This is a genomic window from Pseudomonas sp. GM74, from assembly GCF_000282455.1.
In the GTDB taxonomy this organism is placed as follows: Bacteria; Pseudomonadota; Gammaproteobacteria; order Pseudomonadales; family Pseudomonadaceae; genus Aquipseudomonas.
On the sequence record NZ_AKJG01000073.1, the window covers coordinates 1 to 57,324 of the forward strand.

Below are 57,324 nucleotides of genomic sequence, written 5' to 3' on the forward strand. Positions count from 1 at the left end.
TCGGTTCCACGCCGGTGGTGGTGATGCTCGCCCCGTCGTCCTTGAACACCAGGTTCTGCCCGATGTTCAGCGTCGCCGGGGCGCTGTCGCCGTCCCCATCGGTAATGGTCGCGGTCAGCGTCACCAGGTCGTCCGAGGTCAAACTCGTCGAGTCATCCGGATTGGTTGGGTCGGGATGCACCACGGCGCGGAGCTGGTCGAGCGTGACGTTGCCATTGGCGGCCACGCTGACGGTGAACACCAGCAGGTTATCTGTGGCCGTACGCCCTTCGACCACCGCACCATTGAGCGACAGGTTCACCACCTCGCCCGTGGCCGTGTCGATCAGTCCGGAAGCTCCCGCCACCACGCCCAGCGCATAGGTCAGCGTGCCGGCACCATCAGCGCCAAACGCCGAGCTGAAGTTGGCGGCAAAGCTCTGGGTATCGTTGGTCGCCAGCAGCGTTTCGTCCACCGTCAGCGTCGGCTCCGTGCCGGTGGTGCTGATGCTCGGTCCGTCGTCGTCGAAGATCATCCGGGAGCCGATTTCGGTGGTCGTAACAGAGGCTTTGACCAGCGTGAAACCACCGATATCAAAGTCGGCGTGGTCATTGCCCCTGGCATTGACAGCCGCGCCGTTCTCGACGAGCACGCGGTTGTGATCCGACGTAGTGGTGTACTCAATCTGGTAGCCGGCTTTGACGCCGGTGATGGTTGCAACCCCCGCAGCAGTAAAGCTGATGGAAATGGCCGGATCATTCACCGAGCCGTCTGAATTCTCTATCACCAGCCCGGTGCTATTGTTGACGACGCGAACATTGGTGATGGCCACCGACGCATCATTGCCATACCCATTGATGAAATTCGCGCCAGGTTCAGCAGCGGTGCTGAATGCGCTGACTCTTACGATAGCGCTCTTGCCGCTTTGCAATTGCACAACGTCGAAATTGGCCGACATCGTGTTGTAGACGTCGGTAAAGTCGACGTTGGATTCAAGATCGGCTTCGTTCTGGTCCAGGTTGGGGACGGTCACATTCTGCCTGGCACCGGTGACGAACGAAAAGCGGATGCCCTCTTGCTCCACAATCATCTGATTGTTGGTGCCGAAGGTGGTCGGGCCACCGGCCTGGCTGGTATTGATCGTGTCGCCAGTGTTTATGTTGACGCCGCTCGACTGGTCTGCGGGGTCCTTGCCGGTGGCGATGATGGTGGGATCCGTGATCCGCAACACACCGCCGTCATCGACAACGTTCGGGTTCGCCTTCGTGAACATCAGGAACAGGTTCTGACCGGAGGGCGCATTGGCCAGGCTGAATACCAGATCCTCACTGGCGCCGATGAAAACCTTGTCCAGCAGATTGAGCGAGTCATCGGCGTTCGTCATATCGGGATGCTTGAGCGGCTGGTACTCCACGGTCCAGATCTTACCGCCCGTGACCGGCGAACCGGTTTCTTCAATGTAGGCCGCGAACACGATCGCACCGGCAGGACCCCCGGCTCGACCCAGAACGATGTTGTTGTCGTTCGTATCGGTATAGAGAAGGATGCTGGTGCCATCGAGGGTATCGAGCCCGCTGTCCAGGCCATTGAGCGGTGCACCTGAGCTGTCGGTGAAGCTGATATCGGTAATGCTTCCTCCGGGCGCGGCGGTGACGGTGAATGCATCGCTGCCCGTATTGTCCGCGGCACCGGTATAGCCGCTCAAGGCCGCACCCGTGGCGGTGCCTGCCCCAAGTCCGGTCAAACGCTCTGCGAATGTCGTGGGCAGGGATGCCAGCAGAATGTCGTTGTCGTCAGCATCCCCCGCAGGGGTTGGCGTGGTAGTGGCGTTCTGCAATCCCGCCGTTTCGTCCAGGGTCACATTCTCGCCGGTCGCCACGACGCCCAATGCGCTGGCTGTAACCGACGTTGTCACCAATGACTCGTTGATGTCAGTGGCGAGGGGTTGGGTGAATAGAGCGAACTGATCGTTCGATGACGATGAGTTTTTTTTCTGAGTAGCCATGACGTTCTCCAAAGCAGTTGCAGTCACCAAGGTCGGACCGCGGACCTTTTTCTGGTACATGCCACAACTATGGATAAACGCCGGGCGATACACATCGGCCGATACTCCCAGGCGGGGTGGGAGATTCAGACTACCGGGAGGGGGAGACGGGATGACGCGAAGGAACGGAACCGCATATTCCGCTTGTGACGACTCAGTGCTTGTAACGCAGCGCGTCCACCACTACGCCAAATGCTGAAGAGTGTTCACGGCGATTGGGGTAGTAAAGGTGGTAACCGGCAAAAGGCTGGCACCAGTCTTCGAGTACCCGCACAAGGCTACCGTCGGCAAGCTCCCTGGCGACCATATCTTCTGGGAGAAAACCCAAGCCGCATCCCGCGACGGCAGCGCGCAGGATCGGCACGCTGCTATTGAACGTCCATTGCCCTTCGACGCGTGCCTTGAGTTCGTGACCGTCCTTTTCGAAATCCCATTGCATCAGGCTCCCGTGGGTGGGCAGGCGCAAATTGATGCAGTTCTGGGTGGCCAGATCCCTTGGCTCTTTCGGAATTGGCCGCTGTTTGAAGTATTCGGGAGACCCCACTACGGCGATGCGCAACGGGGGGCCGATCGGTACGGCGATCATGTCCTTGGCCACCTGGTCGCCCAGGCGCACGCCTGCGTCGTAACGCTGGGCGACGATGTCGGAGAGGGCGTAGTCGACGGTGATTTCGACCTTGATGTCCGGGTAGTCGGGAAGCACCTTCAACAGCTTGGGCCAAAGGATGTTGTTCGCCGCGTGTTCGGATGCTTGAATCCGCACGTTGCCTGCCGGGGTATCGCGAAACGCGCTGACCGCGGCCAGTTCAAGTTCGATTTCGTCGAAGCGCGGCGCCATGGACTGGTACAGCCGTTGACCGGCCTCGGTAGGGGATACGCTGCGGGTGGTTCGGGTCAGCAGGCGAACGCCGAGCCTGGTTTCGAGGGCGCGCATGGTGTGGCTCAGCGCGGACTGCGAGACGCCTAGCTGTGCGGCAGCGCGAGTGAAGCTGCCTTCGCGGGTGATGACCACGAAGGCTTGCAGATCGTTGAGGTTGGCGCGGGACATTGATGAAAACCTCTCATGCGGAGCGCGGGATTATTCCATGTAATCAGGTTTCACATGGATGCGCGATCCCCAACGAGCCAGTCACAAGGTTCTGGCGTAGAACGGCGTCAACTTGCCGAGAGCTGCGTCCACATACTTGGGAACCCAGTAGGTTTCGATGTGCGTTGCGCCGTCGATGATGAACAACTCCTTGTCTTTCGTGCCGGTGGCCTTGGGGAACGCATCCTGGGTCATGTACAGGCTGTCGGCCTTGCTGCCGGCGATCATCAGCAACGGCTGATTGATCAGTTCGATCTGGTGGGTGGCGTCGAAACGCATCAGGTCCAGCAGGCTGCTGGTGGTGTATTTGAAGGTCGAGTCAGGGTGCGCGTGCGTCTTCCAGTAGTACTCGTAACCCTGGCGATACAAGGCGAACTGCAGTTTGGCGATCTGCTCGTCGGTGAGGTTGGCATCACCGGAATAGAGCACCTCGCCGCCGGCCGCTTCCTGGGCGCGGGCAGCGGAAGCCTGTTGCAGGCGTTGCTCGATAGTGTCCAGTTGCGAGTCGTTGTAGCCGTTGCGACGCACTCGGCCTGAGTTGAACATGCTCACGGTCGCCACCGACTTGAATCGCTTGTCGGTTTGCGCGGCTGCCAACGAGTAGCCACCGCCACCGCAGATGCCGAGCAAGCCCAGACGCTTGTCGTCGACGCCAGCATACTGAGTGATGAAGTCCGCCATGCCGTGGATATCCTCGATACGATACGCCGGCTTGTCGATGCTGCGCGGTTGTCCGCCACTTGCGCCTTGATACGCGGCATCGGCGGTGATCGTGATGTAGCCTTGTTCAGCAAGTCGCTGGGCATAAAGACCGGCGACTTGCTCTTTCACGCCGCCGTTCGGGTGCGCCACTACCACCGTCGGGTAGACCTTCTTCGCATCGTAGTTGGCAGGGGTGTAGACGTTGGCAGCGATGTCCAGGCCATTGAGCTTGTAGCTGACCGGGTGGATGTTGACCTTGCCGGGCTCGTTCTTGGTAATTGCACCGTCGTAAGCCAGGGTGAACGGGTTCTTTTTGTAGTCGGCGGCACCGGCTTCGCCGGCAGACATACCGACCATGGCGGCCATCAGCGAGGCTTTCAGAAGGGGGTTTCTCATCAGAGTCTCCGGAGCATTGAAAAGGGGGCGTTTGAAAAAGTGTTCTGTAGCCGTCAATCCAGATGTTTTTCTGTCAGAAACCCGGACACCAGGTCCGCGATCTGCACGTTGTTCAAGTCCGACATGGGGAAGTGGGTGTTGCCCTTGATGCCAATCTCCGGCAGGTGAATCAGCCTCACGTCACCGCCGTGCCGGTTGACGGCGTCACGCCAAAGCCGAGCCATGGTGAGGCGGGCGCGCCAACTGTCCTGGGCGGGCAGGTCGACGGCCTGCTCCGGGATGTTGTCGCCGTAGAGGATCAGGATCGGAATGCGCGTGAGCGCCATGAACTGATCCATCGGCACCGCTGCGCCTTGCACGGTGTCGAACGCGCTGGGAATCGGCGCGGGTACTTCACCCTGCGCGAAGACGAAGCTGCTGCCCGGCTCGAAAGCCACGATGGCCTTTACCTTGTTGTTCTTGATCGCCGTCAACCAGCCCGGTCCGCCACCCTGCGAGTGAGTGAACAGGATGCCGGGGCCGATTTTGTCGAACACCGCCGACACGCCATCGGAGACCACGCCCATGTCGAACGGCCCGGTGTTCGGCGTCATCGCACGGAAGAACTGGTCGCGGGTTTGCGCATCCCGGGCAACCTGCACACCCTCGAAATAGTCGGGCCACAGGCCGATGCGGAACTGGTTGAACCAGAGCTGCTCGTCCGGGACAGGCTTGACCGTTGCCTCGACCATGCTGCGCCCGGCATTGCCACGACGCGGCTGGTCGATCAGATACACGCCGTACTGGCGACGCAGAAAGATGTTCTGGAAGCCTTCGCGGCCATCCGCGGTGGTTTCCCAGGTCTTGGAGAACTGGCCTGCGCCGTGCCACATGACGATGGGCAGTTTTCGCGCATCGACCGGGATCTGGTAGAAGGTGTAGGCATGGTCGCCGTGGTAGGTCTGTCCATCGGGTGTCATGGGCTTGCGTGGGTTGAACGATCCCGGTGCGGTGGTCATCGTCCCGCCGGCGGCGAAGCTGCCTTGCTCCTGAATCATCAAGGGAGCAGCGGCATTGGCATGGCTTGCAGCGGCGGCAAGCGCGCTCAGCAGGGCAACGCCCAGCAGGTTTTTTCCAGTCTTCATGTTCAACCTCCTGAGGCAGCAAGTGCCTGTGCCAGGGCTGTGCCTGCACGTTTGGCGGATTGTTCATCGCCGTGCGTGTCCAGTACCTCGATGACCTTGCGCAATTGCTCCACGCTCAACCCAACCCGCAGGCTCGCCCGCATGTGCGAGCGCAATTGCGATTCCACACCCGGCGTTGCGGCCAGCGCGCCGACGGTCGCCAGCTCCCGGCTTTGCCAGTCGAGGTTGTCGCGCTCGAAGATGTCGCCGAACAGGTGGGTTTGCAGAAACTGGTTGATGACCGGGGCGAAATCGAACACCGGCCCCTTGACCGGGCCACCCGAGATACGGGTTTGATTGGCCGTTCCCGCCGCGAGCAACGTCTCGCCGGTTGCAATGGCACGGCTGGGTTCGCGTCCAGGCGCATCTTGGATGCCACGTTGTTGGCGCGCTTGCACCACCGTCATCAGTTCATTCAACGCATTGAGGCTGCGGGGGAAGCCGACATAGGCGTAGAGCTGCACCAGGATTTCCTTGGTCTCGCTGACCGTCAGGCCGGCGTCCAGGCCTTGGTTCAAGGCAGCGTTGAGCCTGGGCATGTCACTGGTCGCCATGAACGCTGCGATCAGTGGAATGGCCTGTTGCCTGGCCGACAGCGCTTGGGCTGCAGGTTGTGTGCTGGTCATGGGTTGCGATGCCTCGGCTTTCCGGGTGGCAACATCCGACACCAACCCAAGGCCCAGGCACAGGGCTATGAGCGTGGGGAGGGGGCCGGTCTTGCGATGTGCGATCGGTGTGTCAGTGGTCATTGTGGAAGGCTCCATCCATTGCTCATCACTGCCTTGCGGGCGGTGTTCGGGTGAGGTTTGATCTACAACAAACAGCTACATGCCCTGCGCGGGCGATTGACCTTCGTACTGCGCATCCGAAACATTTTCCGCCCAGGTGACAGCCTTGCCGTCCACGGCTTCGGCGATGGCGATGTGAGTCATTCCGTTGGTGGCCGTCGCGCCATGCCAGTGACGTGTTTGCGGCGGGATCCAGACAATGTCGCCCGGACGGATTTCCTGACGTGGACCATTCTCTTGCTGCACATAACCGACCCCGGCAGTGACGATCAGTGTTTGCCCCAGCGGATGGGTATGCCACGCCGTGCGCGCGCCAGGCTCGAAGGTCACCGTGCCACCGCCGATGCGGGCAGGGGAATCACCCTTGAACAGGCCATCAACCTGAACCGTACCGGTGAAGTTTTCTGCAGCGCCCGTGACGGAGGGCTGGGAGCCGGCGTGGGTGATGCGGATCTCATTGGAGGACTGGGCGCAGGCTTCCCCGGCCATGAGCGATAAGGCCACCAATGGGGCGATCAAGGGATTCATCAATGTTGCTCCTACACGACGGGAGGCGCGGTTTCACCCAAAACTCCCGCTTTTGATGGTCTGGCTGCACGTCAGTGATGTCGGCTGGGTGCAGGACCGCAGGGGAAACAGTAAGCGAGCTAACGGATGAGCACTAGACGGGTAAATCGGCAAGGGTTCATGAGGTTTATTCATCAATCTGTGTAGGAGCGAGCTTGCTCGCGATGGAGGTCAACGATGACGCGGGAAACCAGACTTGTCGCGGCGTCCTCTGGCTTTTCGCGAGCAAGCTCGCACCTGCAAGGGCCGGCATGTGATTTGAGAGTGGGAGTGAAGGCAAAGGACCCGCCAGGGCGGCGGGTCCGAAGGGGGATCACAGTTTCGGCAATTGCCCGATGCGGCCCATCATTTCGGTCACGATCTGCAAGTCCAGCAGGAACTGCTCTGTGGTCTTGAACTCGTTGTCGTTGTGACCGGTGTATTTGACGTTCGGCATGGCCAGGCCGAACTGCACGCCGTTGGGCAGTTCATGCACGGAGGTGGCGCCGGCGGAGGTGCCGAACTTGTGTTCCATGCCGAGGTTTTCGCTGGCCACCGCAAGCAGGGCCTTGACCCATTCACCCTCGGGGTTGCGGTACATCGGTTCGGCAATCGACAGGTCGAAGGTCGGTGTGATGCGGGTCTTCTTGCTCCAGGCGTCCAGTTTTGCGGAGATTTCGGACTTGAGCACTTGCGGTGTCTTGCCCTTCGGCACGCGCAGGTTGACCGCGAGCTTGAAGACCTTGTCATCCATCCCGACATAGGTCAGGGACGTGGTCAGCGGGCCCATGAACTCATCGGCAAAGCCGACCCCCAACTTGCCACCCAGGTAGTCGAGCCCCCAGTTGTCGGCGGCGTAGCGGGCGGCGTCTGTGATCTGGTTGTGCTTGAGCGCGACCTTGCCGTCCAGGCCATTGATGAAGTCGAGCATCCTGGCCACCGGGTTGACGCCGGACTCGGGCTCCGAGGAGTGGGCGGACACACCGGTGACCGTCAGTTTGACGTCCTTGCCGTCGACCTTGGCGGCGACCTCGAAGTTGCCACCGTTACGTTTGACATATTCGGTGCCGGCCTTTTGCAGGCTGGCGGCCAGTTCGGCGGGCTTGTCGGTCACCAGGGTCGCGACCGATGTCGACGGAATCTGGTTGGTGGCCAGGCCGCCGGTCATCGAGGTGATTTCTGCACCTTTGCCTTGTGCGGCGCGCTTGGCGAAGCTGGCCATGACCGTGCCGTAGCCTTTCTCGGCGATCACCACCGGGTAGCCGCCATCCAGCGCCAGGTTGTAGTTGGGTGTGGGGTTGCGTTCGAAGTAGTAGGGGATGGCGTCGCCCGTGGTCTCTTCGGTGGTGTCGACCAGCAGCTTGAAGTTGCGGGCCAGCGGCAGCTTCTCTTCCTTGATGATCTTCATGGCGTAGAGCGCCACCACGATGCCGTTCTTGTCATCCTCGGTGCCACGGCCATACATGCGATCGCCGATCAGGGTGACCTTGAACGGGTCGAGGCGGGTGCCGTCCTGCAGCACCCAGTTTTCCGGCGTCACCGGCACCACATCGGCATGGGCGTGGATGCCCACGACTTCATCGCCGCTGCCTTCCAGGGAGATCTCGTAGACGCGGTTGTCGATGTTGCGAAAGTTCAGGTTGAACGCCTGGGCCAGGCCCTTGATCTTCTCGGCAATCTTGATGAATTCGGGGTTGTCGTGCTGGGCCACGCCGTCCACGTTCACGGTAGGAATGGCCACCAGCTCCTTCAAGGATTCGGTGGCCGCGCTGCCGTATTTCACCCGGGCATAGAGGCCAAGCAAACGATGGATTTCGTTTTGCTGCTCAGCGGTAAGCGTCTTGTTGTCGAGGAAGGCGCTGATGGCCGGACCGAGGTCGTCGGTCCTGGCGATATCGCTCTTGGCCAGGCTTCCCAGGAACTGCCTGAAATCCTTGACCGACGCATCACTGAAGGTCTTGAGGATGATAGCGCTCTGTTGCGGGGTGATGTTGGCGTGGGCTGCGGTGGTGAACGACGAAAGGCTGGCGAGCATCAGGGTGGTCGCAGCCAGGTGCTTGAGGGAAAAATCCATTGCTGGGGGCATTCCTTTGCAGACGGTTTGTAGGAAATATCTGATCGGTCGATCAGAAAGTTTTCAAAACTAACACCGCGAGCGTGTGAAACGGGAGCCCCTGAAGTGGGATCTGTCGCACAGAAATGTAAAAGCGGCGCAGAAATGAAAAACCGCTCCATCAATGCTTGCATTCCGCCATTACCACTTTGCAGGTACTTGGCGTGCCGCCGGAGCGGCCGGAATAGCGTATGCAATTACTCAGGGATTTCTGGCGAGCCATGTCCAGGGTGTCGCCCCAGGCGAGGCCACCTTCGCCGACAGTGGGTAGGGCTTTTGCATAGCAGACCGAGCCGGTGCCGGTGCCGGGGGGTGAATACCGAGCCGTGCCGGCTTTGCCTGAACAGCCGGCTATCAGCGCCAGATCGACGGCGAGCAGGGATAGCAGGATCCATGACGACCATGGGCGCGCAGTGTGTCCCGTCATCCCGGTTCCCCTGTAGCAAGAGGCGCATTTGAGTTCGTACCTGGCCGGATCAGGGCTGGGGCACACTCTTACTCTGAGCCTATCCTTGCGGCATCGATCCTGCTGCTCCTTTCGTCCGCTTTCATGAGTTCAGTGTGTCTGGCGTCCGACAGTCGGGCCGAGGTCGCTACAGACCACTGAACATGCTGATGATCACGGCATTGACCAGGTCAATGAAAAAGCCGCACACCAGCGGTACGATCAGGAAGGCCTGGTGCGCCGCGCCGTACTTTTGCGTCACGGTCGACATGTTGACGATGGCCGTCGCCGTGGAGCCGAGGGCAATCCCGCCGAACCCGGAAGCGATCACGCTGGCTTCGTAGTTGCGCCCCATAAAGCGGAAGACCACAAAATACGTATAGGCGACCGTCAGCAGGATTTGCAGGGTCAACGCGCACAGAATGAACATCAACGCGCCGTTGAGCTGCCATAGCTGAAGCCCCATCAGGGCCATGGTCAAGAACATGCCCAGGCAGATATCGGAGATCAGCGACAGGCCCAGGCTGGCACCGCTCCAGGTTTTCAGTCGCTGGTCACCGACAAAGGCCAGCACGAGGTGGTGGATGACGATGCCCGCGAACAGGCAGCTGACAAATTTGGGCAGGGTGATGCCGGCATCGACCAGCAGCAGGTTGAGTCCATAGCCGAGCATCAGGGTCAGGTTGAGCCACATCCAGGCCCAGAGCACGTCGTAGTAGTCCAGCGTCTTGCCCGGTTGTTGCTCGAGAATGCCGACTTCCAGCTCCGCATCCCCGGACGGCGTCAGTTGATAACGGCGAATCAGCTGGTTGGCGATAGGGCCGCCGATGACGCAAGCGGCAATCAGGCCGACAGTGTTGCTGGCGATGCCCAGTTCGTGGGCGTTACCGATGCCCAGTTTTTCGACGAAAAGCGGTGCCCAGGCCAGGGTGGTGCCCACCCCACCGGTGAGGGAAATGGAACCCACCATCAAGCCTGCCTTGGGATCAAGCCCAAACGCCTGGGCCACACCCATGCCCAGGGAGTTCTGCAACAGGATGAACACGGCGGCGAGTAACAGCAGGATCAGTAGCGGGCGCCCACCCTTGAGCAATTGGCGCATGTCCGACTTCAAGCCAATGCCGGCAAAGAAATAGAGCAGCAGGGTGTCGCGAACTTGCAGATCGAATTCGATCTGGATATTCAGGCCGAAGTACAGCAAGGACGTCACCGCCGCACAGACGAAGCCGCCGACCACCGACTCGGGGATACAGTATTGACGCAGAAAGGTGTTGTGCTGGACGAGGGTCTTGCCGAGGAATAGCAGGAGGATGGCAAGGGTAAAACTCACGAGGCCGTGAACCTGAAAGAGCTGTGAAGTCATTTAAGGCCTACCTAAAAACTGGAAAATCATTATCAGGATTCGCTCGTTCAATGTTTAGACCTGTATCAATGAACGGTCGAAACAGCCTTGCTCGTCCAGATGGCTTCCCAATCATCAGGTGCGTCTGTGCGCCAGGGGTGAGGACAGCCTAGCCTAAACGGAAAAACCCATCCGGTTTAGCACAGGCCGCCATCACGCTCCCGATGGCCAGTCAGACGGTGACTTCAGCGCTTGATCAGAGAAATCTTCGTTCCCTCGATACTGATCCCCGCCATTAATCCTTGCTGGTCGAAGATGAATGCGTAGGCGTCGTCTTTGAGCGTCGAGCTGGACAGGTTCTTCGCAACCCCTTCATCCACCACGACAACCGTTGGCCCCACACCGATTTCCCAGCCCTTGGTTTTGGCGACATAGTCCACGGCTTTGTCGGTCATCAGGAAAACCGCATAGCCGTACGACTGGGCGCCGGCCTGCAGCCCCCATGAACCGCTGACGGAGTTGTAGTAGTTCTCGACTTTCGTGCCCTTCATCAAGACGCCTTCACCATAGCTGCCGCCGAACACTAGTCCCGCCTTGATGATGTTCGGGAAAACCAGCACAGCCTTGGCTTGGTGCGAGATGGTTTCGGAAAATGGATGGGTCTTGTAGAGCGTTTGCAACGCTTGTCGAGCGTCGGTATTCAGATCCTCGGCGGTGGCCGCTGCGGCATTGTTCAGGAAACCGGCCGATGCCAATGTTGCAATCGCGAGGAAGAACGAGAGGAAGAAGCGCATTGATTGGGTCATTTGCGTACTCCGCTGAGGGAGCATGGGATAAGAGCAGCGGCAAGTGCCTGCATCAGGCAGGAATCGAACCCACTGAGGTTATCCGACGCACCCTGAAATGTGTGAATTGCAGGCATCGCTTGTGAGTGAAACCGGCCACTGGGCCACTGATCAATTGCGCTGCCATCAGCTGTTGTGACCACGGCGTAATGACCGGGTTCGCTGTCAGTTCCGCTTCTGGCCGCCAGTTTCATCTTGCGAAGGATTGAAATGGGTTCCTCACGCGCTCAATGCAGGCAGCAAAAGGCCCGCGCAATGGCGGGCCTTCTGTTTGGGGTCAAATCCTTTTGTGCTTCCAATCTGCGCCCCGACTTGTGAGCGTTTCGTGAAAAGCATGTCGTAGCAATGAAAAAAGCCTGGCGTCCGTCGGACTCTCTGTAGATGGGCCAAATCCTTTTGGCTGATCCCATTGTGATGGGTAGATGTGACGACGACATGACAGGGCTGGCAGGAAAAGCGGACCGCTGTCAGCAACAGGCTTGAGTTCCAACGAGCTGTGGAATCGAACGGTCCATGCACTTTTATAAAGCGCCATGGGCAACAACGTGCACCAGTCGGAAGCGCCGCAAAACGCTTTCGCCTGCGTCAGTTCCAGCGTCGTGACAATCCCCCCAGGCTCAAGAGTCAGTGTTTCCAGATAGTTGAAGTCTCTCTGTCGCAGGCTGGCACAAAGGCTGCAAGGTTGACATCAGGTCCACCTGGAACGCATTTGTGTGGACAGCCCCCTCGGTCAACGACGATCGATTGGCCGGACAGGTCGTGGGCAACATCGGTGGATCAGGCATAGATGCCTGGTTTCAACACCGCAAAAGAACAGGCAAAGACGCCTGGAACCGCAAGGTTTCAGGCGTTTTTTTTTTGCTTTCAAAACCGTGATGGGCTCGGGCTGGGTGCTTTCTATGAATTCCAATGTTGCCACGTTGAACAAGATGCAAACGCTGATCGTGATCGGTAATGGCATGGTCGGACATCATTGTGTCGAACAGTTGATCGAGCGGGGGGCGCTTGACCAATACCGGCTGCACGTCTTCAGTGAGGAGCCGATGCGTGCCTATGACCGTGTGCATCTTTCCGAGTACTTCTGCGGTCGTGATGCCGAGTCGCTGGCGCTGTCCGATGCGTCGCTGTACCAGACGCCCGGCGTTACGCTGCATTTGGGTGTGCCGGTATTGGAGATCGACCGCGTCCGTCGCCAGGTGGTCACTTCGCAAGGTTGCGTCACGTATGACAAATTGGTCCTGGCCACCGGGTCTTATCCGTTCGTTCCGCCAATCGAAGGCGCCGAAGGTGAATCGCGCCTGGTCTATCGCACCCTGGAAGACCTCGATGCCATTCGGGCAGCCGCGACCAATGCCCGGCGCGGCGTGGTGGTCGGCGGTGGCTTGCTGGGGCTGGAAGCGGCGAACGCGTTGAAGAGCCTGGGCCTTGAAGCCCACGTGGTGGAATTCGCGCCGCGCTTGATGCCGGTACAACTCGATGACCTCGGTGGCCAGGCGCTCAAGGCGCAGATCGAACGATTGGGCGTCGGTGTACACCTGTCCCGCGCCACTCAATCGATCAGTGCGGGCGAGCAGTACCGCTATCGCATGAATTTCGCCAATGACGAATTCCTCGAAACCGACCTGATCGTGTTTTCCGCCGGTATCCGCGCTCAGGACGCGCTGGCTCGCCAATGCGCGCTGGAGATCGGTCCGCGCGGTGGCGTGGTGATCGACGACACGTGCCTCAGTTGCGACCCGAACATCTACGCCATCGGTGAGTGCGCTTCATGGAACGGCAGCCTGTTCGGCCTGGTCGCGCCGGGCTACCAGATGGCGCGTAGCGTCGCGACCCGTCTGTGCAACGAAGTCGCCGAGCCGTTCACCGGTGCCGACATGTCGACCAAGCTCAAGCTGCTGGGGGTGGATGTCGGCTCCATCGGCGACGCCCACGGCAACACCCCGGGCGCGCGCAGCTATCAATTCATCGACGAATCCAGCGCCAGCTATCGCCGCCTGGTGGTGGATGCAGGTGGCAAACACGTACTCGGTGCAGTGCTGGTCGGTGACAACAGCTACTACGACACCTTGCTGCAATACATGCAGAACGGCATCGCCTTGCCAGCAGAACCCGCCGGCCTGATTCTGCCGTCCTCCGAAGGCGCGCCGACCCTGGGCCCGGGGGCGCTGCCCGAATCGGCCACGGTGTGCTCCTGTCATAACGTCACCAAGGGTTCCATCTGTTCGGCCATCGACGGCGGCTGCACCGACCTGGGCCAACTCAAGTCGCAGACCAAGGCCTGCACAGGCTGCGGCGGTTGCGCCGGCCTGCTCAAGCAAGTGTTCGAGCATGAGTTGATTGCCCGTGGCGTCAGTGTCGACAAGAGCCTGTGCGAACACTTCACCTACACCCGCCAGGAGCTTTATGCGCTGGTACGTGTAGAGGGTGTGATCACCTTCGACGAGCTGTTGGCCAGGCATGGCCGTGGCCACACCGGTTGCGACGTCTGCAAACCGGCGGTGGGCTCGATCCTCGCGTCGTGCTGGAACCAGCCGATCATGGACACGTCGCTGGTGCCGTTGCAGGACACCAACGACACCTTCATGGCCAACATGCAGAAAAACGGCACCTACTCGGTGGTGCCACGCATCGCCGGGGGCGAGATCACCGCCGACAAGCTGATCGCGATTGGCGTGGTGGCAAAGAAATATGACCTCTACACCAAAATCACCGGCGGGCAGCGCATTGACCTGTTCGGCGCTCAATTGCATCAGTTGCCGGACATCTGGGCCGAACTGATTGCAGCGGGTTTCGAAACCGGACACGCCTATGGCAAATCGACCCGCACGGTGAAGTCCTGCGTCGGCAGCACCTGGTGCCGATACGGCGTACAGGACAGCGTGCAAATGGCCCTGACCCTTGAGGATCGCTACAAGGGCCTGCGCTCGCCGCACAAGCTCAAGTTCGCGGTCTCCGGTTGCACCCGTGAGTGCGCCGAGGCGCAGAGCAAGGACGTGGGCGTGATCGCCACCGAGAAAGGCTGGAACCTCTATGTGTGCGGTAACGGCGGCATGCGCCCACGCCACGCCGAACTGTTCGCCACTGACCTCGATGACGCCACCCTGATTCGCTACATCGACCGGTTCCTGATGTTCTACATCCGCACCGCCGACAAGTTGCAGCGCACCTCGGTCTGGCGCGAGAGCCTGGAGGGCGGCCTGGATTACCTCAAGGACGTGGTCATCAACGACAGCCTGGGGCTTGGCCTTGAACTCGAATCGCAGATGCAACTGGTGGTCAATCGCTACGAATGCGAATGGGCCAACGCCCTGAAAGACCCGGAAAAGCTCAAGCGCTTCCGCACCTTCGTCAACGATCAACGCCCGGATCCGGACATCCATTTTGTCCAGGAACGCGGTCAGCGGCGGCCGATCATGGCCTCTGAACTCCACCTTATCCCTGTCAATGAGGAGATTGTCTGATGAGCCAGTCCGATACCCAGCGCGCCTATTCCAGTTCGTCCCTGGTCAATCCCGATGCCTGGCAAGCGGTGTGCAGCCAGGAGGATCTGGTGAGTAACTCCGGTGTCGTCGTCTGGCTCGACGGTGCACAAGTGGCGCTGTTCTACCTGCCGGCTGCCGAGGGCAAGACCCTCTATGCCATCGATAATCATGACCCGCAATCCGGGGCGAATGTCATCGGTCGCGGGCTGATCGGCAGTATCAAGGGCGATCTGGTGATTGCCTCGCCACTCTACAAACAGCATTTCCGCCTTGAGGACGGCAGTTGCCTGGAATACCCGCAGCAGCGCCTGCGGGTCTGGCCGGTGCGGCTCAATGGAGGCCAGGTGGAGGTCGCGGTGGCCTGACCACATGGATTTCGACGGGGTCTGAACGCTCATTCAATCAATGATTCATGCCTGGCTCCGGCGGAGTCGATGATCAATGACAAACAGTATCGGAGGCTTGTATGAAAACAGCTGCGCAACTGCTCAAGCTCAAGGCCGTGCAGAACCGTCGGGTGCATAGCATCGCGCCAGACCAGACGGTGCTAGACGCGTTGAGAATGATGGCGGAAAAAAATGTCGGTGCCCTACCGGTCATGGAGGAGGGGCAGGTGGTCGGCGTTATCAGCGAACGCGACTATGCGCGCAAGGTCGTTCTGCAGGGGCGCTCCTCGGTCGGTACGCCGGTCCGGGCCATCATGAGCGCGCCGGTCGTGACAGCAGACAGTCAGCAGAGCATCGAGCGTTGCATGGCGGTCATGACCGACAGTCATCTGCGCCATCTACCGGTGGTGGAGGGCGACCAACTGATCGGCCTGTTGTCGATTGGTGATCTGGTCAAAGAAGCCATCGTCGAGCAGACCGAGCTGATTCGGCAACTGGAACATTACATTCGCGGCCATTAAAACGACCGGGGCAGGGTGGATCACCTCCGGTGTAAACTAAACACGGTGCAGCATGCATTGAAAAACGCCGCACGTGGAGGTGAGCCATGCGCTCAATGACCGTTTACTCCTCGATCGCACTGCTGGTGCTATTTATGGTGCCACTTGCCACCGCAGCGACTTCGGTCGAAGTCGTCTTCAAGAACCCCGAAAAATTCAGCGATGCCAGCCTTGATAGTCCGGGCTATGAACGTGGTGCCGATCCTTATGTCATGAAAGAGCTGCGTAGCTACATCCAGAAACTTGGCGAGCGGTACCTGCCACCCGGTCAGCAGCTGCAAATTGAAATACGCAACATCGACCTGGCCGGTCGCTATGAACCCTGGAGGCTCAATGCCTATGAGGTGCGCTATATGCGCGACATCACCTGGCCGAGCATCGATCTACATTACGTGCTCAAACAAAACGGCCAGATCGTAAGCCAGGCCGACGCCAGGCTCATCGATCAGCTCTACCTCCAGCGCCCGGGGCGCGCCAACAGAAGTGACAGGCTCTACTCCGAGAAGGCCATGCTTTCGGACTGGTTCCACAGACAATTTGCCGGGCAACATCAGAGCGGGTTGAAGTGAACCCTCGCGAAAGGCAGCCTCCCAAAGCGGTCACTTGAAAAAGTATCAGGCAAGCCCTGACAGGACTCAGGCGCCTTCAGCACCCACTTGCAAGGCTTGCATCAATCTTCGAACGACGTGGGCTTCGACAGCGCCTTCACTGGCGCCCGTCTCAAAACCAGCGCAACAAGCTGATGCGTTGCCATCGCAGATACGGTAAACGGCAATGACACTGCCAGGCCCGCAGCCTGTGTGTCCGCATAGGGTAAAGCCACCTTCAATCTCGCCCTGCATCAAACCAAGGCCATATCCCGGTGTAATCCATGGGCGTCCTGGAATCGGGCCGCCCAATGTTTTTGCTGTCTGCATTTCCTGAAGCAAGCCTGGGGGGAGGAGGTGTCCGGCGAGAAGTCGATCCAGCAATAGCGCTGCTTGCGAAATTGGGCCGATCAGCAAGCCGTGATATACCCAGGCGGGGTCATAATTTGATGTGTTTCCAAGGTGGGAATCTTGTAAGTCTGCTCGCGCTTTAGCGAAGCGAACGCTCGACAGACCCAAAGGCATCAGTGCGCGTCGACTCACTGCCTCTTCAAGCGCCAGATCAGTCACCCGTTCAATAAGCCTGCCTATGAGAAAGTAACCAACATTCGAGTAACGCCATCCGGTTCCGGGGCTATATCGAAGCCGGGCACCATCAAGGCGTTGCATCATTTCAGCTGCCGACCAAGCTGCCTCGTTGTTAGCGACGGCGGCGTGATAATCCGCAAGTTCGCCATAATCGGCGAGGCCTGCCTCATGCCGCAGTAGCTGGCGCAACGTGAAAGGTTGGTCAAGGATCGGGTCATCCAGTCCGACCAGCCCATCCCGCACCAATGATAGGGCCGTCGCGGCCAAGGCTGTTTTCGTAAAGCTCCACCATGGGGCCATCAGTTCCGATCGGTCAGCCGTTAGTGACTGACCATTCAATACAAGTGTACTCAGCATTGACTTCCCTGGAATTTTGAACGGATCGACAGCTCAACAAGATATCCCATTCAACTTTATCCTGAGACTGTTGGGCCTGTTGTACTCTTTGAACGGCTGCTATTGGCCGTTCTCTGCCGGTCATTGCCACGAAGCATGCTGGTCAAATCCGATGCAATTGGTGGTCAGAACGAATGCAAATGACTGGTCAGGTCGAATGCAAACGGGTAGTCAAAGTGGAGTGCAATTTCGCACTCACCGTAGACAAGTGGCGTTTAGATCCTATTGCAGGGCCTCCAAGTCGGCGTTGGCCTGCGCCAGGCGGTTGGCGGCAAGTTGCAGGTTTGGAGTGTGATGGCGAATGGCTTGCTCCTAAGCGTGGTGCTAAGCGACCCGGGCCAAACTCAGGAACTGCGATTCTTCTCTCCCTACCCGGCAGTCTCTATTGGCGGCCCTACTCAAGACATCAGCAGCATCGCTAGCCAGTTAAGAAAAAATAGGGATAATTGCAAGGAGTTAATATTTTCTTGATGTGCTAAAGAAAATATCCGAGGCAAGAACAAGAAATTAAGGATTTGCGCCATGACCTTAGCTGGATATGCCTGGCTCATAGAGTCTCTGCGGCTTTTCGCTTTCCCTTTGCGCCGGCCGGCTAAGGTTCAACCGGTTACTCGGATCAAGCGGATCGGGGAAACCTTGGCCGTACCGCCAAACATTGCACCCGCGTCAGATGACCTGTTAGGGCATCTATTATTCGCGCTTAAGCACGAGGGTATCAACCTCGCCATTCTAGCCCAGGCTTTGCCGCAAATCCCTGCAGCTAGTCTGGAAGCGGAGTTAGAAAGAGCCCCCAACGGTATCTACATCCGAAAAGCCTGCTTTCTACGCGAAGCCTTCACTCGAGAGGAACTACGCCAGCATTCCCCAGTGCGAGGTGCTTTCGTTCCTCTGTTCGACCCGGAACTCTACGTGACGATGCCTGGAGAGCGTAATTCTCGCTGGCGAGTGGAGTTCAACGGTATTGGGACGATCGCATATTGCGCCACCGTTGAACGCACACCTGAGATCGTCGCTCTCCTTGTGCACGATATCCTTGGCCGCGCTCAGGACTTCATTCAAAGCCTTCCCTCGGGAATGATGGATCGCGCCATCAACTGGGCATACCTCCACGAAACTCAGGATTCGTTTGCGATAGAGAAAGAGTCGCCAAGCGAGGACAAAGCGCGCAAATTCATCCAATTGCTTCGGCAGGCCCACGAGCGTATCCCACTGAGTGAGGACTACTTCGTCCACCTCCAGAATGCGACGATTTCGAACCCCTTTGACATGGCCGTGGCGTTTCGTCATGAGCAGAACCATTTAGCGAGTGGCCTGCAAGGAGCCGCGGGGGTGACGTACGTCCCGCCTGAACCGGATCTCTGCTCTGAGCTAATGGTGCAACTAATGGCTCTGGGGAATGAGGCGCCAGGACGCATCGATCCTCTCATAGCTGCGGGAATCATCTCGTTCGGCTTCGTCTTTCTTCATCCGTTCATGGACGGGAACGGCCGCCTTTCCCGTTTTCTGATCCACCAAACATTGTGCCGCGCTGGCGCACTAGAGAACGGTTTGCTCTTACCAGTCTCTGTCGCAATGAAGCGAGAGGAACGTCTGTACCTGGAGACGTTGCAGCAATTTTCCCGTCCGGCGCGAGAGTTTTGGGATGTCCGGTGGATTGATCAGGGTCAGTTCTCGTTTGACTTTACCGGTGATCCCGCTATCTATCGATTCTGGGATGCCACGCCCGGAGTCCGGTTTACCTTGGAAATGGCGAAGCGAGCGCTTGAAGTTGAGCTTCGAGAGGAGACGATCTTCCTTGAGAACTATGACAAGGTCGTGCGGACGGTCAATGAGGCCTATGACGTGCGTGGTAGTGACTTGGCCAACCTCGTGATGATGTGCCTGACAAATAATGGGACGGTCTCCAGGAACCGTCGTAAGCAATACCAATACTCGGTTCAGACTGAGGTATTCGATTACATTGAGCAGGTCACACAGTCTGTGCTTAGACAGCAAGAGCTGGAAAAGCAACATGGCAAGGATGACGATGAGTAACTGAAATCGGCTCTTTGTTTAGAATGCGAATTGAGAAATGGGATTAAGGTCGCCAGCGCTTCCAAGACCATCGCGATACCTCAATCTAAAGGATCTGCGCAGTATTGGCTCTAGTCGCAGCGATATGCGTTGGGCTGTCTACGCATGTGTAGGCGGTACTCGCAGAGAGACCGTCTTCAGGATGGCAATCGACCGAAGAGAATAAAGCTGTCGCAACTCACCTGTTTGCTGGGTAATTGCACAGACTTGCCCCCCCATTTGCATTCGACCTGACCAATCATTTTCATCGGAACCGCCCCAACGCTGCCGCTCAGCATCGGCAAATTTCACAGTAAGTGCGGTTGTGAAGGCAGTGCTCCGAATGTGGAGATCGAATAACGCCCAATACCGTTGCGCAAATCCGGGAATCGGTGCCAAGGCTTTGAACGACTTCGAGACGATGGTCAGGGCAGAGGTTGCAGGCTGGTTTTGAAGGTAGTGATCACGCGGTTACGGCCTTCGTGTTTAGCGTGATACAGGCGTTGATCGGCTGTACGCAGAATTGCCTCGATGGTGTCGCCATCGCGACCGGATTGCGATACGCCGATGCTCACTGTGACCACGGTTGAGCGCTGCAGGCCTTGAAAAGAACTATTGGCAACGGTGCTTCGCAGACGCTCGGCGATTTCGTGCGCGCCTTCAAGTGAAGTCTGAGGCAGCAGTATCATGAATTCTTCCCCGCCCACTCGGGCTACACCGTCATACGGCCGGATCGAATCGAGGCATTTCTCCACGAAACTCTTCAGGATGACATCCCCAACCTGATGCCCGAAGCGATCGTTGATGGACTTGAAATTATCCAGATCGAGTGCCAACACGGAGAACGGTGCACCACCGCGTTTGGTCCGGCCAATTTCGGCTTCGACCCGCTCCATGAACCGACGCCGGTTATCAGCACCAGTCAGTGGGTCGGTCGCCGCAAGGTGCCCGAGTTCCTGGTTGGTGCGCTGGAGTTCCTGCAGGGCGCTTTCGGTATACGCCATCGCTTCGGCAAGACGCACCATCAACTCCTCTTGGCTGTAAATCTTTGAAAACGATCGCGTGGTGAGGAACGCTTGCACGACCCCAAAGCTCAGCATGAAGAATCCACCGGCGAAGATCGCGTGAGCGAGCCACCACATATGGTTCCACGGACGTGCAAGGATGAAGGCAAGAGAGGACAGCGCGAACGCGGTGACCGAGATGATGAAAATTGTCATCAGCGGCGAACGGATACGGCGCAGCAGGAGTATTGTCACGGTCACTGTGGAAAGAACGAGGGCACCACCCTCCATCGAGAGGCGCACCGCGAGATTGCCGGCGATCGGCGAATTCGCGACGTACGCCACTGCCACGTCAACCGCCAGGAACAGTCCTATCCAGGTCAACCACGGGCGGGCCTTCATTCGTTGGTCCGCGGCATCGGGTGGGCGGTGGTATGACAGCAATCCGACTAACAGCAGAATCGACATGACCAGTCGAGAGGCGGGTCCATAAAGCAGGAAGAGCCAGATATTGTGGTGTGCAAGCCCTGTGAACGCACCATGCAACGCGTAGATTAGTACAAAGCCGAGAAATCCAAGCGTCATCCATCGCAGCAGCGGATCTCCCGATGACTGATAGCAGCGCCACGTTACGCAAGTAACAAACAAGCCTGCCAAGGTGGCTGTCATGATCGCAATTATATGGAACAGGTGATTCTCGAATAAAAGCGTGGGGTCCTGAAAAAAGTACAAGTAGCCAATCAGATAGGCCGGAACAAACGCAAATCCTGTGAGCAGCAAGCAGGCGTAAACCTTGACCATGAGGCGAACGGCTTCAGGTGGCTCGTCGGTGGCGATGAGATTGCTCATGGTTCCCTCCAGTCTTGAATCCATACAGCCAACACCGGCCCGGTGTTGGCGCCGCCTGCATGCCAACGGTCACTTGCATCACCAGGCAAATACGGGATGGACCGTTCTATGGCATTTCAATTATGGATAAAAATTTAGCCTTCAGATGAGAGTTTTTTCAGGAAGTCCAGTAGCAGCTCATTGACCTCTGTCGCGCGCTCTTGCTGTATCCAGTGACCGGCACCTTCGAGGATATGACAGCCGCGCAGTTCCGGCAGTGTCTGCGTGAAGGCTTCGATCTGCCGCGGGGAGCTCGGAAACTTCAGCACGCCGTCGCGGCTCCCGGCAATGAACATCGACGGCTGCAGGATTTTGCAACCGCGCCAAGGTGCCAGCAGTGCCCATGAGCGCGTCATGTTGCGGTACCAGTTCAAGCCGCCGCGAAATCCGCTGCGGGTGAATTCGTGGGTGTAGTAGGCAATATCCTCGAGGCTTAGCCAGTCCGGCAGGTTTTCGGGCTCGATCATCGCGCCCAGGAAGCCCTGGCCCGGCTGCAGTTGGCCGAACACCGGCCAATCGGGTCCGTCACCCGAGGCACTGAAGTAGATGCGCCGGATCGACGACTCGACGTCCCTTTCCAGCTCGGCCTCGGCCACGCCAGGCGTCTGGAAATACTGGATGTAGAAGTCGCTGATACCCAGCGAGGCAAGCGCGCTCAGGAGCTCCACGCGCCCCGGTGGCGAGAAGGGAACGCTCATGCCGACCACTGCGCGGAACAGATCGGGCCGCATCAATGCTGCGCTCCAGGCCACCTGCGCGCCCCAATCATGGCCGACGATCACGGCTTGCTGTTCGCCGAGTGCGTTGACCAGCTCGACCATGTCGCCTACCAGGTGGAGCGTGGTGTAGGCGTCGGGTTCGGCCGGCGCATCTGTGCCGCCATAGCCGCGCATGTCGGGCGCTACCGCTCTGTAGCCAGCGGCCGCCAGCGCAGCAAGCTGGTTGCGCCACGAGTACCACAGCTCCGGAAAGCCGTGGCATAGCAAGACCAGCGGGCCGCAACCTTGCGTTGCTATCTGCATGCGGATGCCATTGATGTCGAGCAGCTCGAGGTGTGGCTCGTTCATATGCGCTTCCTGCGTTTCAAGCGATGGACTCCAGCAACCGTGGCAGACTCGCCAAAGCCTGCTGTCTGCTGACAGAGAGTCGATGCAGCTGTGCCAGTTTTTCGGTGTCGGTTTCTTGCAAACCCCTGACCACCGACGTCATAAAGTACAAACGCGACTGCCTGGTCCAGCGGGACAAGCCTTCATGCTCTCCCCAGCGTTGTTGGTTACCCAGGTAGACTGCCCAGATTCTGATCCAGTCCGTGGGGACGTGAGGCGGGGGGACCATTGTGCAAAACGCGTTCATTTGTGCTTGATCGTTCAGGTGGCTTTCCACATAGGCGATCAAGGCCGCGCTGAACACGGGTTGGCAGCCGCTTACCATCAACAGGTTGATCTTGCTGCCGTCGAACACCTTCATTTCAGGGAGTGTCGGGATGGCACTGGCGCTGCAATCAATGTGCAGAGCATTTGGGCTCGTGGCGATGCAGCCCTGTTCGAGTACGATGCGCGATGGCTCGATAACGCGCACCCGCCCCAGGCGCACAATGTTGTCGATGCGTCGAAGCTCGCGTAATTCCGCTTGAGTGACGGTGGCGCAGCGGTAAGCAGTGGGTTCGACGGACGTATCTATGCGCAAGAGCTGGCCTGCCGCCTCAAGCCTGGAGAACAGGTCCGGGATCGAGTCCGCGGCTGCGATGGCCTCGAACTGTGCAGTGAGGCCGCCGATTGTTCGTTCGAAGCTGTCAAGGCCCGGTTGCATGTTGGCCCGGTCGATCAACCACGGATCGTTCGGGATGATCCAGCAGATTGTTGCGGGCGCAACACCGTTTTGCAGCAACCACAGGCAAGCGTCGATCCCGGTCTTGCCCGAGCCTACCACTACGTAGCTGGAGTATGGGTGCCGGATTTTCGGCAAATCGTTCAGTGGCACGCATTGCACGCCGGGTTCCACCCTGTACCTGGGCGGGTGGGTCGAGGGCACAGCCGTCTGGGCATGGGTGGCGTCCACCACCTTTTTGTACACCCGGACCTGATGGTTTTCGCCGCTGACGAGCGAGGTAAACCGGTGGTCGTCAATGCGGTCGCCGGTGTAGTTGCACATGGGGAAGTAGCGGACTCGACCTGACGGCAGAAACTGCTGATTCATCACCTGGTCGAAGTAGCTCACCACCTCGGCGCCGGAGGCCAGCTCATACAGGCCCTCGTTCAGCGCCGTCGTGTCTTTCGTTCCACTGCCCAGTTCCCGGGAGTTGACGCCATAGCAGGTCGAGGGCTGGTGCAACCGTACGAACGGGTAGGCATCATTCCAGTGCCCGCCAGGTCGTTCGTGTCGATCCACCATCACGATGCGTGCATTCGTTTCCTTGAGTAGCGTATCGACGAAAGCCATGGCCGTCGCGCCAGCCCCGATGATCAGGTAGTCGGTTTCGATCGGATTTTCGTCCATATGGTTGCACCTTCCTGAAGGTAGCCCCCTCAACCTCCGTAGATTAGCCATCTGTGTCGCGCGCAATAGAACGAATGCTCCTCACCCTCATAACCAATGGAATTAATGGCCGCAGCCTGAATGTCCATGCGAAAGCGCCGTTTGCGCGAAGAAACATCCAGCTACGCGGCCTGGATTTCAGTTAACCGCAAGTCAATGAACGCGTGGTAGAAAGTCAAGCTTTCAACAGAGTATCCGCGACTATTCCTGAAAAAGTCGTCTCTACCGGCCCTGTGAGAAAGACTGATCCCGCGCCATCCCATTGAACCGTTACAACTGCGCCGTCACATTCAACATCAACGCAATTGTCTAACAAACCACGACGAATTCCGTTGCCGGAGTTGGTGGTCGAGACTGACAGCGTGATTTCACTGTGGGATTGATCCCGTCATCCAGCCCGCCGCATGCGGGCTTTTTCTTGCCTGGAGTACCACGATGCAACCGCTGTTTCGTATCGTCGCCGACGGCGCCGACCTGACCCGCATGGGCCGCTACGCCGTGGACGATGTCGCCATCTCTGGCCCACCGGACACGCTGGTGATCAGCGGCAAGGCGAGCGACATGCGTGGCAGCGGCAAAACCACGCGCAGCGGCAGTTGGGAGGATGTCAGCCTGGCGCAGATCGTCGGTGACGTGGCGGCCCGCAATGGCTGGCAGCCGTCATGCCCAGTCGACACCCGGGTGCCGCGCATGGACCAGCTCAATGAATCCGACTTCAACTTCATCACCCGGGTGGCCAAAAAGCACGACTGCACGGCCAAGCTGCTGGTCTTGCCGCGACAGGGAGGGCAGAGCGCGAGTGGCAAGGCCTCGATGGTGAACACCTGGTGTTCACCCTGTGCTGTGTTGATCAAAAGTTGAGCAGAAGCAGTTGAACATCCAGGTCAGTTTTTAGTCGGCAAAAAAGCCTTTATTGGGGAGGCTTTTCTTCAGTGGCAACAGCCAAAGCATCATATGTTCACTATTGCTCGTCATAATGACCAATAACTCGTCAAATCAACGCATTCTGCGTCTTATTGTCGTACACGATTGCCTCTAGACTCCTCTCCCCGGGAGCTCTAGCTCCTTGTTCGCTTCGCCAAGAGCGCGAGCTTTTGGGTATTGCTTTTTCCAAAGTGAAATATGAGCTCCATAGCCGTGCTCATGTGCCACAAGCGCTTATTTTGGTCCTTAGGAATAAAAACAATGAAAAAAACATTTCTGACCTTTTCTGCATTGGCTTTGTGTGTGGCTGCCGGTTCTGCGCTGGCGAAGGAGTACAAGGAGTTGCGTTTTGGCGTCGACCCCTCTTATGCGCCGTTCGAATCCAAGGCTGCCGATGGCAGCCTGGTGGGCTTCGATATCGACTTGGGCAACGCGATCTGCGCTGAGCTGAAGGTCAAGTGCAAGTGGGTCGAAAGCGACTTCGACGGCATGATTCCCGGCCTCAAGGCCAACAAGTTCGACGGCGTGATCTCCTCCATGACCGTTACCCCGGCGCGTGAGAAGGTCATCGACTTCTCGAGCGAGCTGTTCTCTGGCCCGACCGCGCTGGTATTCAGGAAAGGCGCGGCCTTCGGCACCGATCCGGCCTCCCTCAAGGGCAAGAAAGTCGGCTACGAGCAAGGCACCATCCAGGAAGCCTACGCCAAGGCGGTGTTGGACAAGGCAGGCGTAGAGACCCAGGCCTACGCCAACCAGGACCAGGTGTACGCTGACCTGATCTCCGGACGCCTCGATGCCTCGATCCAGGACATGCTGCAAGCCGAACTGGGCTTCCTGAAGTCGCCACCAGGCGCCGACTTCCAAGTCGGCGAGCCGGTCGAAAACCCGCTACTGCCAGCCAAAACCGCCGTGGGCCTGACCAAAGGCAACGCCGAGCTCCAGGCCTTGCTGAACAAAGGCATCAAGGCGCTGCACGACAATGGCACCTATGCGGCCGTCCAGCAGAAGCACTTTGGCGATCTGAATCTCTACAGCGGCAAATAATGACCCTGCGCCCATTTGCGGATGGGTCCTTTTTTGATTGACGTAGGGCTGCCCAATGCTAGAAAACCTGTTGACGATTCTGGGGCTGTCAGGCTTCAGCCTCAAGGGCTTCGGCCCGCTGCTGCTGCAAGGCTCATGGATGACTGTCAAATTATCCATTCTGTGCTTGCTGGTAAGCGTTGGCCTGGGCCTGATCGGCGCCAGTGCCAAGCTTTCAAGATCGGCACTGCTACGCGTCCCTGCGCAGGCCTACACCACGCTGATCCGCGGAGTGCCGGACCTGGTGCTGATGCTGCTGATTTTCTACAGCCTGCAAACCTGGCTGACCTCGTTCACCGATTTCATGGAATGGGAATACATCGAGATCAATCCCTTCAGTGCCGGGGTCATTACCCTGGGCTTCATCTACGGGGCGTATTTCACTGAAACCTTCCGCGGCGCCATCCTCGCCGTACCGCGAGGGCAGATGGAAGCGGCTACGGCCTACGGCCTGACCCGAGCCCAGCGCTTTCGCTTAGTGGTGTTCCCGCAAATGATGCGCTTTGCCCTGCCGGGCATCGGTAATAACTGGATGGTGATCCTCAAGGCCACCGCGCTGGTGTCGATCATTGGCCTGGCCGATCTGGTCAAGGTGGCCCAGGACGCGGGCAAGAGCTCCTATCAGCTGTTCTTCTTCCTTCTGCTGGCCGCCCTGATCTATCTGGTGATCACCACCGTTTCGAACTACGTCTTGCGCCGGATGGAAATCTTCTACGCCGCAGGCACCCGGGAGGCCGTGCGATGATCGAGCTACTGCAGGAATACTGGAAACCTTTCCTGTTCCAGGACGGCAATCACATCACCGGGCTGGCCATGACCCTCTGGCTGCTCAGCGCCTCGATCTTCTTCGGCTTCGTGATGTCGATCCCGCTGTCGATTGCCCGGGTCTCAACCAATGTCTGGGTGCGCTGGCCGGTGCAGTTCTACACCTACCTGTTCCGCGGCACACCGCTGTATATCCAGTTGCTGATTTGCTACACCGGCATTTACAGCCTGGCCGCCGTGCGCGCTCAGCCAGTACTGGATGCGTTCTTTCGCGATGCGATGAACTGCACCATCCTGGCCTTCGCCCTGAACACCTGCGCCTACACCACGGAGATCTTCGCCGGGGCCATTCGCAGCATGAACCACGGCGAAGTCGAGGCCGCCAAGGCTTACGGCCTGACCGGCTGGAAGCTGTATGCCTACGTGATCATGCCATCGGCCCTGCGTCGTTCGCTGCCTTACTACAGCAACGAAGTGATTCTGATGCTGCACTCAACCACCGTGGCCTTCACCGCGACCATCCCGGACATCCTGAAAGTCGCACGGGACGCCAACTCGGCGACCTTCCTGACCTTCCAGTCCTTCGGCATCGCCGCGTTGATCTACCTGGCAGTCACTTTCTCTCTGGTCGGCCTGTTCCGCCTGGCTGAACGCCGCTGGTTGTCTTTCCTCGGCCCGGCTCACTAATTCAGGATGCTTGTTCATGTACAAACTGACCGTTGAAAACCTGCACAAAAGCTACGGCAACCATGAAGTCCTCAAGGGCGTCTCGCTAAACGCCAAGACCGGCGACGTCATCAGCCTGATCGGCGCCAGTGGTTCCGGCAAGAGCACCTTTCTGCGTTGCATCAACTTCCTGGAAACGCCCAACGACGGCGCCATGAGCCTGGATAACCAGCCGATTCAAATGGTTCATGACCGCCACGGCATGCGTGTGGCCGACGCCAATGAACTGCAACGCATCCGTACTCGCCTGGCGATGGTGTTCCAGCACTTCAACCTGTGGAGCCACATGACGGTGCTGGAAAACATCACCATGGCGCCACGCCGGGTGCTGGGCGTCAGCAAGAAGGATGCAGACGAGCGCGCCCGGCGTTACCTGGACAAGGTGGGCCTGCCGTCGCGGGTGGCCGACCAATACCCGGCGTTCCTCTCGGGTGGCCAGCAACAGCGGGTCGCCATTGCCCGTGCCCTGAGCATGGAGCCGGAGATCATGCTATTCGACGAGCCGACTTCGGCCCTGGACCCGGAACTGGTGGGCGAAGTGCTCAAGGTGATCCAGGGCCTGGCCGAAGAAGGCCGCACCATGATCATGGTGACCCACGAAATGAGCTTTGCGCGCAAAGTGTCGAACCAGGTGCTGTTCCTGCATCAGGGGCGGGTCGAAGAACAGGGGGCGCCCGAGGACGTATTGGGCAACCCCAAAAGCGAGCGTCTGCAGCAGTTCCTCAGCGGCAACCTGAAATAAGGGGCGCTATTGGCACAACTCACCATTTGAATGCTTTGAGGAAGCGTGGGTCACCGCTCCTCAAGAGTCTTGATTCAGGTTGACTGACTTCCTCAGGGCGTGAAGCGGATGGTCGCAACAGGTGGTTTTCATTGATTTTGAACAGCAGTGAAGGGAGCAGATCAGAATTTGGCATCGCGAATCCTCAGTGGAGTTTTCAGCGTAGCAGCAGGATTTCTCGGATGGAGATCGGGGGGGGGGGCAAGATGCGGGAGGGCGGGGAAAACGGGATAGTTTTGTAACGACACCCTAAAAGTTTTGTAACGCTTTGGGTGTGGTCGGATTTTGGCTAAACCCCAGAAACGACAAAGCCCTGAATAATCAGGGCTTTGTCGTATAAAGATGGCGGAGGCGATGGGATTCGAACTCATGGACCTGTTACAGTCGACGGTTTTCAAGACCGTTGCCTTAAACCACTCGGCCACACCTCCGTTTGCGTTGCGGGCGCCATAATACCTGAATGAAACACACTGTCAAACTCTCTGCATAGCTAGTTACAGAGCGTCTGTTATGATCTTTGCGACTGAACGTTTCAAACCAACAGGAGTGTCGCCATGCGCGAACAGGATTACGCAGTTAATAACAGCGTGCAGGCTGAGCAGCTAGAGGTTAGCCGCGTCCTGCGCAACACATACGGCTTGCTCGCCCTGACCCTCGCATTCAGCGGTGTGACAGCCTACGTTGCCCAGCAGATGCGTGTTGGCTACCCGAATATCTTCGTGGTGCTGATCGGCTTCTACGGTCTTTTCTTCCTCACCAACAAACTCCGTGATTCGGCCTGGGGCCTGGTGTCGGCATTTGCCCTGACCGGTTTCATGGGTTTCCTGCTCGGCCCGATCCTCAACCGTTACCTGGGTATGCAGGGCGGCGCTGAAGTGGTCAGCTCGGCCTTCGCGATGACCGCGCTGGTGTTCGGCGGCCTGTCGGCCTATGTGCTGATTACCCGCAAGGACATGAGCTTCCTCGGCGGTTTCATTACGGCAGGCTTCTTTGTGCTGCTGGGTGCGACGCTGGCGAGCCTGTTCTTCCAGATCAGCGGTTTGCAACTGGCGATCAGCGCAGGTTTCGTGCTGTTCTCCTCGGTCTGCATTCTGTTCCAGACCAGCGCCATCATTCACGGCGGCGAGCGCAACTACATCATGGCCACCATCAGCCTGTATGTATCGATCTACAACCTGTTCGTCAGCCTGTTGCAGCTGTTCGGCATCATGGGCCGTGATGACTGATCGTCGGCCTTGAAGTAAAAAACCCGCTCAGGCGGGTTTTTTATTGCCTGGAAACCAGGGTTACTCCGTAATGACAATGCTGCCGTCAGCTTGCTGGCGGTAGATGGTGTAGGGCAGCAGCAAGGTGTCCATCGCGCCGGACACGACCACGTCGAGCAGCACGATAGCGGGGGCGGGGCCATGTACCTGCGCATCCCGGCCGTCTTCGAGGGCCGCGTTCAGGTAGCAGAAGTCGTAGGTCACGCCGCTGTAGATTCGTGGTACCGCGCCGCAATAACTCTTGTGGTCCTTGAGGCTTTTTGCGGCCGCTTCGTCACTGCGCACAACCGTCTGAATCGTGCCGCAACCCGCTAGCATCATTGCCACCAGTAACATTGCCTGAGTTTTCATGCCGTCAATCCTTCGTCGGAAACCATCAATCTACCTCAGTCTGAAACAAATATCCCTCACGCCATGGGCGGCAACCGGCGCTTGACCGGGGTTTTCTTGACGATGGCCGTATTGGTTTCAGCGTGAGTGTTGAGGCGGTCGAGCAGGGTGTCCAGTTGTTCCATCGAGCGCACGTGCAGGCGTGCGATGAAACAGTCGTCGCCGGTCACCTTGTCGCACTCGGTGAATTCGGGAATGGCCATGATTTGCCGTTCCACCTCTTGCAATTGGCCCGGCAACGGGCGAATGCGCACGATGGCCTGGAGTTGATAGCCGAAGCTTTTCGGGTCGATTTCAACGGTGTAGCCCTTGAGTACGCCACGTTCTTCCAGGCGGCGCAGGCGCTCGGCAACACTGGGGGAGGACAGGCCGCTGATTTGCGCCAAGGCCTTGAGCGAGCGTCGCGAATCTTCCATCAGGGCCGTGATCAGCACTTGGTCGATGTCATCGGTCATGGCGAAGCCCTCTGTTAGGCGTTTTTTAAAAACTGCCTTCATAAAAAAGGCCGATTCAGAGTTTAGCCTGCTTTTTGCTATGGAGTAGCGCGGTGGTGCATTGGCATACTTTGGCCACAAACACAGGAGTCTGATGATGGACAATAACCTACGCCGCGGTTCGTTCGAAATGACGGCCGCCATGCTGATCTCCGGCACCATCGGCTGGTTCGTGCTGGTTTCCGGGCAACCGGTGCTGGATGTGGTGTTCTGGCGCTGCCTGTTCGGTGCCGGCACCTTGCTGCTGATTTGCGCGGCTTTCGGCTTTCTGCGCCCCGGCATTCTGACCCGCACCACGTTCTTGCTCGCGGTGCTCAGCGGTGTGGCGATCGTCGGCAACTGGGTGTTGTTGTTCGCGTCCTATTCCCGGGCGTCGATTGCCATCGGCACCGCCGTCTATAACGTCCAGCCGTTCATGCTGGTCGGGCTGGCGGCGCTGTTCCTCAACGAAAAAATCACTACACAGAAACTAGCCTGGCTGGGCGTGTCGTTTCTCGGGATGCTGGCAATCGTCAGCGCCCATGGCAGCCAGGGCGAGAGCGGCAGCGATTACCTGACGGGCATTGCCTTGGCCTTGGGTGCGGCGTTTCTCTATGCAATTGCCGCGTTGATCATCAAGCGTTTGACGGGAACCCCGCCGCATTTGATCGCGCTGATCCAGGTCAGCACCGGCGTGTTGTTGCTTGCGCCATTCGCGAATCTTTCCGTATTGCCACAGGCACCGAGTGCTTGGGCCAGCATGGTGACGCTGGGCATGGTGCACACCGGCGTGATGTACGTGTTGCTGTACGGCGCGATTCAAAAACTGCCGACGGCGCTGACGGGGGCGCTGTCCTTCATCTACCCGATCGCGGCGATTTTCGTCGACTGGTTTGCTTTCGGCCATCGCCTGGAGCCACTGCAATGGATCGGCGTCGCGGCGATTTTGCTGGCGGCTGCCGGCATGCAACAAGGCTGGTCGCTGAAGTTTCGGCGCACGGTGACGCCGTAACCCGTGACCCAGGCGTCAGATGTTCCAGCACGGCGCGTTCCGGGCCAGGCGCTGGCGCATCTCGCCGACATTGGCGGCCAGTTGTTGAGTCAGCAAGCGATACCCGTCCAGGGTGTTGTAGACCGGCGCATCGAGACTGACAAGCGGCACATCCACGGGCCGATCGAGCCGCTGGGCGGCGCCTGATTTCAACGCCCGAGCCATACCGATCAATTGCACGCGAATCTGCCGATGCTCGGCTTTCAATGCCGTTTGCATCAGCGACATCGCTTCGAGGTCATTGGCATCCGGTCGGGTATTGCCGAGGATTTCCAGGGTGCTGACGCACATGCGCAGGTTGCGCTGGAGGGCATCGAGTTCGGTCATGGAAATTTTCACTTCCTTGGACACCGAAGGCATCAGTGAGCGAAGTTGCACCATCGCCGCGTTCAGGCGGGTCATGAGCTTGAGGTGTTCGTCGGCGGTGATGGCCTGGCCGTCAATGATGCGCCCGTAGATTTTCGCGCAATCTCGCAAGGCATCTGCCAGGTTGTAGCGCCAGGAATAAACCGCGTACAGCGGCAGGGCGAAGGAAAACGCCAGGGCCAGGGCAATGCCGATCAGGATATCCACCCCGCGCCACAAGCCATCGGTGACCGGGTTGTCGCCGTGCCCGGCGACGATGAACACGGTAATCGCCGACAGCAGCGCCGTGTAGCCGCCCTTGCCGATGGCGTGATACGAGAAAAACCCGCAGACCACCGACATCGCGAAATAGGTCAGCCAGGGCATCCCGAGCCAGGCCTGTTGTGCCACCAGCACCAGGCCGACACCGGCACCGATCAAGGTGCCGATGGCGCGCTCGGCGGCTTTCTTGCCGATGTTGCCGTGGTGTTGCAAGCCGCCGATCACCACCAGCATTGTCACCGACGCCCACTCACCGTGGGGCAGATGGATCCCGGTGGTCAGCAGGATCGTCGCCAGCAACCCGAGCGACACCCGCACCGCGTGGATCACCCGGGCATGGCGGTAGCGCCGGTACGGGTCCAGCAACGGACGCAGCAGTCGGCGCAGCAAGGGTGGCAGCCCGTGGGCTCTGGATGTACTCAGGCCGGCTCTCCTCAGAAGATGTAATCGGTGGTCAGAAAGCTCGAACTGCGGCCGCTGATGATCTCGCTGATCAGGTCCTTGTTGGTCTCCTGGAACTTGGTGGCCACCAGGGTGCGGATCGAAAACACCCGCAGTGCGTCATGTACCGACAAGGTGCCTTCGGCCGAGTTCTTGCGGCCATTGAAGGGATAGGTGTCCGGGCCGCGCTGGCACTGGGCATTGAGGTTGATGCGCCCGACCTGGTTGGCGAAGGTGTCCACCAGCCGGCCGACCGCCACCGGGTTGGTGCCGAAGATGCTCAATTGCTGGCCGAAGTCCGACTCCAGCACGTAGTCGATCACGGTATCCAGATGACGGTACGGCACGATGGGGATGACCGGGCCGAACTGTTCTTCCTGATAAACCCGCATCTGCGGCGTGACCGGGTACAGCACCGCCGGGTAGAAAAACGACGCACGAACCTCGCCACCGTTGGGGTTGACCACCCTGGCGCCTTTGCTCTCGGCGTCCGCCACCAGTGCATGCAGATAATCGACCTTGCCCGATTCCGGCAGTGGCGTCAGGGATACACCACTCTCCCAGGGCATGCCGGGTTTGAGGTTGGCAAGCCTGGCGTTGAATTTGTCGATGAAGGCGTCGACTACGTCTTCGTGGACAAACAGGATCTTCAGGGCCGTGCAGCGCTGGCCATTGAACGACAGCGAACCGGTCACCGCTTCACTGACCGCGTTGTCCAGATCCACTTGCGGCAGGACGATGCCCGGGTTTTTCGCATCCAGGCCCAGCGCCGCGCGCAAGCGGTGGGGTCTCGGATGGAGTTTTTTCAGGTCACTGGCGGCCTTGTTGGTGCCAATGAAGGCAAAGATGTCGATCTTGCCGCTGGCCATCAGCGCGCTGACCGTCTCGCGGCCGCTGCCGTAGATGACGTTGATCACCCCGGTCGGGAAGCTGTCGCGAAAGGCTTCCAGCAGCGGGCGAATCAGCAGCACGCCGAGCTTGGCCGGCTTGAACACCACGGTATTGCCCATGATCAGCGCCGGGATCAGCGTGGTGAAGGTTTCGTTCAACGGATAGTTGTAAGGCCCCATGCACAAGGCCACGCCCATCGGCACGCGACGGATCTGGCCGAGGGTGTCCTGTTCCAGTTCGAAACGGCTGGAGCGGCGGTCGAGTTCCTTCAGGGCGTTGATGGTGTCGACGATGTAGTCGCAGGTGCGGTCGAATTCCTTTTCCGAGTCCTTGAGGTTCTTGCCGATTTCCCACATCAGCAACTTGACCACGGCGTCGCGCTGCTCGCGCATGCGCCCCAGGAAGGTTTCGACGTGCTGGATGCGTTCGGCCACCCGCATGGTCGGCCACAGGCCCTGACCGCGATCGTAGGCGCGGACCGCGGCGTCCAGGGCGGTCAATGCGGTGTCGGCATCCAGCAGCGGCGTGCTGCCGAGGATCACCTGTTCATCGCCATTCGGGCCGGCCAGGTACACCGGGCTGCGGACCTGGGCCAGCGGCCCGTTCCAGGTTCTCAATTCGCCATCGACGAGGTACTCGCGCTGCTCCGTCTGGCCGTCGAGGCGGTACTTTTCCGGGATGTCGGCGGGGCTTGGGAACAGGTTCTGGAGAATATTGGCTGTGGTCATGTCGCTACCCCTCTGGATTGGGTGATGCACTGATGAATCGTTTTAGCAGACCTCGGCAACGCTTGTCATGACCCATCTCAGCGTTTTTCCGTACAGCGTGATGTCCGGGGATTTATCGGTGCATTTCGTCATGGCCTCAGAAGCTCCCCTTGTTGGCCCCCAATGCCCTCAACCCACCCGTGCAGGGTGCCTTAATGTTGACTCTCCTTGATCACAACAAAAAAGGCTGTGCCCGACTGGCCGGGCAGCCAATGAGAGGACAGCCATGCGGGCAAGCCGATTAACTGAAAAGCCTAGCCTTTGTTTGGCCTTGGCGGGGTGTGCCTTTGCGTTGCTTGCAGGGTGCGAAGAGCCGAACAACCCGCCGACCCGCAGCGAAGCAGATGCCGCGAGGCCCGTCGACGCCGAGCTGGCGCAGGTCTACGACAACAGCTGCAAGCTTTGCCATGCCAATCCGGCGGCCGGGGCGCCGCTGACCGGCGACATCAAGGCCTGGGAGCCACGGGTGCTGCAGGGCGCCGACTCGCTGCTCGACCACGCGATCAACGGCTACAACGGCATGCCGCCAATGGGCATGTGCATGCAGTGTTCGCAGGAACAGTTCCTGGCGCTGATTGCCTTTATGTCCGGCCAGCAAATCCAATAACAAGAACGGCAGGGTGCGATTCATGACGATGGACCTGACACGGCGTCAGTTGTTGCAACGGGCGAGCGTCATTGGCGCCTTTACCGCGCTCGGCTCGACGCCGGCACTGGCCGAGCTGCTGCGCGCGCCACGCCTGATTCCCTGGCGCAACTGGTCGGGAGGCCAGAGTTGCCTGCCGGCGGCGCGGCTGGCACCCAAGAACCTGGATGAGTTGACGCAAGTGGTGCGCCAGGCCCCCGGCAGGATTCGGCCGGTGGGCTCGGCGCATTCCTTCAGCGCGCTGGTGCCCACCGACGGCACCTTGCTGTCGCTGAGCTATTTAACGGGATTGCTCGATCACGATGCGAAAACCCTGCAGGCCGAGTTCGCCGCCGGCACGCCGATGTCACGCATGGGCACGCCGCTCAAGGACATCGGCCAGGCCCTGCAAAACATGGCCGACATCGATTATCAGACCCTGGCCGGCGCGATCTCGACCTCAACCCACGGCACCGGCAAACACTTTCAATCCTGTTCGGCCCATGTCTGCGGCATGCAGCTGGTGACCGCCAGCGGCGACGTGCTGGAGTGCGACGCCAACCGCCATCCTGAAGTGTTCAGCGCAGCCCGGGTGTCCCTGGGGGCGTTGGGCGTGGCCACCAGGGTGCGCCTGCAAAACCGCCCGGCGTATCGCTTGCGGGAGCGGCAATGGATCGCTAAAACCGAAGAGTTGCTCGAAGACCTGGACAAGAACACCCGGGAAAACCAGCACTGGGAAATGCTCGTGGTCACCCATTCCGACTACGCCTTGTCGATCGCCCTGAACGAAACCACCGACCCGGCTACACCGCCAGTCCCGGCGGATGAGGAGGGCGGCAACGAGTTTGTCACCTTGATCGAGAAGATCGACAAGTACGCCAGCGACTTCCCGGACCTGCGCCGCACGATGCTCAACAACCTACGCCACCTGGCCAGTTTCGATGACCGGGTGGGCGACTCGTTCGACATCTACGCCAACGTGCGCACGGTACGTTTCAACGAAATGGAATATTCCGTGCCGGCCGAATACGGCCCGGCCTGTTTGCGCGAGATCCTCAAACTGATCCAGGACAAGGGCCTGCGCACCTGGTTTCCGATCGAGTACCGGTACGTCAAGGCCGACGACATTCCCCTGAGCATGTTCGAAGGCCGCGACAGCTGTTCGATCTCGGTCCACCAGCATTACCAGATGGATCATCACAACTTCTTCGCCGCCATCGAGCCGATTTTCTGGAAGTACAACGGCCGGCCACATTGGGGCAAGTTGCACACGCTGAACGCGAAAAACCTGCAGCCGCTGTACCCGCGCTGGCAGGAATTCCTCCAGGTGCGGCAGGCGCTCGACCCCGGCGGCAAATTTCTCAATGCGCATTTGTCATCCATTCTGGGGGTGAGCTGATGACCGTCAATCGCCGCAATTTCTTGCTTGGCAGCGCTGGCGTCGGCGCCTCGTTGGTGGGTGTCGGGGCATGGCTGCGGCCGGGTGACCGAGGCGCGCCGTACAGCGATTACTTCCGTACCCTGAACCGCGAACTCAAGGACCACGGCCCGATGCGACCGGTGATGTTGATCGACCTTGATCGGCTGGATCACAACATCGATGTGGTGATGCAATCGGTCAAGCGCGCCGGCAAGCACCTGCGCCTGGTGGAAAAATCACTGCCGGCGCCGGGGCTCCTGGCCTACATTGCCCAGCGCGCCGGCACCCAACGCCTGATGTCGTTTCACCAGCCCTTTCTCAATCATGACGCGGTGCAGTTTGCCGAGGCCGACATTTTGTTGGGCAAGCCGCTGCCGGTGCGTTCGGCCGAGTTGTTCTATCAGTCGCACAAGGGGCCTTTCGAGCCTTCGAAGCAATTGCAATGGTTGCTCGATACACCGCAGCGCCTGCAGCAATACCTCGCCCTGGCCCAGGGGATGGGCACGCGAATGCGGGTGAACATCGAGCTGGATGTCGGGCTGCATCGCGGTGGCGTCAGTGACCTTGGCGTACTCGGGCAGATGCTGGCGCTGATCAGCCAGCACCCGCAGCACCTGGAATTCGCCGGGTTCATGGGCTACGACCCGTTCGTGGGCATGGGCGTACCGGGGATTCTGGGCTCGCCCGAGGAGCTGTTCGCGAAGGTGATGGTGATCTACTACCGCTGTGTCAATTTCACCCGTCAGCAATACCCCGGTTTATGGCGCGAAGGACTGACCCTCAATACCGCCGGCAGCCCGAGCTATCGCATGCATGAGCACGAACAGCTCAGCAGCGAAGTGTCGGTGGGGACGGCGATGCTCAAGCCCACTCATTATGATTTGCCGTCACTGGCGCAGCATGTGCCCGCCGCCTACATCGCCACGCCAGTCCTGAAAAGCACCGGGGCGGTGAATATTCCAGCGCTGGATGACAAGTCCGGGCTGTTTTCCTGGTGGGACACCAATCAGCGCGAGACGTATTTCATCTATGGCGGTAACTGGATGGCGGAGTTCGAATCGCCAACGGGGTTGCAGAGTAATGGCGTGTATGGCCGCAGCTCGAACCAGGAAATGGTCAATGGTTCGGCGGCGGTGGGGCTGACGGTGGAGGACCAGGTGTTCTTGCGCCCGACCCAGACGGAGTCGGTGTTGTTGCAGTTCGGGGACTTGCTGGCGGTTCGGGGTGGGAAGATTGTGGATAGCTGGCCGGTGTATTCCTGATGTTTGTTGGGTGACTGTTCCGGCGCCTTCGCGGGCAAGCCCGCTCCCACAGGGTGCAGCGTTGTCCTTGTGGGAGCGGGCTTGCTCCGGGCGGCGTTCCGACGAAGGCGTCAGCTCAGTCAAAACGCATAGGGAATGCTGACCTTAGCCCAAAGCATTTCCCCTTCAGGCCGGTTTTCCACGTCGAACTCCTTGGCCCAGCGAATCTCCGCGCTGGCGTATTCGAGAAAGGTCCAGTGCAGTGCCGGACCAATCGCAAACACTTGCCCGCGCACCCCGTCGTTCACGTCCTGGCCATTGAACTGCACGGTGTGGCCGAACTGTTTGTCGTCGGTGGTTTGCTTGAGGTAGTAGCCGTTCAACCCGAGCATCAGGTCGTCGGTGATCTTGAAACTGGCCGAATAGTCGAAGTGGAAAATCTGCCCCGACTTGTAGTCGGTGTCTTTGTTTTTCCCGTTGAAACTGTAGGTGGTCTTCATCGACACCTCGGTTCTGTCCGTCGGCAGCCAGGTGAAGGAGAACAAGGGTTTGTAGGTGTAGAAGTTGTTGCTGGTGTTGGCCAGGCGATCAACGCTGTACTCGCCGGTCGGCACGGTGACTTCGATGGCTGCGCCGAGGGTCAGGCTTGGGCCCATGTCCCAGAGAATGATCGGCGCGACCGTGGTGTCGCCCATGCCTTCGCGGGTGTCCTGCAAGCCGAACACCGAGACTTCCTGCTTGAGCCAGGGCTGCGCGATGTAGCCGCCCAGCCGGCCGCCAAACACCCGCACCGGGCTGAGGTAATCCAGGCGCGGAATGACCGCCGTGGATTCGATCTCGACGTTCGGCACTTTGCCGCCCAGGGAGCTGATATTGAGCTTCGTGGCTTTGTAGTGGTTGTAGTAGAGGTTGAATGCAACCATGTTGTCCGGAAGGCTGTCGGGCGAAAGCGGCAACATGAAAAAGCCGTCGGTGCCGGTGCCGATGTTGTCCACGCCGGCCTCGGTGGCCAGCGCCGGTTGCAGGGCGCAGACGCCGGCCAGGCCAATGACCAGTAGGGGAAGTGTCGTGCGGGTCGGGATCATGGGTGTACTCATTATTATTGTTAGCGGGCTGTCCGGCATCCATACGAGGGCCGCAACATAGAAATAAGCTGTCTGCGCCCTGCAAGGCAGGGTATTGGCGGCCATTTAGGGGGACTTCTGCGGACAGCCTTTGAACCCTGTGCTAACTTTCTTCGACATAACCGGTTACAAAAATAAGAATGCAGCTCGACCCGGAATGTAGAGCCCCATGCAAATGAAAGTGATCGATCCCACCTTTGAACTGGCGCTGGTGTCGCCGTTTCTCCTGCAGACCCTGGCCGAAGTCGCCGAGCAAAAAGGCATCCACCCCGAAAGCCTGTGCCGAGGCTTGGGGTTTACCTTTGAGGACCTGCAGGACCCGGCGCAGCGCATTTCCTATCGCCAGGCCGTGGCCATGATTCAGCGCGCGCTCAGGGCCTTGCCCAATCAGGGGCTGGGTCTGTGGGTCGGCGCGCAGAATGTGCTCGGTACATTGGGGTTGTTGGGGCATGTGTTGTCGCTGTGCAAGACCCTGCGCGATGCCTTCGAGCTGGGCATCCGTCATCAACACACCTCTGGCGGCATTGTCGTGTCGAGTGTGGAGGAGGCGGGGGGTCGGGTGTTTATCGACGTTGAATGTCGCTTGCCGTTCGCCGACGTGCAGTTGTTCGCGGTCGAGGAGTTTTTCGCCAGCCTGCTGGTGTACGGCCGGGCGCTGGTCGGGGCGGATTTCAAGCCGATGGCCGTGGAGTTCATGCATGCCGCGCCGGACTATCTCGGCGAATATTCGCGCCTGCTGGGGCCGGACGTGCGTTTCGGTTGCCTGCAAAACCGCATGGTGATCGAGGCACACTGGCTGGGCGTTCACTTGCCCAATCACCATTCCCTGGCCCTGCGTCAGGCCGTGAAGTTGCTCGAGCTGGAAGCCGCGCAGGTGCACCAGAAAATGGATCTGATCCAGGCCGTGGAACGGGCGATTGCCCGGGACCTGACCGAGGGCAGCCACATCGAGAAAATCGCCGGCGACCTGAACATGAGCAGCCGTACCTTGCGCCGCCGCCTCACGGAACACGCGCTGACCTTCGAAGCGCTGCTGGAGCAAGTGCGCCAGGCCCGCACCATGAGCCTGCTGGCCAACCCGGACATGTCCATCGAACGCATCACCGAGGAAGTCGGCTACAGCGACGTGCGCAGCTTCCGCCGGGCGTTCAAGCGCTGGACCGGCATGAGCCCGAGTGCGTTTCGCAACGAAAGCCCCAGCACGGTCTGACTTTTTTGCGGTGAGCAGGCTGCCCCCTTTGCCACGGGTTCCTGGCCTCTGACGACACACAAACCCTCGTACTCCGGTTAAACTCCATGCTCTTTTTCAAGGAGTTCATATGAGCCATTACCAGCCGGGCATTCTCGCCACCCCCGTTCCGCCTCAAGCCCGCCATATGTTCTTTGCCCTCGAATCCGCCGAAGCATTGCCGGCTGCACTCGACAACTTGATGCAACTGGTGGACGGGAAATCGGCGGTCGTCGGCTTCGGCGAATCCCTGGTCAAGGCACTGGATGGGCAGATCGAAGGCCTGCGCACTTTTCCGGCACTGGCTGGGGTCGGCGTCGACAATCCGTCGACCCAGCACGCGCTCTGGTGCTGGCTGCACGGTGAAGACCGTGGCGAACTGCTCAACCGCAGCAACGCCATCGCAGCGGCACTGGCCCCGGCGTTGCGCATGGTGCAGATGAACGAAACCTTCCGCCATATGACCGGGCATGACCTGACCGGCTTCGAAGATGGCACCGAGAATCCCCACGACGCAGCCGCCGTGGCCGCCGCCCTGGTGGCTGAGGGCGCGGACGGTACGGTGGGTGGCAGCTTCGCCGCGATCCAGCAGTGGCAGCATGACTTGAAAGGTTTCCATGGGCTGTCGGCGGATGAAAAAGACAACATCATGGGCCGCCGCTTGAGCGATAACGAAGAGATCGACGACGCGCCGGTTTCCGCCCACGTCAAACGCACCGCCCAGGAAAGCTTCGCGCCCGAGGCCTTCGTGGTGCGCCGTTCGATGCCGTGGATCGAAGGCGACCGCGCCGGGCTGATGTTCCTGGCCTTCGGCTTTTCCCTCGATGCCTTCGAAGCCCAACTGCGCCGCATGAGTGGCCTGGAAGACGGCATCACCGACGGTCTGTACCGCATCAGCCGTCCGGTCACCGGTGGCTACTACTGGTGCCCGCCGCTCAAGGACGGTCGACTGGACCTGCGCGCATTGCGCGTCGGCTGAACAGCAAGGAGAGCCAATGAACGTGGTGCGCTGGGGCATGATCGGTTGTGGCAGTGTCGCTGAACGCAAAAGCGCGCCGGCCTTCTACAAGGCGCCCGGATCGGCGTTGGTGGCGGTGATGGGCCGGCGCCTGGAAGCCGTCACCGACTATGCCGAGCGCCACGGCATCGCACGGGTCTACACCGATGCGCAGGCGCTGATCAACGATCCCGAGGTCGACGCGGTGTACGTCGCTACGCCACCCGACAGCCATCATGCCTATGCCTTGCAGGTGGCCGCCGCCGGCAAGCATTGCTGCGTCGAAAAGCCGATGGCGCTGAATGCCGGGCAAAGCCGCGAGATGCAGCAGGTGTTTGCCGATGCCGGGCTGCATCTGTTCGTGTCCTATTACCGACGTTCGTTGCCACGCTTGCGGCAAGTGCGGCAATGGCTGGAGGAGGGGCGGATCGGTGAGGTCCGGCACCTCACCTGGACCCTCACCAAAGCCCCGTCGTCAGCGGACCGGAACGGCATCGATAACTGGCGCACCGACCCGGCGATTGCCGGTGGAGGTTACTTCGCCGATCTGGCCAGCCATGGCCTGGACCTGTTTCAGTACCTGTTCGGCGATATCGTCGAAGTCGCCGGGTTCACCGCACGGCAGGCCGGTTTGTACGCGGCCGAAGATGCCGTCAGCGCCACTTGGCGGTTTGCCAGCGGGGCACTGGGCATGGGCTGCTGGAACTTCGCTGCAGACCGTCGCGAAGACCGGGTCGAAGTGATTGGCAGTACAGGCCGGATCACTTTTTCAGTGTTCGATGAGCACCCTGTCGAGTTGCACGCCGACGAGCACCTCAGCCTGAACATCGAGCATCACGCGCACATTCAGTGGCACCACGTATTGGGCATGAATGCGCATATTCGTGGCGAGGCGCAGCACCCGGCCGTGGCCGAGCAGGCGCTGAAGACCGATTGGGTGATGGACCAGATCCTCAAGCGCCACTGATCCTTCAGACCACACATAACCCCCTGTGGGAGCAAGCCCGCTCCCACATTTGTTCTTGCATCGCGAATCTAACCTTATTCTCAAACAGTATTTCTCAATCCCCACACTGCCTCTCTAAGATCACGTCATAACTCGTTATAACAAGTGATCTGCCATGACCGATAACGTTCTATCCCTGAGCAGCGTCCCGTTGCACACCCAGCTGCGAGATGTGCTGCGCGCCCGTATCCTCGACGGCGAATACCCGCAAGACAGCCAGATGCCTTCCGAAAGCGAGCTTGGCGCGTTGTTCAAGGTCAGCCGCATCACCGTGCGCCAGGCCTTGGGCGATCTGCAAAAAGAAGGGCTGATCTTCAAGATCCACGGCAAGGGCACCTTCGTCGCCAAGCCCAAAACCTTCCAGAACGTCAGCACCCTGCAAGGCCTGGCCGAGTCCATGACCGGTCGCGGCTATGAGGTGATCAACCGCCTGCGCAGCTACAAGTTCATTGCCGCCGACAAGCTCGTCGCCGAGCGTTTGCAGGTCGCCGAAGGCGAGATCGTGGCTCAGATCAAACGGGTGCGCCTGATCAATCGCGAGCCGATTTCCCTGGAAATCACTTACCTGCCCAAGGCCGTTGGAGAGCGCCTGGAAAAAGCCGACCTGGTCACTCGCGACATTTTCCAGATCCTGGAGAACGACTGCGGCCTGACCCTGGGGCACGCCGACCTGGCCATCGATGCGGTACTGGCCGACAGCGACCTGACTCGGGCGCTCAACGTCGAACCCGGCTCGCCGATCATGCGCATCGAACGCCTGACCCACGATATCGAGGGTCGGCCGCTGGACTTCGAACACCTTTACTACCGTGGCGATGCCTTCCAGTACCGCCTGCGGATCGACCGGCAAAAAGGGGAGCAGGCATGACGCGCAGCACGTTGGAGCAGGAATACGACATCGTTGTCATTGGCGGCGGCACGGCCGGTCCCATGGCGGCGATCAAGGCCAAGGAACGCAACCGCGACCTGCGGGTGTTGTTGATCGACAAGGCCAACGTCAAGCGCAGCGGCGCGATCAGCATGGGCATGGACGGCCTGAACAACGCGATCATTCCCGGCCACTCGACGCCTGAGCAATACACCAAGGAAATCACCATCGCCAACGACGGCATCGTCAATCAGGCCGCGGTGTACGCCTATGCCACCCACAGCTTCGAGACCCTCTCGCAACTGGACCGTTGGGGCGTGAAATTCGAGAAGGACGAAACCGGCGACTACGCGGTAAAGAAGGTTCACCACATGGGCGCTTACGTGTTGCCGATGCCGGAAGGGCACGACATCAAGAAAGTCCTGTACCGGCAGCTCAAGCGCGCTCGGGTGAGCATCACCAATCGCCTGGTGTGCACCCGTTTGCTGACGGATGAGGAGGGCGCGGTCAATGGCGTGATGGGCTTCGACTGCCGCACGGCGGACTTCCATGTGATCAAGGCCAAGGCGGTGATCCTCGCCTGCGGTGCCGCCGGACGCCTGGGATTGCCGTCTTCGGGCTACCTGATGGGCACCTACGAAAACCCGTCCAATGCCGGCGACGGCTACTCGATGGCCTATCACGCCGGGGCCGAGCTGGCGAACCTGGAGTGCTTCCAGATCAACCCGCTGATCAAGGATTACAACGGCCCGGCCTGCGCTTACGTCACCGGCCCGCTGGGCGGCTACACCGCCAACAACAAGGGTGAACGCTTCATCGAATGCGACTACTGGAGCGGGCAGATGATGTGGGAGTTCCACCAGGAGCTGGAAAGCGGCAATGGCCCGGTGTTCCTCAAGCTCGATCACCTGGCCGAGGAAACCATCCAGAATATCGAAGAGATCCTGCACAGCAACGAGCGTCCGAGTCGCGGCCAGTTCCATGCCAATCGTGGCACCGACTACCGCACGCAGATGGTCGAGATGCACATCTCCGAGATCGGCTTTTGCAGCGGGCATTCGGCGTCGGGGGTGTGGGTCAACGAAAAGGCCGAGACCTCGGTCAAGGGCTTGTACTCGGCCGGTGACATGGCCGCGGTGCCGCACAACTACATGCTCGGCGCGTTCACCTACGGCTGGTTCGCTGGCAACAACGCAGCGGATTTTGTCGCCGGGCGCGAGTTTTCAGCGCTGGATGCCCGGCAGGTCGAAACCGAAAAACAACGGGTCTACGCACCGCTGGACCGTTTACACGGCCTGCCACCGGCCCAGGTCGAATACAAGCTGCGACGCTTCGTCAATGACTACCTGCAACCGCCGAAAGTGACCAGGAAGATGCAGATCGGCCTGCAACGCTTCAGCGACATCCAGCGTGATCTCGACCAGATCAAGGCCCACAACGCCCACGAGCTGATGCGCGCCATGGAAGTCAGCATGATCCGCGACTGCGCCGAAATGGCTGCCCGGGCTTCATTGTTCCGCGCCGAAAGCCGCTGGGGGCTTTACCACCACCGCGTTGATCACCCGCAACGCAACGACCGCGACTGGTTCTGCCATTGCCACCTGAAGAAAGACGAAAACGGTTTGATGAGCAGTTTCAAGAAAGCCGTCGAGCCTTACATCATCGCGCTGGATGCCGACGAGATGCAGGCCTACGACCGGCTGCGGGTCGGCGCGGATGCCGCCTGAGCATCACCCAAGAGAGAGACCGTGAAATGGCCTATCAAGCCCAGGAAATCTTCTTCCGTTCCAATGCCCCCGTCACCGTCGACGAGGACAAATGCATCGCCCACAAAGGCTGCACCGTGTGCGTCGACGTTTGCCCGATGGACCTGCTGGCGATCAACCCGGCCACGCAAAAGGCCTACATGGCGTTCGACGAATGCTGGTACTGCATGCCCTGTGAAAAGGATTGCCCGACGGGTGCGGTGAAAGTGGAGATCCCTTATTTACTGCGCTGATTGAAAGGACGCCATCGCTGGCAAGCCAGCTCCCACAGGGATTGGTGGTGAACCTTGATTTTGCAGACACCAGAGAAACCTGTGGGAGCTGGCTTGCCAGCGATGAGGCCAGCCCTGACAACCCAAAAAGCCATCCGGCAACCACCGGACGCCTGATTCAAGACACCCCTCGTTTCCCACCACGCCCTGATCGTGGCGGAGACGAACATCCAATAAATGATTCGAGGGGAAACACTCATGAAGTTGCGTGCAGCATTGGCCGGTCTGGTACTGGCTTCATTCACCCTGTCGGCCTCGGCCGAAACCATCCGCATTGCCATCGGCACCCAGGACACCACCATCAACTGCGCCGCCGGCGGATTGTTGATTCGCGAACTCGGGCTGCTGGACAAATACCTGCCCCACGATGGCCCCTACAAGGACGCCACCTACGATGTGCAGTGGAAAAACTTCACCAGCGGCGCTCCCCTGACCAACGAAATGGTGGCCGGCAAACTCGACTTCGGCGCCATGGCCGATTTCCCCGGCGCGTTCAACGGCGTGGCGTTCGAAACGGCAGGCAAGCATAGCCTGTTCATCAGCGTGCTATCGGGCAGCACCAAGGGCAGCGGCAACGGCATCGTGGTGCCAAGCGCATCGGGCGTGCAGTCGCTGGCAGAGCTCAAAGGCAAGACCATCTCCGTACCGTTCGCTTCCACCGCCCATGGCCTGTTGCTGCGCGCCGTCGCGGCCCAGGGCTGGGACCCGCTCAAGGACGTGAACATCATTGCCCAGCCGCCGGAAGTCGCCGGCTCTGCGTTGCAGGCCGGCAAGATCGATGCTCACGCCGACTTCGTACCCTTCGCCGAGCTGTTCCCGAGCCGGGGTTTCGCCCGCAAGATTTATGACGGCTCCCAGGCCGATGCGCCGACCTTCCACGGTGCGCTGGTCGATCAGGCCTATGCGAAAAAATATCCGGAAATCGTCGTCGCTTACCTGCGGGCGAGTATCGAAGCCAACCAGCTGCTGGCGGCTGAGCCGGAGAAATACAGCGAGTTGATCGCCAAGGTCACCGGGGTCGACGCCGAGGTCAATTACCTGTTCCATGGCCCCCTCGGTGTGCAGACCCGCGACCTGAGCTGGAAGCCGGAATATCGCCAGGCCGTCGGCACCGCCATCGATACCCTCAAGTTGTTGAAGAAGGCCGATCGCGGTCTGGATCTCAACACCTTCATCGACGACCAATACATCCGCGCCGCGTTCAAGGCCTCGAACCTGGACTACAGCGCGCAACTTGCGAATTACCAGCAGACGCCGCTCAAGGCCGTCGATGCGGCAAGCGGCAAAGCCATCACGGACTTCAGCCACGTGGCGGAAATCTGGGTGCGTGGCGAGCCGAAGGTTCGTCAATACGCCTCGGCGCAAGCAGCGTTTGCCGCGCTGGCAGCCCTGAAGCAGGAAGGTAAAAACATCCGCGCGGTGTATGCCCAGGCCAGCGACAGCGGGATCAAGTTGCTGGCGGATCAGGCGTGGTTTGCCACTGATGCCAAGGGGCAATTCAATGCGTTCTTGCTCAAAGGCCAGGCCCAACAGTTCGCCACGGCGCAGGGCGGCAAAGTGTTCGACTTCGCCGATGCCACCACACAGGCCGTGGCCGCCCGCTAACAGTCATAACACCGCAATCCCCTGTGGGAGCGGGCTTGCCCGCGATGAGGCCAGACCAGTCGACATCGATGTCGTTTGACCCACCGCAATCGCGGGCAAGCCCGCTCCCACAGGGATCTCGGTTGAGAGGAATAGTTGTGTACCGATCCTATGCACGCTGGATTCCCAGAGCTGCGTCACTGCTGCTCTGCCTGCTGTTCTGGCAACTCGCGGCCAGCCACCACTGGAACCTCGGCCTGGTGACCTTCGCCAATGTCCCTACACCCGTGGCGGTCATTGAAGCCGCCGTCGGCCTCGGTGACTCGGGCAAGCTCGCGCAGCACCTGGGCAGCAGCCTCGGCCGGGTATTCGCCGGTTACCTCGCGGCACTGATCATCGGCGTGGCCCTGGGCCTGGCCGTCGGCCGCTCGAAATGGGCCGAAGACCTCCTGCTGCCGCCCCTGGAAGTGCTGCGCCCGATCCCGGCAGTGGCGTGGATTCCCCTGGCGATCCTGATGTTTCCCTCGTCGGAACTGTCGATGGTGTTCATCACCTTCACCGGCGCACTGTTCCCGATCCTGCTCAACACCGTGCACGGCGTCGAAGGCGTCGACCCACGACTGATCGCCTCGGCGAAAAGCCTTGGGGCAGGGCGCCGGGCAATCCTGCTGGAGGTCGTTCTTCCGGGCGCGGCGCCGAGCATCATCACCGGCCTGGCCATCGGCATGGGCACCTCGTGGTTCTGCCTGGTGACGGCGGAAATGATCTCCGGCCAATTCGGCATCGGCTATTACACCTGGGAGTCTTACACCATCCAGAACTACGCCGACATCGTGGTCGGCATGTTGCTGATCGGCGTGCTCGGGATGGGCAGCAGCCTGTTGATCAAACGCCTGGGCGGACTCTTCACGCCTTGGCATCGACCGCGAGGAAAAGCCTGATGAGCGTTTTTCAACACCTGGAAGGGCGTATCGATATACGCGGGCTGTCCATCAGCCTGGGCGAGGGCCACACGGCTTTCGAAGCGGTGCAGGGCCTTGATTGCCAGATTGAACCGGGCCAGTTCGTGTGCATTCTCGGGCCGTCCGGTTGCGGCAAGTCCACCTTGCTCGGCGCCCTGGCCGGCCACCTGCAACCGCGCACCGGCACGCTCAATGTCGATGGCGCCGCGGTGTCGGGCCCATCGCCACAACGGGGCATGGTGTTCCAACAGCACACGCTGTTTCCGTGGCGCACGGTGCGCGACAACGTGGCGTTCGGCTTGAAAATGCAAGGCATCGGCAAGGCCGAACGGCACAAGGCGGCGGATGAAATCCTCGCCCTGGTGGGCCTCGAAGGCTTTGCCGGGCGCTGGCCCGATCAGCTCTCCGGCGGCATGCAGCAACGGGTGGAAATTGCCCGGGTGCTGGTCAACCGTCCGCGCCTGCTGCTGATGGACGAGCCCTTCGGTGCCCTCGATGCCCTGACCCGACTGAACATGCAGGAACTGCTGCTGGACATCTGGACGCGCATCCGCACCACCGTAGTGTTTGTCACCCATGACATCGACGAAGCGCTGTTCCTCGCCGATCGCTTGCTGGTCATGAGCCCGCGCCCCGGGCGAATCATCGAAGACCTGCGCCTGGACTTCCCCCGGCCGCGCAGCACGGAGCTGGTGACCAGTCCTGAATTCTCGCACCTCAAGCGCCATTGCCTCGAACTCCTGCGCCACGAAGATGGCCGGCAACTGCCGCGCCTGAACCCGCTCGGACTTCCCCCTGAAAACAAACTGCCGCGATTTGCCCTATGACCTCACTATTCGATGTAACCGAGAACGACGACATTCTTGCCCTGCAACCGCGGCTGACCGATGACGACCCCGGCGTGCGCCGGATCGCGCTGATCGAACTGGCCGATCTCGAGGAGCCGGACGGCCTGCAGTGGTTGATCGATCGACTGACCGAAGACCCGATTGCAGAGGTTCGCGCCGAAGCAGCGCGGTTGCTGGAAGCCTGGGAAGACGAGCCCGTGGTCGAAGCGTTGTGCCAGGCCCTGACGGATCCATCCCCGGCGGTGCAGATGGCCGCAGCGCAAAGCCTCAGCCTGCTCAAGAGTGAAGCGGCGGGCCGGGTCATTCTGCCGTGGACCGGGCACGCCGACAGCGGCGTACGCATCGCCGCCTTCAGGGCGTTGCGCGAGTTACGTTGCCCCGATGCCGCCGACGCGGCTGCCCGGGCACTGGACGATGAAAGCGCCAGCGTGCGCCGCGAGGCGGTGGGCGTGCTCGGCTGGCTCAAGCAACTCGATGCCTTGCCGGCATTGGCGCGGTTGGCCAGCGCTGACCCGGACACCGACGTGCGGCGTGCCGCCACCGGGGCGCTGGGCCTGGCGTCTGACGCACAGGTGCTGCCGGCCTTGCGCCAGGCCTTGCGGGACGATGCCTGGCAAGTCCGCGAAGAAGCCGCCACCACCCTGGGCAAGGTCGGCCACCCCGACGCCGGCCCGGCCCTGATCGACGCCTTGGGCGACGATTACTGGCAGGTACGTCTGCGCGCCACCCGCAGCCTCGGCCGCTTGCGTTTTGTGCCTGCGCTCGATTCGCTGATCGACACCCTCGGCCACCGCATCAGCAACCTGCGCAAGGAAGCCGCGTTGGCCCTGGGCGAATTGAACGACCCACGGGCCATCGCGGCATTGCAGGCCACGCAAGACGACGGCGACCCTGAAGTGCGCAAGGCCGTGCGCATTGCCTTGAGTCAACTGCAATGAACCCGCTGGCGATTGGCAATTCCAGCAGCAAACAGCAGTTGCGACTGAACTGGCCCGATGGCCGCGAACAGGTATTGGACCACGCTGAACTGCGTCGCCAGTGCCCGTGTTCGCAGTGCCGGGCGTTTCGTATACGAGGGATGGCGCCGTTGGTGGATACCTGGGTGCGGGTAATCGAACTGAACCCGCAGGGCTATGGCCTGCAACTGGTCTTCAGCGATGGCCATGAACGGGGGATCTATCCGTGGGCGTATCTGGCTGGACTTACCGACTGAATCGAATTCCATTCCTCATCGGGAGTTGTCGCGATCTGCGGCAGCTCCCCCGTGCGCTTCCAGTGGTTTATGTTGCGAATACAGGTTCAGTAACGGCTCGGATAAACGCATCATCCACAGTCTTTACTCCATATTTTTGCATGAACTCACTGCCGTTGTTAAAGCGATTGAAGCGTTGCTGGCTAATCATATAAAAATAATCACAATGGTTAATTACCTCCTCAACATTGTGCGAGGAAACCAGAATGGCGGTGCCCTCCCTGGCAGCGCCGTGAAGACATTGCCAAATATAGTGACGAAATTCTGGATCTACACCGGCAGTAGGTTCATCGAGAATCACAAAGTCTGCAGATATTGAAAGAAGAGAAAGAGTAAAGAACCAGCGTGTCTCTCCGTAGCTGCATAACGATGATTTTTTGTTCCAAGTGTCTTGGTATCGGTCAACTATCGCAGGGCTCCACGCACTTAGTTTTTTCAGGGTTTTATCTTGTGTCATGGGCTCGGTTGATGACAGCGCAGATACCATTCTAAAAATGTCACGCATACGCAGCGGTGGGGGAGTGGAGATGATTTGAGAAAGGTATAAAAAGTGATTGAAGTCGTTTTTTATGAAGCCAGACCTTGCTTTTTTAAGGTCGCAGACGATATCGAAAAAAGTTGTTTTTCCAGATCCGTTGGGCCCCAGAATGCCGACAATGTCGCCTTGAGCAACCTCAAGAGATGCCTGGGTCAAGAGGGGAGTGTCTGTATAGGAGAAGTCAATGTTCTGCGCCGTGAATTTTTTCATCAGTACCGGCTCCATACGGGATTGATTCTTAGGTGTTTGAACGTTTTGTACAGTACAAAAATAAACAAAAGAACTATTGCAGCTGTGATGAGTTTGTTGGATTCAAGGCCTTGTTCCATTATTTGGCTTGCAAGTGTCAGTGGGTTTGCGAGGTTCAAAGCGTCGGTGATGGGGTTTGGTCTGCTGGCACTCATTACTCCGAGGATCAACATGCAGAACGAAAAAATGGAAAGCAAAGTGTTCGAGTTCTGAAAATTGATCGGTAGCAATGAGAAGGCAGCCCCGAGAGCGCAAAACATGATAAAGCAGATGTAGAAGCGTAGTGCGAGATTCAGTAGTTCATCGAGGGCGTAGTTTCCAAATGGAAGCTTGGTCGTTAAGTAAAAGGTTGCGCAATAAGATATTGATATTAGTGAGTAGGCAATGAAGTGCGATAAAAGAAAAATCAGTTTTGATTCCCTGGAATAAATAAATGATCGGGTGAATCCGCTTTCCCTTCTTCCGATTATGTAAAAGGCGAATCCGAATAATGCGACACTTGAAGATATGTAGGCATAAAACCATGCCGAAATCGTAATGTAATTGCTGGAGAAATAGTTTGGGTCTTGCCTGGTTGTTGCAAAAAAATAGAACATTGCACAAGGGGATATCATGATCCAGAAAAAGGCGATGGGTTCTTTTAGTTGTTCTTTGATGAATATGGAGGTTAGGGAGATAGCTCTGGGGCAAATATTCTTAGTCATGATTGATTTCTCTATGGGAATGGAACCATTGTTTCTTTTCTTTCATTGTATATTTCGAGGAGGAATGTGTTTGAATAGTCGTTGATCATATTTATATCTGCTGAGTTGTTCATGTGCATAAATAAAGATGGCGAGGTAAATTTGCAAAATGTGTAGTTAGCTCCATCTATTCGAGTTGTTTTTATGTAGAGGTATCCTTCGAGGTTCTTGTTTCTCAAGCTTTTAATCAAGTTTTCAGTGTCCAGTTTGCAAGTTTGGCTTTTTTTGCGTGAGGTGTGTGGGTAGTAGTTTGGTTGTGACGTGATTTCCTCAAATGTTTTATAATGGTTGCACTTTGCGAAGTGGCGGATATAAGGGTCCTTGAGAGAGTCTGGGTTGCCGTGAAAAACGCTAAATAAATTCATGAATCGAAATGTTTGCCATAACTCCAGGATTGACTTGTTCAATGCTTCCGCTCGATTTTCTGAATAAGACATTCCTGCGCAGTAGTGAACGTTTCTATTGGGGTCATTGTTTCCGTAAACTGTTAGTAGGCATACTCCTGGAAAATCATCATCAGAGATGTCTATTGTTAATAGTTGTCCTGATTTTGTCAGTGCGTTGAATAGGCCATATGAAGGGAGCGTTTTTATCGCAGTTGATATCTCGGCTGGTTTGATCGTTCCTATGCATTGCTTAGTTAGCCAGAATCGAGTGAGAAATTGACGCTCTAATGATTCTTTAATAGAGCCAAGAACGGCAAGTTCTGGATTCCAATGAAAGCTGCATCCACAAGTGTCACGACTCGGGTAGATATTGTCGTCGTCGCTGTTGTGGTGGGTCAGAGAGATACATACAGTAGGAATTGAGCAACATGAAAAATCAGAAATACGTATGGCGGAGTTCATGTTAAATTTGCGACTTGCCAGGTTATCTAGGTTTGTGTTTTTCGCAGCGGTTTGACTGAACGCTTTGATGAAGTTTTCTACCTCTTTTGGCGTAAGACCATTCTCTAGGGGCGAAAAGCTGTCGGGTAATATTTCTAAATAGAAGTGACGTCTCTCGAAGTATTCGCCCAAGGCGGTTTTTATTGATGTTGAGCTTGTGCCTATCCCTGAACCTATTGAGTTCCATTGATCGCCAATTTCCGAGCAAAAAGGGAAGTCGAAAATACATGGGGGCTGGCACCACATTTCCGCAGGTAGTGAGGGATCATTGCTGTAACTTGAAATTTTCAATTTAGCCTCCTATCAAGTGTACACATGCAGGAAAAAATAGAGTTGGATTTAATCCAATGGCCTTGCACAGCATGTTGTCGGTGTACCCAGACCATTGACGGCTTTTGATGTTTAATTGTTTGCACTGAAGATCAACTAACATATATATTGATCCGGTTTCCATTAGCGCTAATCTGTATCCGCGATAACGATATTTGAATAGCGTTTTTGGCATATACATTACATAAATTATAGCCAGACTAGGATTTCCAATTTTGCTTCCTGCGGGCAAAATAGCCTCTTTTATTACACTGGTGTCGTAACTTCCCTGGATTATTTCAAATTTTCTTGAGTGTGGTAGTAGGTGTAAAATTTTTTCCGGGCACGGCCATGTATTTTTTGGTGAAAGGGAGCAACAGAATATTTCTACTGAATATAGTGCTCCTGCACTAGGGTATCCTCTTTTATGAGTGTTTTCGCCAATGCTTAATAGTGGGCTGATTAATTGCTTTATCGACTCGAATGTTATGTCTCGATCGTCGAAAAATTCGCATGATTGATTTCGATGTAAAGGGCTTGTAGGCTCCAGTGCTTCGAGTTTTACCCCTTCCGTAGTGATATCCATGTCGGGATATAATTGCAGTTCATTACCTGTTAGGTCTGAAAGTAGCTGTGGTGGAAGGTCGTGCAGTAAGGAAATATTTTTAACGCAGTCATGGATGGTGAAGTTGCCTTTGTTGTGGAATTCCAAGGTGTCCTCGATGACTTTCTGGTCGAGAAATTTCAGATAGTAATCATGTGGGATATTTTTCATGTTTAGATCTCAGGCAGGTACAGGAATGCCAGTGGGGAGTCAACTCTTCCGTAATCAGTCCGTTGTTTAAATCTATAGTCATCGATGCAAGAGAGTTGTCTTGATATCTGAAGCCTTGATTATGCTCCGTATGAAGCTTGATTTTTTTTATCAGAGTACCTAATGCTAGGTTTCTCTGTAACAGGCTTAAGTTTTGCGCAGGCATAGTAATGTTTTGGTCAACGCAGAAATTCAACAAGGCAGACCAGGTATTTCGACTTTCGTTGATCTTTTCATAGTTCAATTGCCTCTCTACAAGGCAAAAATGACAGGCATTTCCAATGTTGGGAATGTATGGTTGACTTATGCGAAAAATATCCCCGCTTAAGTATGCTATTGAGATGGCACTGTTTGGAGACGAATCTGCTAAACAAAAGTATAGATTTTTAAGTTTCTAATAATTATATTGCATGCAGACTATTTTAATTAGAAATGCATTGTCTCGGGCTCGGTCAACTAAGGATTCCAAGTCGTTCACTATTTCGTGATCGAATTTTACCTCTTGATCAATGAGTGCTTTGAATTCTTCTCGGTTGCTCCAGTCATGTGCTATTAATACTTTTTTGAAGTATATCTCCGATGGTTGATTTTTTAGTCCTATGGCGAGGTTCAAGAATGTATAGGTTTCTTTTATAGGTAGTTTTTGGGCGGATACTATTTTGTCGAATAGCGCTTTTGGTATCCTAGATGGTTGTTGTTTTTTTAGTTCTTGCAGTACGATTAATAGTTTTTTTGAGTCGGTTTTTGATGCGCCATTGGTAGATATGATTAGTGATTCATTAGGTAGGCTTATAATGTCAAATTCTGAAAATATCAGTTGCATTTATCTCCTCCTAAAGGATCTTTCGCTTTGAAAGATCCTTTTAGCCTGGGAAGCTAGTAAGTAGTTTTATTATCGGTTTCAACTACATACTTCTACAGCCACCGGTGCCACCACCGCCAGTGCCTCCTGCTCCGCCACAGCCACCATTTCCTCCACCACTACCACCGCTGCATCCGCCACCCCCACCACATCCACCGCTGCCCCCGCAACCTCCTGCACCTCCAGAGCCACCAGCGACTTGCGGATTGGGGTTTGATCCAACACTATTTCTAAAATTGAATAGCACTTTTCCAAGTTCGTTGTTTTTCATTTTGTTTTTACTCGTTGTGTTTACCACTCGGTATTAAGTGGTGCTGCAAGAATTAGTTGATTTTATTGTTGGGTGCAAGCGAGAGAGTTTTGTGTTGTGGGGGAATTCCTGCATGTTTTAAAGATGCGTCCTACATGATGTTCGGAACCTTAGTGGTTTGGTTTGGTTTTGGTGAGGTTTATTTCTAGTGTGGATCTGTGGAATTCCTTTTTGAAACTGTGTTTTAGTTTTCGGAAAGCAGAAATGATCTTGCTGTGCTGAGTAAAATATTTCTGTAGGAGTAAATGTGCGTTTTGTACTTTTTTTATGGTTTTTTATTTACTTCGGAAGCTATTTTTTTTAAAAAATCGACGAACGGTAGGCCTTGTTTTTTGATCGTCCGTTTTGTTCGAGTAGGGAGCGCTGGGCTTTACGTCTGCGGGTTATCGAGTTGCACTCGCAGGGGATGGCCTGCAACTGGTCTTCAGCGATGGGCATACGGGGGATTTCCCCGTGACCCTATCTTGCCGGACTCCCTGGCTGAACCGGCCTCCTGTAGGAGCTGCCGCAGGCTGCGATCTTTTTGCTCTGCTCTCAGGAGATCGCAGCCTCGTTTCACTCGACAGCTCCTACAAGTCCTTGCCAGGAAAAAACCAAAAGAGTACAAATGTACTCCATGACGACTCTGACTCCCCGCCGTACCGCCATCCTGACCTTCATCCGCGATCGCATCGCCGAGCACGGTCAGCCTCCGAGCCTCGCTGAAATCAGCGAGGCGTTCGGTTTCGCCTCCCGCAGCGTGGCGCGCAAGCATGTGCTGGCGCTGACCGAGGCCGGGTTTATCGAGGTCAACCCGCATCAGGCCCGGGGCATACGCCTGCTCGGGCAGCCGCCGCGTCCCGAGTTGCTGGACATCCCGGTACTTGGCCGGGTGGCGGCCGGTGCGCCGATCGGTGCCGATGCCGAGGTGCACAGCCGTTTGCTGCTCGATCCGTCGATCTTCTCGCGGGTGCCGGACTACATGTTGCGGGTCCGGGGCGATTCGATGATCGAGGACGGCATTCTCGACGGCGATCTGGTGGGCGTGCACCGTAACCCCGAGGCGCTCAACGGCCAGATCGTCGTGGCGCGGCTCGACGGTGAAGTCACCATCAAGCGCTTCGAGCGGCTCGGCGATGTGGTTCGCCTGCTGCCGCGCAACCCGGCCTACCAGCCGATCATTGTGAACGCCGATCAGGACCTCGCCATCGAAGGCGTGTTCTGTGGCCTGGTGAGGCAAGGCTGATGGGTGCCGTCGTTGCGCTGGATACGCTGTTCAATGGCGGCCAGGTCTGGAAGGGCCGGCCTGCGCCACCGGCCGCCAGCCCGCAACCCACCGGGCATGCTGCACTGGACGCGGCATTGCCCAGCGGCGGCTGGCCTGAGGCGGCGCTGACGGAAATCCTGCTGGCCGGGCAGGGCGTGGGCGAGTTGCAACTGGTGTGGCCGACGCTGGCACGGCTGTCGGCGGCGGGCGAACGCATCGTGCTGGTGGCGCCGCCTTATGTGCCGTATCCCCAGGCGTGGCAGGGCGCCGGGGTCGATCTGCGTCAGCTGTCGATCATCCGGGCCAGCGAGCGCGATGCGCTGTGGGCCGCGGAGCAATGCCTGCGTTCGGGCAGTTGCGGCGCGGTGCTGTGCTGGCCGCACAAGGCCGATGACCGCGCCTTGCGCCGCTTGCAGGTGGCGGCGGAAACCGGCCAGACCCTGGCCTTCGCCTATCGCCCCCTCGGTGAAGCGATCAACCCTTCGCCGGCGGCCTTGCGCATTGCCATCGATGCCCGGCCGGCACAACTGCGCGTGCTCAAGTGCCGTGGCGGCCTGGTCCGTTCGGCACCGATTGCCTTCGCCGTGGGGCATTGAGGTTGCCATGCGCTGGGTCTGTATTCTTTTCCCGCAATTGGCGCTGGACGCGGTACTGCGTCAGCGCGCCGATCCCGATGAACCCCTGGCGTTGCTGACTGGCCCGGCCCAGCGCCGGGTGCTGCAGGCTGTCAACGGCGCGGCGCGGGCGCTGGGTTTGCGTCCCGGTCAGTCCATGAGCGCGGCACAGGCCTTGAGCAAAGGTTTTGTCACGGCCGAATACGACGCCGCTGAAATCGAACACTGGCAGCAGTTTCTCGCCGCCTGGGCCTATCGTTTCAGTTCCCAGGTCAGCGTGCATTACCCCCGGGCCGTGGTGTTCGAGATCGAATCCAGCCTCGGCCTCTTCGGCGCCTGGCCGCAATTCGAAGCGCTTTTGCGCCGTGAGCTCGGCGAACTGGGGTTTCGGCACCGCATCGTGGCCGCGCCCAATCCGGTGGCGGCGCGGGTGCTGGCCAACGCCTATGACGGCTTGGTGGTGCCGGACGATCAAGCCTTGCAGCATCATCTGGGGCAAATGCCCGTTGACCGGATCGGCTTGGAAGCACCGGTCGCCACGGCCTTGTCGCGCATGGGCCTGCGCACCTTGAGCCAGGTGCAGGCGCTGCCCCGGCATAGCCTGGCCCGGCGTTTCGAGGCCCAGGTGCTCAAGCATCTGGATGCCCTGTCGGGGTTGCGGCGGCTGGCGCTGGCGTTCTACCTGCCGCCGGACCGCTTCGATGTGCGCATCGAGCTCAATTTCGATGTGCAGTCCCATCAAGCCTTGCTGTTTCCGTTGCGCCGGTTGACGGGCGATCTGTCGGCGTTCCTGTGCGGTCGCGACAGCGGCGTACAGCGTTTCGACCTGCATCTGGAACACGCCGGGTTGCCGGACACGCTGATCAAGGTCGGCCTGCTCAGCGCCGAGCGGGATGCGGCGATGCTCTTCGAACTGGCCCGAGGGCGGCTGGAGCAGGTCCAGGTCGAGGCACCGGTGCGCGGCTTTCGCTTGCGCGCCGAGGATTTGCCGACCTTCGTGCCCCAGCATCAGGCACTGTTCGACGATCGCCCGCAGCAGTCCTTGCCCTGGGAGCAATTGCGCGAACGCCTGCGTGCACGGCTGGGGGATGACGCGGTGCATGGCTTGCGCTTCCAGGCCGATCACCGCCCCGAGTGTGCGTGGCAGGCCCGTGCCGACAGCCAGCCCTGCGCGGTGCCGGCCGCGGTGAAACGGCCGGGCTGGCTGCTGACTGAACCGCTGGCCGTGCATCAGGGCTCGGCGCGCATCCTCATGGGGCCGGAGCGTATCGAGTCCGGCTGGTGGGACGGCGACGACGTACGCCGCGACTATTACCTGATCGAAACCCGTGCCGGCCAACAGGGCTGGGCCTACCGGGCGGTCGGTGAGGACGGCCCGCTGTGGTTGCAGGGCTGGTTCGCATGAGCAGCGACTATGCCGAACTGCACTGCCTGTCGAACTTCAGTT

General features: G+C 58.6%; 52 protein-coding genes, 1 tRNA gene and 3 pseudogenes (1 of these 56 only partly in view). 30 read left to right on the forward strand and 26 right to left on the reverse strand.

The window, feature by feature from the left end; genetic code table 11:
• The 10 genes from PMI34_RS12480 to PMI34_RS12440 all read right to left on the reverse strand — a co-directional run.
• A partial coding sequence (locus PMI34_RS12480) for a DUF5801 repeats-in-toxin domain-containing protein (RefSeq protein WP_008050566.1) occupies window positions 1-1,984 on the reverse strand: 1,984 nt, incomplete at its 3' end.
• 193 nt (window positions 1,985-2,177) lie between these two features.
• Entirely contained in the window at window positions 2,178-3,071 is an 894-nt protein-coding gene (locus PMI34_RS12475) for a LysR family transcriptional regulator (protein WP_008050567.1), read from the reverse strand.
• 81 nt (window positions 3,072-3,152) lie between these two features.
• On the reverse strand, window positions 3,153-4,208 hold the full coding sequence (locus PMI34_RS12470; RefSeq protein WP_008050569.1) for an alpha/beta hydrolase: 1,056 nt from the start codon (window positions 4,206-4,208) through the stop codon (window positions 3,153-3,155).
• 53 nt (window positions 4,209-4,261) lie between these two features.
• Entirely contained in the window at window positions 4,262-5,332 is a 1,071-nt protein-coding gene (locus PMI34_RS12465) for an alpha/beta hydrolase (protein ID WP_008050570.1), read from the reverse strand.
• Window positions 5,333-5,334: 2 nt separating this feature from the next.
• Entirely contained in the window at window positions 5,335-6,120 is a 786-nt protein-coding gene (locus PMI34_RS12460; RefSeq protein WP_008050573.1) for a carboxymuconolactone decarboxylase family protein, read from the reverse strand.
• 75 nt (window positions 6,121-6,195) lie between these two features.
• Window positions 6,196-6,687 (reverse strand): (R)-mandelonitrile lyase, encoded by a 492-nt coding sequence (locus PMI34_RS12455; RefSeq protein ID WP_008050574.1) that lies wholly within the window; start codon window positions 6,685-6,687, stop codon window positions 6,196-6,198.
• Between the two features lie 352 nt (window positions 6,688-7,039).
• On the reverse strand, window positions 7,040-8,779 hold the full coding sequence (locus tag PMI34_RS12450; RefSeq protein WP_008050575.1) for a dipeptidase: 1,740 nt from the start codon (window positions 8,777-8,779) through the stop codon (window positions 7,040-7,042).
• 160 nt (window positions 8,780-8,939) lie between these two features.
• Complete coding sequence (locus PMI34_RS28195) at window positions 8,940-9,245, reverse strand: hypothetical protein (RefSeq protein WP_008050576.1); 306 nt, start codon at window positions 9,243-9,245, stop codon at window positions 8,940-8,942.
• A gap of 166 nt (window positions 9,246-9,411) precedes the next feature.
• Window positions 9,412-10,626 (reverse strand): sodium/glutamate symporter, encoded by a 1,215-nt coding sequence (gltS, locus tag PMI34_RS12445; protein ID WP_008050577.1) that lies wholly within the window; start codon window positions 10,624-10,626, stop codon window positions 9,412-9,414.
• Window positions 10,627-10,850: 224 nt separating this feature from the next.
• Entirely contained in the window at window positions 10,851-11,411 is a 561-nt protein-coding gene (locus tag PMI34_RS12440; RefSeq protein ID WP_008050579.1) for a YSC84-related protein, read from the reverse strand.
• Window positions 11,412-12,349: 938 nt separating this feature from the next.
• Here PMI34_RS12440 and nirB point away from each other — a divergent pair.
• From nirB to PMI34_RS12420, 4 genes are all read left to right on the forward strand, one after another.
• Window positions 12,350-14,911 (forward strand): nitrite reductase large subunit NirB, encoded by a 2,562-nt coding sequence (nirB, locus tag PMI34_RS12435; protein ID WP_032829707.1) that lies wholly within the window; start codon window positions 12,350-12,352, stop codon window positions 14,909-14,911.
• Window positions 14,911-15,297, forward strand: coding sequence for a nitrite reductase small subunit NirD (gene nirD, locus PMI34_RS12430; RefSeq protein WP_008050582.1), 387 nt, complete (start codon window positions 14,911-14,913; stop codon window positions 15,295-15,297). Before nirB ends, nirD begins: the two co-directional genes overlap by 1 nt.
• Window positions 15,298-15,398: 101 nt before the next feature.
• On the forward strand, window positions 15,399-15,839 hold the full coding sequence (locus PMI34_RS12425) for a CBS domain-containing protein (protein WP_008050583.1): 441 nt from the start codon (window positions 15,399-15,401) through the stop codon (window positions 15,837-15,839).
• Between the two features lie 86 nt (window positions 15,840-15,925).
• Window positions 15,926-16,447, forward strand: coding sequence for a DUF3016 domain-containing protein (locus PMI34_RS12420; RefSeq protein WP_008050584.1), 522 nt, complete (start codon window positions 15,926-15,928; stop codon window positions 16,445-16,447).
• Window positions 16,448-16,513: 66 nt separating this feature from the next.
• Here the strand turns inward: PMI34_RS12420 and PMI34_RS12415 are convergent, their stop codons facing one another.
• Entirely contained in the window at window positions 16,514-17,410 is an 897-nt protein-coding gene (locus PMI34_RS12415; RefSeq protein ID WP_008050585.1) for a serine hydrolase domain-containing protein, read from the reverse strand.
• A 561-nt stretch (window positions 17,411-17,971) separates the two neighbouring features.
• Between PMI34_RS12415 and PMI34_RS12410 the strand changes: the two genes are divergently transcribed.
• On the forward strand, window positions 17,972-19,483 hold the full coding sequence (locus tag PMI34_RS12410) for a Fic family protein (RefSeq protein WP_008050586.1): 1,512 nt from the start codon (window positions 17,972-17,974) through the stop codon (window positions 19,481-19,483).
• A 443-nt stretch (window positions 19,484-19,926) separates the two neighbouring features.
• On the opposite strand, the gene PMI34_RS12405 is transcribed toward PMI34_RS12410, so the two are convergent.
• The 4 genes and pseudogenes from PMI34_RS12405 to PMI34_RS29330 form a co-directional block, all read right to left on the reverse strand.
• On the reverse strand, window positions 19,927-21,354 hold the full coding sequence (locus PMI34_RS12405) for a GGDEF domain-containing protein (RefSeq protein WP_008050587.1): 1,428 nt from the start codon (window positions 21,352-21,354) through the stop codon (window positions 19,927-19,929).
• Window positions 21,355-21,488: 134 nt separating this feature from the next.
• Window positions 21,489-22,460, reverse strand: a complete 972-nt coding sequence (locus tag PMI34_RS12400; protein WP_008050588.1) for an alpha/beta fold hydrolase — start codon at window positions 22,458-22,460, stop codon at window positions 21,489-21,491.
• Between the two features lie 16 nt (window positions 22,461-22,476).
• Window positions 22,477-23,889 (reverse strand): NAD(P)-binding protein, encoded by a 1,413-nt coding sequence (locus tag PMI34_RS12395; RefSeq protein WP_008050599.1) that lies wholly within the window; start codon window positions 23,887-23,889, stop codon window positions 22,477-22,479.
• A gap of 214 nt (window positions 23,890-24,103) precedes the next feature.
• Window positions 24,104-24,262: pseudogene (locus tag PMI34_RS29330) on the reverse strand (diaminopimelate epimerase); the annotation flags it as partial.
• Window positions 24,263-24,393: 131 nt separating this feature from the next.
• Between PMI34_RS29330 and PMI34_RS12390 the strand changes: the two are divergent.
• The 5 genes and pseudogenes from PMI34_RS12390 to PMI34_RS12370 all read left to right on the forward strand — a co-directional run.
• Window positions 24,394-24,753: pseudogene (locus PMI34_RS12390) on the forward strand (phage late control D family protein); the annotation flags it as partial.
• A 360-nt stretch (window positions 24,754-25,113) separates the two neighbouring features.
• A complete protein-coding gene (locus PMI34_RS12385) occupies window positions 25,114-25,896 on the forward strand; it encodes a transporter substrate-binding domain-containing protein (RefSeq protein WP_008050602.1) in 783 nt (260 codons plus the stop codon).
• Window positions 25,897-25,951: 55 nt separating this feature from the next.
• Window positions 25,952-26,680, forward strand: a complete 729-nt coding sequence (locus PMI34_RS12380; RefSeq protein ID WP_008050604.1) for an ABC transporter permease — start codon at window positions 25,952-25,954, stop codon at window positions 26,678-26,680.
• The gene (locus tag PMI34_RS12375) at window positions 26,677-27,387 is read left to right on the forward strand and encodes an ABC transporter permease (RefSeq protein WP_007994172.1); all 711 of its coding nucleotides are present in this window, start codon (window positions 26,677-26,679) and stop codon (window positions 27,385-27,387) included. The genes PMI34_RS12380 and PMI34_RS12375 overlap by 4 nt, the downstream gene beginning before the upstream one ends.
• Before the next feature lie 16 nt (window positions 27,388-27,403).
• Entirely contained in the window at window positions 27,404-28,168 is a 765-nt protein-coding gene (locus tag PMI34_RS12370; protein ID WP_008050606.1) for an ABC transporter ATP-binding protein, read from the forward strand.
• Window positions 28,169-28,550: 382 nt separating this feature from the next.
• On the opposite strand, the gene PMI34_RS12365 is transcribed toward PMI34_RS12370, so the two are convergent.
• Window positions 28,551-28,638: transfer RNA gene (locus PMI34_RS12365), tRNA-Ser, on the reverse strand.
• Between the two features lie 123 nt (window positions 28,639-28,761).
• On the opposite strand from PMI34_RS12365, the gene PMI34_RS12360 reads away from it, so the two are divergent.
• Entirely contained in the window at window positions 28,762-29,433 is a 672-nt protein-coding gene (locus PMI34_RS12360) for a Bax inhibitor-1/YccA family protein (RefSeq protein ID WP_008050608.1), read from the forward strand.
• A gap of 60 nt (window positions 29,434-29,493) precedes the next feature.
• On the opposite strand, the gene PMI34_RS12355 is transcribed toward PMI34_RS12360, so the two are convergent.
• Together PMI34_RS12355 and PMI34_RS12350 are read right to left on the reverse strand one after the other, a co-directional pair.
• Entirely contained in the window at window positions 29,494-29,823 is a 330-nt protein-coding gene (locus PMI34_RS12355) for a YceK/YidQ family lipoprotein (RefSeq protein ID WP_008050610.1), read from the reverse strand.
• 56 nt (window positions 29,824-29,879) lie between these two features.
• Complete coding sequence (locus PMI34_RS12350) at window positions 29,880-30,317, reverse strand: Lrp/AsnC family transcriptional regulator (RefSeq protein ID WP_007973356.1); 438 nt, start codon at window positions 30,315-30,317, stop codon at window positions 29,880-29,882.
• Window positions 30,318-30,453: 136 nt separating this feature from the next.
• Here PMI34_RS12350 and PMI34_RS12345 point away from each other — a divergent pair, with 136 nt between their 5' ends.
• Entirely contained in the window at window positions 30,454-31,347 is an 894-nt protein-coding gene (locus tag PMI34_RS12345; protein WP_008050614.1) for a DMT family transporter, read from the forward strand.
• Between the two features lie 15 nt (window positions 31,348-31,362).
• On the opposite strand, the gene PMI34_RS12340 is transcribed toward PMI34_RS12345, so the two are convergent.
• Together PMI34_RS12340 and PMI34_RS12335 are read right to left on the reverse strand one after the other, a co-directional pair.
• Window positions 31,363-32,403, reverse strand: a complete 1,041-nt coding sequence (locus PMI34_RS12340) for an FUSC family protein (protein WP_008050615.1) — start codon at window positions 32,401-32,403, stop codon at window positions 31,363-31,365.
• A 44-nt stretch (window positions 32,404-32,447) separates the two neighbouring features.
• On the reverse strand, window positions 32,448-34,073 hold the full coding sequence (locus PMI34_RS12335) for an NADP-dependent glyceraldehyde-3-phosphate dehydrogenase (RefSeq protein WP_008050617.1): 1,626 nt from the start codon (window positions 34,071-34,073) through the stop codon (window positions 32,448-32,450).
• Window positions 34,074-34,338: 265 nt separating this feature from the next.
• Here PMI34_RS12335 and PMI34_RS12330 point away from each other — a divergent pair, with 265 nt between their 5' ends.
• The 3 genes from PMI34_RS12330 to PMI34_RS12320 all read left to right on the forward strand — a co-directional run bounded on the left by PMI34_RS12330 (window position 34,339) and on the right by PMI34_RS12320 (window position 37,419).
• Window positions 34,339-34,719 carry a c-type cytochrome gene (locus PMI34_RS12330; protein WP_008050620.1) on the forward strand — a complete coding sequence of 127 codons (381 nt, stop codon included), beginning with the start codon at window positions 34,339-34,341 and terminating at the stop codon, window positions 34,717-34,719.
• Between the two features lie 22 nt (window positions 34,720-34,741).
• Window positions 34,742-36,136, forward strand: a complete 1,395-nt coding sequence (locus tag PMI34_RS12325; RefSeq protein WP_008050623.1) for a D-arabinono-1,4-lactone oxidase — start codon at window positions 34,742-34,744, stop codon at window positions 36,134-36,136.
• Between the two features lie 74 nt (window positions 36,137-36,210).
• The gene (locus PMI34_RS12320; RefSeq protein ID WP_162130361.1) at window positions 36,211-37,419 is read left to right on the forward strand and encodes a DSD1 family PLP-dependent enzyme; all 1,209 of its coding nucleotides are present in this window, start codon (window positions 36,211-36,213) and stop codon (window positions 37,417-37,419) included.
• A gap of 119 nt (window positions 37,420-37,538) precedes the next feature.
• Here the strand turns inward: PMI34_RS12320 and PMI34_RS12315 are convergent, their stop codons facing one another.
• Complete coding sequence (locus PMI34_RS12315) at window positions 37,539-38,483, reverse strand: SphA family protein (RefSeq protein ID WP_008050626.1); 945 nt, start codon at window positions 38,481-38,483, stop codon at window positions 37,539-37,541.
• Between the two features lie 208 nt (window positions 38,484-38,691).
• Here PMI34_RS12315 and PMI34_RS12310 point away from each other — a divergent pair, with 208 nt between their 5' ends.
• The 11 genes from PMI34_RS12310 (at window position 38,692) to PMI34_RS12260 (ending at window position 49,266) form a co-directional block, all read left to right on the forward strand.
• Entirely contained in the window at window positions 38,692-39,732 is a 1,041-nt protein-coding gene (locus PMI34_RS12310; protein ID WP_032829708.1) for an AraC family transcriptional regulator, read from the forward strand.
• Between the two features lie 109 nt (window positions 39,733-39,841).
• Window positions 39,842-40,729: a Dyp-type peroxidase gene (locus PMI34_RS12305; RefSeq protein ID WP_008050628.1), complete on the forward strand. Its 888-nt coding sequence runs from the start codon at window positions 39,842-39,844 to the stop codon at window positions 40,727-40,729.
• A gap of 16 nt (window positions 40,730-40,745) precedes the next feature.
• Window positions 40,746-41,714, forward strand: coding sequence for a Gfo/Idh/MocA family protein (locus tag PMI34_RS12300; protein ID WP_008050629.1), 969 nt, complete (start codon window positions 40,746-40,748; stop codon window positions 41,712-41,714).
• Between the two features lie 154 nt (window positions 41,715-41,868).
• Window positions 41,869-42,621 (forward strand): GntR family transcriptional regulator, encoded by a 753-nt coding sequence (locus PMI34_RS12295; protein ID WP_008050630.1) that lies wholly within the window; start codon window positions 41,869-41,871, stop codon window positions 42,619-42,621.
• On the forward strand, window positions 42,618-44,348 hold the full coding sequence (locus tag PMI34_RS12290; RefSeq protein WP_008050631.1) for a fumarate reductase/succinate dehydrogenase flavoprotein subunit: 1,731 nt from the start codon (window positions 42,618-42,620) through the stop codon (window positions 44,346-44,348). Before PMI34_RS12295 ends, PMI34_RS12290 begins: the two co-directional genes overlap by 4 nt.
• 26 nt (window positions 44,349-44,374) lie before the next feature.
• Window positions 44,375-44,620 carry a 4Fe-4S dicluster domain-containing protein gene (locus PMI34_RS12285; RefSeq protein WP_008050632.1) on the forward strand — a complete coding sequence of 82 codons (246 nt, stop codon included), beginning with the start codon at window positions 44,375-44,377 and terminating at the stop codon, window positions 44,618-44,620.
• A gap of 237 nt (window positions 44,621-44,857) precedes the next feature.
• Entirely contained in the window at window positions 44,858-46,264 is a 1,407-nt protein-coding gene (locus PMI34_RS12280; RefSeq protein WP_008050633.1) for an ABC transporter substrate-binding protein, read from the forward strand.
• 137 nt (window positions 46,265-46,401) lie between these two features.
• Entirely contained in the window at window positions 46,402-47,184 is a 783-nt protein-coding gene (locus tag PMI34_RS12275; RefSeq protein ID WP_008050634.1) for an ABC transporter permease, read from the forward strand.
• Window positions 47,184-48,032: an ABC transporter ATP-binding protein gene (locus PMI34_RS12270; RefSeq protein WP_008050635.1), complete on the forward strand. Its 849-nt coding sequence runs from the start codon at window positions 47,184-47,186 to the stop codon at window positions 48,030-48,032. The genes PMI34_RS12275 and PMI34_RS12270 overlap by 1 nt, the downstream gene beginning before the upstream one ends.
• Window positions 48,029-48,991, forward strand: coding sequence for a HEAT repeat domain-containing protein (locus PMI34_RS12265; RefSeq protein ID WP_008050636.1), 963 nt, complete (start codon window positions 48,029-48,031; stop codon window positions 48,989-48,991). The genes PMI34_RS12270 and PMI34_RS12265 overlap by 4 nt, the downstream gene beginning before the upstream one ends.
• Complete coding sequence (locus tag PMI34_RS12260; protein WP_008050637.1) at window positions 48,988-49,266, forward strand: DUF971 domain-containing protein; 279 nt, start codon at window positions 48,988-48,990, stop codon at window positions 49,264-49,266. Before PMI34_RS12265 ends, PMI34_RS12260 begins: the two co-directional genes overlap by 4 nt.
• Window positions 49,267-49,333: 67 nt before the next feature.
• Here the strand turns inward: PMI34_RS12260 and PMI34_RS12255 are convergent, their stop codons facing one another.
• The 5 genes and pseudogenes from PMI34_RS12255 to PMI34_RS28795 form a co-directional block, all read right to left on the reverse strand.
• A complete protein-coding gene (locus PMI34_RS12255; RefSeq protein ID WP_008050638.1) occupies window positions 49,334-50,053 on the reverse strand; it encodes an AAA family ATPase in 720 nt (239 codons plus the stop codon).
• A gap of 754 nt (window positions 50,054-50,807) precedes the next feature.
• The gene (locus tag PMI34_RS28205; protein ID WP_008050640.1) at window positions 50,808-52,013 is read right to left on the reverse strand and encodes a YcaO-like family protein; all 1,206 of its coding nucleotides are present in this window, start codon (window positions 52,011-52,013) and stop codon (window positions 50,808-50,810) included.
• A gap of 1 nt (window position 52,014) precedes the next feature.
• A complete protein-coding gene (locus tag PMI34_RS28210) occupies window positions 52,015-52,806 on the reverse strand; it encodes a SagB/ThcOx family dehydrogenase (protein WP_008050643.1) in 792 nt (263 codons plus the stop codon).
• Window positions 52,787-53,668: pseudogene (locus tag PMI34_RS29335) on the reverse strand (McbB family protein). The gene PMI34_RS28210 and the pseudogene PMI34_RS29335 overlap by 20 nt, the downstream one beginning before the upstream one ends.
• Before the next feature lie 78 nt (window positions 53,669-53,746).
• Window positions 53,747-53,929: a hypothetical protein gene (locus PMI34_RS28795; RefSeq protein ID WP_157222727.1), complete on the reverse strand. Its 183-nt coding sequence runs from the start codon at window positions 53,927-53,929 to the stop codon at window positions 53,747-53,749.
• A gap of 695 nt (window positions 53,930-54,624) precedes the next feature.
• Between PMI34_RS28795 and lexA the strand changes: the two genes are divergently transcribed.
• The 4 genes in view from lexA to PMI34_RS12225 are tightly spaced (at most 7 nt apart) and all read left to right on the forward strand, a layout consistent with a single transcriptional unit that may run on beyond the window.
• Window positions 54,625-55,242 (forward strand): transcriptional repressor LexA, encoded by a 618-nt coding sequence (gene lexA / locus PMI34_RS12240; RefSeq protein ID WP_008050646.1) that lies wholly within the window; start codon window positions 54,625-54,627, stop codon window positions 55,240-55,242.
• The gene (gene imuA / locus PMI34_RS12235; protein WP_008050648.1) at window positions 55,242-55,859 is read left to right on the forward strand and encodes a translesion DNA synthesis-associated protein ImuA; all 618 of its coding nucleotides are present in this window, start codon (window positions 55,242-55,244) and stop codon (window positions 55,857-55,859) included. Before lexA ends, imuA begins: the two co-directional genes overlap by 1 nt.
• Window positions 55,860-55,866: 7 nt before the next feature.
• On the forward strand, window positions 55,867-57,282 hold the full coding sequence (locus PMI34_RS12230; protein WP_008050649.1) for a Y-family DNA polymerase: 1,416 nt from the start codon (window positions 55,867-55,869) through the stop codon (window positions 57,280-57,282).
• A protein-coding gene (locus tag PMI34_RS12225) for an error-prone DNA polymerase (protein ID WP_202949456.1) crosses the window boundary here: on the forward strand, window positions 57,258-57,324 show its 5' portion. Its footprint extends 3,032 nt past the window's final position; only the first 67 of its 3,099 coding nucleotides appear in the window; its start codon is at window positions 57,258-57,260; the stop codon falls past the right edge of the window. Before PMI34_RS12230 ends, PMI34_RS12225 begins: the two co-directional genes overlap by 25 nt.

Bases quoted from the DNA above. Each gene is read 5' to 3' on its own strand.
- PMI34_RS12475 (WP_008050567.1), bottom strand. From the start codon at position 3,071: ATGTCCCGCGCCAACCTCAACGATCTGCAAGCCTTCGTGGTCATCACC.
- PMI34_RS12470 (WP_008050569.1), bottom strand. From the start codon at position 4,208: ATGAGAAACCCCCTTCTGAAAGCCTCGCTGATGGCCGCCATGGTCGGT.
- PMI34_RS12465 (WP_008050570.1), bottom strand. From the start codon at position 5,332: ATGAAGACTGGAAAAAACCTGCTGGGCGTTGCCCTGCTGAGCGCGCTT.
- PMI34_RS12460 (WP_008050573.1), bottom strand. From the start codon at position 6,120: ATGACCACTGACACACCGATCGCACATCGCAAGACCGGCCCCCTCCCC.
- PMI34_RS12455 (WP_008050574.1), bottom strand. From the start codon at position 6,687: ATGAATCCCTTGATCGCCCCATTGGTGGCCTTATCGCTCATGGCCGGG.
- PMI34_RS12450 (WP_008050575.1), bottom strand. From the start codon at position 8,779: ATGGATTTTTCCCTCAAGCACCTGGCTGCGACCACCCTGATGCTCGCC.
- PMI34_RS28195 (WP_008050576.1), bottom strand. From the start codon at position 9,245: ATGACGGGACACACTGCGCGCCCATGGTCGTCATGGATCCTGCTATCC.
- gltS (WP_008050577.1), bottom strand. From the start codon at position 10,626: ATGACTTCACAGCTCTTTCAGGTTCACGGCCTCGTGAGTTTTACCCTT.
- PMI34_RS12440 (WP_008050579.1), bottom strand. From the start codon at position 11,411: ATGACCCAATCAATGCGCTTCTTCCTCTCGTTCTTCCTCGCGATTGCA.
- nirB (WP_032829707.1), top strand. From the start codon at position 12,350: ATGAATTCCAATGTTGCCACGTTGAACAAGATGCAAACGCTGATCGTG.
- nirD (WP_008050582.1), top strand. From the start codon at position 14,911: ATGAGCCAGTCCGATACCCAGCGCGCCTATTCCAGTTCGTCCCTGGTC.
- PMI34_RS12425 (WP_008050583.1), top strand. From the start codon at position 15,399: ATGAAAACAGCTGCGCAACTGCTCAAGCTCAAGGCCGTGCAGAACCGT.
- PMI34_RS12420 (WP_008050584.1), top strand. From the start codon at position 15,926: ATGCGCTCAATGACCGTTTACTCCTCGATCGCACTGCTGGTGCTATTT.
- PMI34_RS12415 (WP_008050585.1), bottom strand. From the start codon at position 17,410: ATGCTGAGTACACTTGTATTGAATGGTCAGTCACTAACGGCTGACCGA.
- PMI34_RS12410 (WP_008050586.1), top strand. From the start codon at position 17,972: ATGACCTTAGCTGGATATGCCTGGCTCATAGAGTCTCTGCGGCTTTTC.
- PMI34_RS12405 (WP_008050587.1), bottom strand. From the start codon at position 21,354: ATGAGCAATCTCATCGCCACCGACGAGCCACCTGAAGCCGTTCGCCTC.
- PMI34_RS12400 (WP_008050588.1), bottom strand. From the start codon at position 22,460: ATGAACGAGCCACACCTCGAGCTGCTCGACATCAATGGCATCCGCATG.
- PMI34_RS12395 (WP_008050599.1), bottom strand. From the start codon at position 23,889: ATGGACGAAAATCCGATCGAAACCGACTACCTGATCATCGGGGCTGGC.
- PMI34_RS12385 (WP_008050602.1), top strand. From the start codon at position 25,114: ATGAAAAAAACATTTCTGACCTTTTCTGCATTGGCTTTGTGTGTGGCT.
- PMI34_RS12380 (WP_008050604.1), top strand. From the start codon at position 25,952: ATGCTAGAAAACCTGTTGACGATTCTGGGGCTGTCAGGCTTCAGCCTC.
- PMI34_RS12375 (WP_007994172.1), top strand. From the start codon at position 26,677: ATGATCGAGCTACTGCAGGAATACTGGAAACCTTTCCTGTTCCAGGAC.
- PMI34_RS12370 (WP_008050606.1), top strand. From the start codon at position 27,404: ATGTACAAACTGACCGTTGAAAACCTGCACAAAAGCTACGGCAACCAT.
- PMI34_RS12360 (WP_008050608.1), top strand. From the start codon at position 28,762: ATGCGCGAACAGGATTACGCAGTTAATAACAGCGTGCAGGCTGAGCAG.
- PMI34_RS12355 (WP_008050610.1), bottom strand. From the start codon at position 29,823: ATGAAAACTCAGGCAATGTTACTGGTGGCAATGATGCTAGCGGGTTGC.
- PMI34_RS12350 (WP_007973356.1), bottom strand. From the start codon at position 30,317: ATGACCGATGACATCGACCAAGTGCTGATCACGGCCCTGATGGAAGAT.
- PMI34_RS12345 (WP_008050614.1), top strand. From the start codon at position 30,454: ATGGACAATAACCTACGCCGCGGTTCGTTCGAAATGACGGCCGCCATG.
- PMI34_RS12335 (WP_008050617.1), bottom strand. From the start codon at position 34,073: ATGACCACAGCCAATATTCTCCAGAACCTGTTCCCAAGCCCCGCCGAC.
- PMI34_RS12330 (WP_008050620.1), top strand. From the start codon at position 34,339: ATGCGGGCAAGCCGATTAACTGAAAAGCCTAGCCTTTGTTTGGCCTTG.
- PMI34_RS12325 (WP_008050623.1), top strand. From the start codon at position 34,742: ATGACGATGGACCTGACACGGCGTCAGTTGTTGCAACGGGCGAGCGTC.
- PMI34_RS12315 (WP_008050626.1), bottom strand. From the start codon at position 38,483: ATGATCCCGACCCGCACGACACTTCCCCTACTGGTCATTGGCCTGGCC.
- PMI34_RS12310 (WP_032829708.1), top strand. From the start codon at position 38,692: ATGCAAATGAAAGTGATCGATCCCACCTTTGAACTGGCGCTGGTGTCG.
- PMI34_RS12305 (WP_008050628.1), top strand. From the start codon at position 39,842: ATGAGCCATTACCAGCCGGGCATTCTCGCCACCCCCGTTCCGCCTCAA.
- PMI34_RS12300 (WP_008050629.1), top strand. From the start codon at position 40,746: ATGAACGTGGTGCGCTGGGGCATGATCGGTTGTGGCAGTGTCGCTGAA.
- PMI34_RS12295 (WP_008050630.1), top strand. From the start codon at position 41,869: ATGACCGATAACGTTCTATCCCTGAGCAGCGTCCCGTTGCACACCCAG.
- PMI34_RS12290 (WP_008050631.1), top strand. From the start codon at position 42,618: ATGACGCGCAGCACGTTGGAGCAGGAATACGACATCGTTGTCATTGGC.
- PMI34_RS12285 (WP_008050632.1), top strand. From the start codon at position 44,375: ATGGCCTATCAAGCCCAGGAAATCTTCTTCCGTTCCAATGCCCCCGTC.
- PMI34_RS12280 (WP_008050633.1), top strand. From the start codon at position 44,858: ATGAAGTTGCGTGCAGCATTGGCCGGTCTGGTACTGGCTTCATTCACC.
- PMI34_RS12270 (WP_008050635.1), top strand. From the start codon at position 47,184: ATGAGCGTTTTTCAACACCTGGAAGGGCGTATCGATATACGCGGGCTG.
- PMI34_RS12265 (WP_008050636.1), top strand. From the start codon at position 48,029: ATGACCTCACTATTCGATGTAACCGAGAACGACGACATTCTTGCCCTG.
- PMI34_RS12260 (WP_008050637.1), top strand. From the start codon at position 48,988: ATGAACCCGCTGGCGATTGGCAATTCCAGCAGCAAACAGCAGTTGCGA.
- PMI34_RS12255 (WP_008050638.1), bottom strand. From the start codon at position 50,053: ATGAAAAAATTCACGGCGCAGAACATTGACTTCTCCTATACAGACACT.
- PMI34_RS28210 (WP_008050643.1), bottom strand. From the start codon at position 52,806: ATGAAAAATATCCCACATGATTACTATCTGAAATTTCTCGACCAGAAA.
- lexA (WP_008050646.1), top strand. From the start codon at position 54,625: ATGTACTCCATGACGACTCTGACTCCCCGCCGTACCGCCATCCTGACC.
- imuA (WP_008050648.1), top strand. From the start codon at position 55,242: ATGGGTGCCGTCGTTGCGCTGGATACGCTGTTCAATGGCGGCCAGGTC.
- PMI34_RS12230 (WP_008050649.1), top strand. From the start codon at position 55,867: ATGCGCTGGGTCTGTATTCTTTTCCCGCAATTGGCGCTGGACGCGGTA.